Source organism: Brevundimonas kwangchunensis (assembly GCF_039523815.1).
Lineage (GTDB): Bacteria > Pseudomonadota > Alphaproteobacteria > Caulobacterales > Caulobacteraceae > Brevundimonas > Brevundimonas kwangchunensis.
The window spans coordinates 2,939-57,051 of sequence record NZ_BAAAGA010000008.1 but is presented as its reverse complement, the minus strand read 5'-3'; the positions used below and the strand labels follow the sequence as shown (position 1 = coordinate 57,051).

Annotated in this window: 56 protein-coding genes and 1 tRNA gene (1 of these 57 cut by a window edge); 34 read left to right on the top strand and 23 right to left on the bottom strand. The window is 68.9% G+C overall.

What is annotated here, in order from left to right; translation table 11 throughout:
• The 9 genes from ABDZ95_RS14660 to rbfA form a co-directional block, all read left to right on the top strand.
• Window positions 1-495: the 3' portion of a DUF1993 domain-containing protein gene (locus ABDZ95_RS14660; RefSeq protein WP_343794714.1), read on the top strand. 9 nt of this gene lie to the left of the window's left edge; 495 of the gene's 504 nt are visible here — the last part of the coding sequence; the start codon falls outside the window, past its left edge; the stop codon is at window positions 493-495.
• Window positions 496-642: 147 nt separating this feature from the next.
• Entirely contained in the window at window positions 643-1,188 is a 546-nt protein-coding gene (gene rimP, locus ABDZ95_RS14655; protein ID WP_343794713.1) for a ribosome maturation factor RimP, read from the top strand.
• 4 nt (window positions 1,189-1,192) lie between these two features.
• A complete protein-coding gene (gene nusA / locus ABDZ95_RS14650) occupies window positions 1,193-2,926 on the top strand; it encodes a transcription termination factor NusA (RefSeq protein WP_343794712.1) in 1,734 nt (577 codons plus the stop codon).
• 18 nt (window positions 2,927-2,944) lie between these two features.
• Window positions 2,945-3,613, top strand: coding sequence for an RNA-binding protein (locus ABDZ95_RS14645; RefSeq protein WP_343794711.1), 669 nt, complete (start codon window positions 2,945-2,947; stop codon window positions 3,611-3,613).
• 79 nt (window positions 3,614-3,692) lie between these two features.
• Window positions 3,693-6,755 (top strand): translation initiation factor IF-2, encoded by a 3,063-nt coding sequence (infB, locus tag ABDZ95_RS14640; protein WP_343794710.1) that lies wholly within the window; start codon window positions 3,693-3,695, stop codon window positions 6,753-6,755.
• Window positions 6,756-6,904: 149 nt separating this feature from the next.
• The gene (locus tag ABDZ95_RS14635; RefSeq protein WP_343794709.1) at window positions 6,905-7,420 is read left to right on the top strand and encodes a hypothetical protein; all 516 of its coding nucleotides are present in this window, start codon (window positions 6,905-6,907) and stop codon (window positions 7,418-7,420) included.
• A 39-nt stretch (window positions 7,421-7,459) separates the two neighbouring features.
• Window positions 7,460-8,143 (top strand): hypothetical protein, encoded by a 684-nt coding sequence (locus tag ABDZ95_RS14630; protein ID WP_343794708.1) that lies wholly within the window; start codon window positions 7,460-7,462, stop codon window positions 8,141-8,143.
• Window positions 8,140-8,835 (top strand): DUF2459 domain-containing protein, encoded by a 696-nt coding sequence (locus tag ABDZ95_RS14625; protein ID WP_343794707.1) that lies wholly within the window; start codon window positions 8,140-8,142, stop codon window positions 8,833-8,835. The genes ABDZ95_RS14630 and ABDZ95_RS14625 overlap by 4 nt, the downstream gene beginning before the upstream one ends.
• A 123-nt stretch (window positions 8,836-8,958) precedes the next feature.
• Window positions 8,959-9,408, top strand: coding sequence for a 30S ribosome-binding factor RbfA (rbfA, locus tag ABDZ95_RS14620; protein ID WP_343794706.1), 450 nt, complete (start codon window positions 8,959-8,961; stop codon window positions 9,406-9,408).
• Window positions 9,409-9,413: 5 nt separating this feature from the next.
• On the opposite strand, the gene ABDZ95_RS14615 is transcribed toward rbfA, so the two are convergent.
• Window positions 9,414-10,004 carry a hypothetical protein gene (locus tag ABDZ95_RS14615; protein WP_343794705.1) on the bottom strand — a complete coding sequence of 197 codons (591 nt, stop codon included), beginning with the start codon at window positions 10,002-10,004 and terminating at the stop codon, window positions 9,414-9,416.
• Window positions 10,005-10,054: 50 nt separating this feature from the next.
• On the opposite strand from ABDZ95_RS14615, the gene truB reads away from it, so the two are divergent.
• The 4 genes from truB (at window position 10,055) to ABDZ95_RS14595 (ending at window position 14,016) form a co-directional block, all read left to right on the top strand.
• The gene (gene truB, locus ABDZ95_RS14610) at window positions 10,055-10,984 is read left to right on the top strand and encodes a tRNA pseudouridine(55) synthase TruB (protein ID WP_343794704.1); all 930 of its coding nucleotides are present in this window, start codon (window positions 10,055-10,057) and stop codon (window positions 10,982-10,984) included.
• Between the two features lie 14 nt (window positions 10,985-10,998).
• Window positions 10,999-11,268, top strand: a complete 270-nt coding sequence (gene rpsO / locus ABDZ95_RS14605; RefSeq protein ID WP_343794703.1) for a 30S ribosomal protein S15 — start codon at window positions 10,999-11,001, stop codon at window positions 11,266-11,268.
• Window positions 11,269-11,512: 244 nt separating this feature from the next.
• Window positions 11,513-13,744, top strand: coding sequence for a polyribonucleotide nucleotidyltransferase (gene pnp, locus ABDZ95_RS14600; protein WP_343794702.1), 2,232 nt, complete (start codon window positions 11,513-11,515; stop codon window positions 13,742-13,744).
• Window positions 13,745-13,878: 134 nt separating this feature from the next.
• Complete coding sequence (locus tag ABDZ95_RS14595; protein WP_343794701.1) at window positions 13,879-14,016, top strand: hypothetical protein; 138 nt, start codon at window positions 13,879-13,881, stop codon at window positions 14,014-14,016.
• Here the strand turns inward: ABDZ95_RS14595 and dapE are convergent.
• On the bottom strand, window positions 14,013-15,194 hold the full coding sequence (dapE, locus tag ABDZ95_RS14590) for a succinyl-diaminopimelate desuccinylase (RefSeq protein WP_343794700.1): 1,182 nt from the start codon (window positions 15,192-15,194) through the stop codon (window positions 14,013-14,015). The genes ABDZ95_RS14595 and dapE overlap by 4 nt on opposite strands.
• A 46-nt stretch (window positions 15,195-15,240) precedes the next feature.
• Between dapE and ABDZ95_RS14585 the strand changes: the two genes are divergently transcribed.
• Complete coding sequence (locus tag ABDZ95_RS14585) at window positions 15,241-15,717, top strand: cupin domain-containing protein (protein WP_343794699.1); 477 nt, start codon at window positions 15,241-15,243, stop codon at window positions 15,715-15,717.
• Window positions 15,714-17,006 (top strand): MFS transporter, encoded by a 1,293-nt coding sequence (locus ABDZ95_RS14580; protein WP_343794698.1) that lies wholly within the window; start codon window positions 15,714-15,716, stop codon window positions 17,004-17,006. Before ABDZ95_RS14585 ends, ABDZ95_RS14580 begins: the two co-directional genes overlap by 4 nt.
• A gap of 10 nt (window positions 17,007-17,016) precedes the next feature.
• Here the strand turns inward: ABDZ95_RS14580 and ABDZ95_RS14575 are convergent, their stop codons facing one another.
• Both ABDZ95_RS14575 and ABDZ95_RS14570 read right to left on the bottom strand, forming a co-directional pair.
• Window positions 17,017-17,301 carry a hypothetical protein gene (locus tag ABDZ95_RS14575; RefSeq protein WP_343794697.1) on the bottom strand — a complete coding sequence of 95 codons (285 nt, stop codon included), beginning with the start codon at window positions 17,299-17,301 and terminating at the stop codon, window positions 17,017-17,019.
• Between the two features lie 276 nt (window positions 17,302-17,577).
• Window positions 17,578-18,609, bottom strand: coding sequence for a 2'-deoxycytidine 5'-triphosphate deaminase (locus ABDZ95_RS14570; RefSeq protein ID WP_343794696.1), 1,032 nt, complete (start codon window positions 18,607-18,609; stop codon window positions 17,578-17,580).
• 92 nt (window positions 18,610-18,701) lie between these two features.
• Here ABDZ95_RS14570 and apaG point away from each other — a divergent pair, with 92 nt between their 5' ends.
• Complete coding sequence (gene apaG / locus ABDZ95_RS14565) at window positions 18,702-19,109, top strand: Co2+/Mg2+ efflux protein ApaG (protein ID WP_343794695.1); 408 nt, start codon at window positions 18,702-18,704, stop codon at window positions 19,107-19,109.
• A 317-nt stretch (window positions 19,110-19,426) separates the two neighbouring features.
• Here the strand turns inward: apaG and gcrA are convergent, their stop codons facing one another.
• A complete protein-coding gene (gcrA, locus tag ABDZ95_RS14560; protein ID WP_343794694.1) occupies window positions 19,427-19,951 on the bottom strand; it encodes a cell cycle sigma 70 cofactor GcrA in 525 nt (174 codons plus the stop codon).
• A gap of 321 nt (window positions 19,952-20,272) precedes the next feature.
• Between gcrA and ABDZ95_RS14555 the strand changes: the two genes are divergently transcribed.
• From ABDZ95_RS14555 to argF, 6 genes are all read left to right on the top strand, one after another.
• Complete coding sequence (locus ABDZ95_RS14555) at window positions 20,273-21,094, top strand: ABC transporter permease (RefSeq protein WP_343794693.1); 822 nt, start codon at window positions 20,273-20,275, stop codon at window positions 21,092-21,094.
• A gap of 4 nt (window positions 21,095-21,098) precedes the next feature.
• Entirely contained in the window at window positions 21,099-21,500 is a 402-nt protein-coding gene (locus ABDZ95_RS14550; protein WP_343794692.1) for an SRPBCC family protein, read from the top strand.
• A 58-nt stretch (window positions 21,501-21,558) separates the two neighbouring features.
• Entirely contained in the window at window positions 21,559-22,476 is a 918-nt protein-coding gene (locus tag ABDZ95_RS14545; RefSeq protein ID WP_343794691.1) for a M28 family metallopeptidase, read from the top strand.
• Between the two features lie 4 nt (window positions 22,477-22,480).
• The gene (locus tag ABDZ95_RS14540; protein ID WP_343794689.1) at window positions 22,481-23,005 is read left to right on the top strand and encodes a YcxB family protein; all 525 of its coding nucleotides are present in this window, start codon (window positions 22,481-22,483) and stop codon (window positions 23,003-23,005) included.
• A gap of 105 nt (window positions 23,006-23,110) precedes the next feature.
• Window positions 23,111-24,283, top strand: a complete 1,173-nt coding sequence (locus ABDZ95_RS14535) for an aspartate aminotransferase family protein (RefSeq protein ID WP_343794749.1) — start codon at window positions 23,111-23,113, stop codon at window positions 24,281-24,283.
• Between the two features lie 22 nt (window positions 24,284-24,305).
• Window positions 24,306-25,223, top strand: a complete 918-nt coding sequence (argF, locus tag ABDZ95_RS14530) for an ornithine carbamoyltransferase (RefSeq protein WP_343794688.1) — start codon at window positions 24,306-24,308, stop codon at window positions 25,221-25,223.
• A 110-nt stretch (window positions 25,224-25,333) separates the two neighbouring features.
• Here argF and ABDZ95_RS14525 read toward each other — a convergent pair whose 3' ends face one another.
• Window positions 25,334-25,843: a pyridoxamine 5'-phosphate oxidase family protein gene (locus ABDZ95_RS14525; RefSeq protein ID WP_343794687.1), complete on the bottom strand. Its 510-nt coding sequence runs from the start codon at window positions 25,841-25,843 to the stop codon at window positions 25,334-25,336.
• Between the two features lie 64 nt (window positions 25,844-25,907).
• Entirely contained in the window at window positions 25,908-26,114 is a 207-nt protein-coding gene (locus tag ABDZ95_RS14520) for a hypothetical protein (protein ID WP_343794686.1), read from the bottom strand.
• A 220-nt stretch (window positions 26,115-26,334) separates the two neighbouring features.
• On the opposite strand from ABDZ95_RS14520, the gene ABDZ95_RS14515 reads away from it, so the two are divergent.
• From ABDZ95_RS14515 to ABDZ95_RS14505, 3 genes are all read left to right on the top strand, one after another.
• Window positions 26,335-29,190, top strand: a complete 2,856-nt coding sequence (locus ABDZ95_RS14515) for an SEL1-like repeat protein (RefSeq protein ID WP_343794685.1) — start codon at window positions 26,335-26,337, stop codon at window positions 29,188-29,190.
• Window positions 29,191-29,309: 119 nt separating this feature from the next.
• Window positions 29,310-30,233, top strand: coding sequence for a sulfite exporter TauE/SafE family protein (locus ABDZ95_RS14510; RefSeq protein WP_343794684.1), 924 nt, complete (start codon window positions 29,310-29,312; stop codon window positions 30,231-30,233).
• A complete protein-coding gene (locus ABDZ95_RS14505; protein WP_343794683.1) occupies window positions 30,230-31,039 on the top strand; it encodes a TIGR02186 family protein in 810 nt (269 codons plus the stop codon). The genes ABDZ95_RS14510 and ABDZ95_RS14505 overlap by 4 nt, the downstream gene beginning before the upstream one ends.
• 3 nt (window positions 31,040-31,042) lie before the next feature.
• Here ABDZ95_RS14505 and hisC read toward each other — a convergent pair whose 3' ends face one another.
• From hisC to ABDZ95_RS14490, 3 genes are read right to left on the bottom strand one after another with little or no spacing between them, the layout of a single operon-like run.
• Window positions 31,043-32,134, bottom strand: a complete 1,092-nt coding sequence (gene hisC, locus ABDZ95_RS14500) for a histidinol-phosphate transaminase (protein ID WP_343794682.1) — start codon at window positions 32,132-32,134, stop codon at window positions 31,043-31,045.
• 8 nt (window positions 32,135-32,142) lie between these two features.
• Entirely contained in the window at window positions 32,143-32,826 is a 684-nt protein-coding gene (locus ABDZ95_RS14495) for a hypothetical protein (RefSeq protein WP_343794681.1), read from the bottom strand.
• A complete protein-coding gene (locus tag ABDZ95_RS14490; RefSeq protein WP_343794680.1) occupies window positions 32,826-33,860 on the bottom strand; it encodes a DUF2125 domain-containing protein in 1,035 nt (344 codons plus the stop codon). Before ABDZ95_RS14490 ends, ABDZ95_RS14495 begins: the two co-directional genes overlap by 1 nt.
• Window positions 33,861-34,042: 182 nt before the next feature.
• On the opposite strand from ABDZ95_RS14490, the gene ABDZ95_RS14485 reads away from it, so the two are divergent.
• Window positions 34,043-34,477, top strand: a complete 435-nt coding sequence (locus tag ABDZ95_RS14485) for a VOC family protein (protein ID WP_343794679.1) — start codon at window positions 34,043-34,045, stop codon at window positions 34,475-34,477.
• On the opposite strand, the gene ABDZ95_RS14480 is transcribed toward ABDZ95_RS14485, so the two are convergent.
• Window positions 34,461-37,298, bottom strand: a complete 2,838-nt coding sequence (locus tag ABDZ95_RS14480; RefSeq protein WP_343794748.1) for an ATP-dependent DNA helicase — start codon at window positions 37,296-37,298, stop codon at window positions 34,461-34,463. The genes ABDZ95_RS14485 and ABDZ95_RS14480 overlap by 17 nt on opposite strands.
• A gap of 94 nt (window positions 37,299-37,392) precedes the next feature.
• On the opposite strand from ABDZ95_RS14480, the gene ABDZ95_RS14475 reads away from it, so the two are divergent.
• On the top strand, window positions 37,393-39,930 hold the full coding sequence (locus tag ABDZ95_RS14475) for a ligase-associated DNA damage response DEXH box helicase (RefSeq protein WP_343794678.1): 2,538 nt from the start codon (window positions 37,393-37,395) through the stop codon (window positions 39,928-39,930).
• Complete coding sequence (gene pdeM, locus ABDZ95_RS14470) at window positions 39,927-40,658, top strand: ligase-associated DNA damage response endonuclease PdeM (protein ID WP_343794677.1); 732 nt, start codon at window positions 39,927-39,929, stop codon at window positions 40,656-40,658. Before ABDZ95_RS14475 ends, pdeM begins: the two co-directional genes overlap by 4 nt.
• On the opposite strand, the gene ABDZ95_RS14465 is transcribed toward pdeM, so the two are convergent.
• The 5 genes from ABDZ95_RS14465 to ABDZ95_RS14445 form a co-directional block, all read right to left on the bottom strand.
• A complete protein-coding gene (locus tag ABDZ95_RS14465; protein WP_343794676.1) occupies window positions 40,655-41,443 on the bottom strand; it encodes a MipA/OmpV family protein in 789 nt (262 codons plus the stop codon). The genes pdeM and ABDZ95_RS14465 overlap by 4 nt on opposite strands.
• 96 nt (window positions 41,444-41,539) lie before the next feature.
• The gene (locus ABDZ95_RS14460; protein ID WP_343794675.1) at window positions 41,540-42,256 is read right to left on the bottom strand and encodes a lysophospholipid acyltransferase family protein; all 717 of its coding nucleotides are present in this window, start codon (window positions 42,254-42,256) and stop codon (window positions 41,540-41,542) included.
• A 1-nt stretch (window position 42,257) separates the two neighbouring features.
• Window positions 42,258-42,884: a YdcF family protein gene (locus ABDZ95_RS14455; protein WP_343794674.1), complete on the bottom strand. Its 627-nt coding sequence runs from the start codon at window positions 42,882-42,884 to the stop codon at window positions 42,258-42,260.
• 8 nt (window positions 42,885-42,892) lie between these two features.
• Window positions 42,893-43,774, bottom strand: a complete 882-nt coding sequence (locus tag ABDZ95_RS14450; protein WP_343794673.1) for a cell division protein FtsX — start codon at window positions 43,772-43,774, stop codon at window positions 42,893-42,895.
• Complete coding sequence (locus ABDZ95_RS14445) at window positions 43,771-44,481, bottom strand: cell division ATP-binding protein FtsE (RefSeq protein WP_343794672.1); 711 nt, start codon at window positions 44,479-44,481, stop codon at window positions 43,771-43,773. Before ABDZ95_RS14445 ends, ABDZ95_RS14450 begins: the two co-directional genes overlap by 4 nt.
• A gap of 68 nt (window positions 44,482-44,549) precedes the next feature.
• Between ABDZ95_RS14445 and ABDZ95_RS14440 the strand changes: the two genes are divergently transcribed.
• A complete protein-coding gene (locus tag ABDZ95_RS14440) occupies window positions 44,550-45,491 on the top strand; it encodes an MJ0042-type zinc finger domain-containing protein (protein ID WP_343794671.1) in 942 nt (313 codons plus the stop codon).
• The gene (locus ABDZ95_RS14435; protein WP_343794670.1) at window positions 45,484-46,017 is read left to right on the top strand and encodes a phosphoribosyltransferase; all 534 of its coding nucleotides are present in this window, start codon (window positions 45,484-45,486) and stop codon (window positions 46,015-46,017) included. Before ABDZ95_RS14440 ends, ABDZ95_RS14435 begins: the two co-directional genes overlap by 8 nt.
• A 93-nt stretch (window positions 46,018-46,110) precedes the next feature.
• Here the strand turns inward: ABDZ95_RS14435 and lysA are convergent, their stop codons facing one another.
• The 3 genes from lysA to argH are packed head-to-tail and all read right to left on the bottom strand — an operon-like array spanning window position 46,111 to window position 49,025.
• Window positions 46,111-47,391, bottom strand: a complete 1,281-nt coding sequence (lysA, locus tag ABDZ95_RS14430; protein ID WP_343794669.1) for a diaminopimelate decarboxylase — start codon at window positions 47,389-47,391, stop codon at window positions 46,111-46,113.
• Between the two features lie 18 nt (window positions 47,392-47,409).
• Window positions 47,410-47,646: a hypothetical protein gene (locus tag ABDZ95_RS14425; RefSeq protein WP_343794668.1), complete on the bottom strand. Its 237-nt coding sequence runs from the start codon at window positions 47,644-47,646 to the stop codon at window positions 47,410-47,412.
• Between the two features lie 11 nt (window positions 47,647-47,657).
• On the bottom strand, window positions 47,658-49,025 hold the full coding sequence (gene argH / locus ABDZ95_RS14420) for an argininosuccinate lyase (RefSeq protein WP_343794747.1): 1,368 nt from the start codon (window positions 49,023-49,025) through the stop codon (window positions 47,658-47,660).
• A gap of 61 nt (window positions 49,026-49,086) precedes the next feature.
• Between argH and ABDZ95_RS14415 the strand changes: the two genes are divergently transcribed.
• Window positions 49,087-49,716 (top strand): TlpA family protein disulfide reductase, encoded by a 630-nt coding sequence (locus ABDZ95_RS14415; protein WP_343794667.1) that lies wholly within the window; start codon window positions 49,087-49,089, stop codon window positions 49,714-49,716.
• Between the two features lie 4 nt (window positions 49,717-49,720).
• Here ABDZ95_RS14415 and ABDZ95_RS14410 read toward each other — a convergent pair whose 3' ends face one another.
• Window positions 49,721-50,023 carry a hypothetical protein gene (locus tag ABDZ95_RS14410; protein WP_343794666.1) on the bottom strand — a complete coding sequence of 101 codons (303 nt, stop codon included), beginning with the start codon at window positions 50,021-50,023 and terminating at the stop codon, window positions 49,721-49,723.
• Window positions 50,024-50,155: 132 nt separating this feature from the next.
• On the opposite strand from ABDZ95_RS14410, the gene ABDZ95_RS14405 reads away from it, so the two are divergent.
• Window positions 50,156-50,800, top strand: coding sequence for a hypothetical protein (locus tag ABDZ95_RS14405; protein ID WP_343794665.1), 645 nt, complete (start codon window positions 50,156-50,158; stop codon window positions 50,798-50,800).
• A gap of 8 nt (window positions 50,801-50,808) precedes the next feature.
• Here ABDZ95_RS14405 and ABDZ95_RS14400 read toward each other — a convergent pair whose 3' ends face one another.
• Window positions 50,809-50,952, bottom strand: a complete 144-nt coding sequence (locus ABDZ95_RS14400; protein ID WP_343794664.1) for a hypothetical protein — start codon at window positions 50,950-50,952, stop codon at window positions 50,809-50,811.
• A gap of 125 nt (window positions 50,953-51,077) precedes the next feature.
• The gene (locus tag ABDZ95_RS14395) at window positions 51,078-51,299 is read right to left on the bottom strand and encodes a hypothetical protein (RefSeq protein WP_343794663.1); all 222 of its coding nucleotides are present in this window, start codon (window positions 51,297-51,299) and stop codon (window positions 51,078-51,080) included.
• Between the two features lie 220 nt (window positions 51,300-51,519).
• Here ABDZ95_RS14395 and ABDZ95_RS14390 point away from each other — a divergent pair, with 220 nt between their 5' ends.
• Window positions 51,520-52,566, top strand: coding sequence for an NAD(P)H-dependent flavin oxidoreductase (locus ABDZ95_RS14390; protein WP_343794662.1), 1,047 nt, complete (start codon window positions 51,520-51,522; stop codon window positions 52,564-52,566).
• Between the two features lie 5 nt (window positions 52,567-52,571).
• On the opposite strand, the gene ABDZ95_RS14385 is transcribed toward ABDZ95_RS14390, so the two are convergent.
• Window positions 52,572-52,648: transfer RNA gene (locus ABDZ95_RS14385), tRNA-Met, on the bottom strand.
• Between the two features lie 201 nt (window positions 52,649-52,849).
• Here ABDZ95_RS14385 and ABDZ95_RS14380 point away from each other — a divergent pair.
• Window positions 52,850-54,070 (top strand): PQQ-dependent sugar dehydrogenase, encoded by a 1,221-nt coding sequence (locus tag ABDZ95_RS14380; RefSeq protein WP_343794661.1) that lies wholly within the window; start codon window positions 52,850-52,852, stop codon window positions 54,068-54,070.
• Window positions 54,071-54,113 lie beyond the last annotated feature (43 nt).

Here is a 54,113-nt window from a genome sequence, read left to right as displayed (position 1 = left end):
ACCGTCGCCGAAACCGCTCCCGCCATGTTCCTGCGCGGTCTTCGCGCACTGGATCACCTGCTCGATCTGGCCGCCGCCTCGGGACAGGACGAAGCGGTGATTCTCGCCACGCGTCTGGCCCCGGACATGATGCCGTTCGTCGCCCAGGTGCGGATGGCGTCGTTCTCGGGCCGCAGCTGCATCGCGCGCCTGACGGGCCAGCATTGGCCGAAGACCGACGACGCGGAGGCGACGATCGCCGAGCTGAAGGCCACGGTCGCCCTGTCGATCGCTTTCATCGAGAAGGCTGGCGCGGGGGCGTTCGAGGGCGCCGAGGCGCGCCGGGTCGAGCTGCGCTTCCCGGGCGTCGAGCTGGACTTCAACGGCGAGGGCTATCTGACCAGCTTCGCCCTGCCGAACTTCTATTTCCACGTCAGCATGGCCTACGCGATCCTGCGCCAGCGCGGCGTCCCACTGGGCAAGAAGGATTACCTCGGCCAGCTGGCGCTGATCTGAATCGACGCGAGACCTGCGGGAGGGGCTGACAAACCCCTCCGGCGGGTCTATATGCCGCCCCACATCGTTAGACCGGCTCCTAACGGCGCCGTTTGAAGCGGCGGCCGAACCGGCCAGCCGCTTTTGTTTTGCCCGGGACCCGACCGCTTGAAGGCCAAGACCGCAGAAGACCGCCAGCTGCTGGAGCTGATCGAACCCGTCGCCGAAAGCCTGGGTCTCGAGGTCGTGCGCGTGCGTCTGATGGGCGGGACCCAACGCCGCCGCCTGCAGATCATGGCCGAGCGCGCCAGCGACCACGACATCGCGGTCGAGGAATGCGCCCGCCTGAGCCGCGCGGTGTCGGAGGTGTTCGATGCCGCCGATCCGATCGCTGGGGAGTATCTGCTGGAAGTTTCGTCGCCGGGCATAGACCGGCCGCTGACCCGCTTCACCGACTTCGACCTGTTCGAGGGTTATGAAGCCCGGCTGGAAACGGACCGGATGGTCGAGGGCCGCAAGCGGTTCAAGGGCGTGATCGCCGGGACCGAGGACGACAATATCGCCATCGATCTGGAGGGGGAGGAAGACACCGCCCTGATCCCGTTCGCCTGGCTGGTCGACGCCAAGCTGGTGCTGACCGACGAACTTATGAAGGCGGGGGCCGAAAAGCGCGCCGCCCGCAATGACGACAACCTGACTGAGGCTGAGGACTAATCACATGGCCGTTGGCGTTTCCGCGAACCGTCTCGAGCTGCTGCAGATCGCCGATGCGGTCGCGCGCGAAAAGAACATCGACAAGGAGATCGTCATCGAGGCGATCGAGGAAGCGATCCAGAAGGGCGCCAAGGCCCGCTATGGCGCGCACCACGACATCCGCGCCAAGATCGATCACAAGACCGGCGAACTGGCCCTGACCCGTCACGTCACCATCGTCGCCGACGACTGGCAGCCGGAAGACGAACTGGAAGAGTTCAACGACAGCGCCATGGTGCGCCTGACGGACGCCTCGAAGCGCGATCCGGAAGCCGAGGTCGGCAAGGAATACGTCGAGCACCTGCCGCCGTTCGAGTTCGGCCGCGTGCAGACGCAGATGGCCCGTCAGGTCGTGACCGGGAAGGTTCGCGAGGCCGAGCGCGCCAACCAGTACGAAGAGTTCAAGGATCGCGTCGGCGAGATCGTCAACGGCACGGTCAAGCGCGTCGAGTACGGCAACACCATCGTCGATCTGGGCCGTGGCGAAGGCATCATGCGCCGCAACGACTCGATCCCGCGCGAGGTGTTCAACATCGGCGACCGGATCCGCACCTACATCTACGACGTCCGCCCCGAGGCGAAGGGCCCGCAGGTCATGCTGTCGCGCTCGCACCCGGGCTTCATGGCCAAGCTGTTCGCGCAGGAAGTGCCGGAAGTCTACGACGGCGTCATCGAGATCCGCGCCGCTGCCCGCGACGCCGGTTCGCGCGCCAAGATGGCCGTGCTGTCGAACGACAGCTCGATCGATCCGGTCGGCGCCTGCGTCGGCATGCGCGGCTCGCGCGTGCAGGCGGTCGTGGCCGAACTGCAGGGCGAGAAGATCGACATCATCCAGTGGAACAACGACGAGCCGACGTTCATCGTGAACGCCCTGGCCCCGGCGGAAGTGTCCAAGGTCGTGCTCGATGAAGAAGCCGACCGCGTCGAGGTGGTGGTGCCGGACGAGCAGCTGTCGCTGGCCATCGGCCGCCGCGGCCAGAACGTTCGCCTCGCCTCGCAGCTGACCGGCTGGCAGATCGACATCATCACCGAGTCGCAGGACTCGGAGCGTCGCCAGCGCGAGTTCACCGAGCGCACCGCCCTGTTCCAGGAAGCCCTGGACGTGGATGAGGTCATCGCCCAGCTGCTGGTCACCGAAGGCTTCGCCACGGTGGAAGACCTGGCCTTCGTGGAAGCCTACGAGATCTCGGAGATCGAGGGCTTCGACGAGGACACCGCCGAGGAGCTGCAGGCCCGCGCCCGCGACTTCCTGGACCGCAAGGCCGCCGAGCTGGACGCCAAACGCACCGAGCTGGGCGTCGAGGACGGCGTGCTGGAAGTGCCGGGCGTGACCCTGGCCATGGCTGTCGCTCTGGGCGAGGGTGGTGTGAAGACCGTCGAGGATCTGGCTGATCTGGCCACCGACGAGATCCGCGGCGGCTTCGAGGTTCGCGGTGGCGAGCGCGTGAAGGTTCCGGGCGTTCTGGAAAGCTTCAACCTGGCGCAGGAAGACGCCGAGCTGCTGATCCTGCAGGCCCGTGTGGCCGCCGGCTGGATCGACGCTTCGGAACTGCCGCAGCCGGAGCCCGAGCCGGAATACGAGGAAGAGTTCGCCGAGGGCGAATACGACGCCGACGCCGTGTTCGGCGATGCCGGTGACGCGACCGACGGCGATGCGGAGGCTTCGGAAGAAGCCGCCGACGAACCCGAAAACGCGTGATGGGAGCCCCGACCGTCCATGAGTTTGCGCGAAGCAACGATCGATAGGGAACGCCGGGACCTGGTCACTCACCAGGTCATGGACGAGTCTCGTCTGATCCGCTTCGTCGCCGCTCCGGACGGCTCGGTCGCCCCCGACCTGGCGCGCAAGCTGCCGGGCCGTGGCCTGTGGGTCGCGGCCGACCGTGCCTCGATCGAGGCGGCGGTGAAGAAGAACCTGTTCAGCCGGGCAGCCAAGGCGCCGCTGAAACCGGCCGGCGACCTGCCGGATCTGGTCGAGACCCTGCTTGTCCGACGCTGTCTGGACCAGCTGGGTCTTGCCCGGCGCGAGGGCGTTCTTATCTCTGGCTTCGAAAAGTCGGCCGCCGCGATCCGATCGGGCAAGGCCGCCTGGCTGGTCGAGGCCGCCGACGGCTCGGCCGATGGCCGGGGCAAGCTGCTGGCGCTGGCGAAGCACCAGCAACCGGCTCCGAAAACCTGCGGGGCTTTCACCGCCGACGATTTGAGTTTGGCCCTCGGGCTGGAAAATGCGATACACGCCGTCCTGCTTGAGGGCGGGCGGGCTGATCGCTGGACCCTCGAGGTCGAACGACTGGCGGGATTTCGACCGTTGACGCCGTCCGGATGGACCGGCGACGCGGCTGGGGACCCGGATGGATTTGCAGACGGGCGGGGTTCTGCCTCCTGAGAAGGAGCAGGGCGCCGCACGGCTTTTTGTGTTTGGACGACGGTTCGGGGTTGGCCCGGGCCGAAAGTAAAGCGACCGGATGACCGACGAGAACGACAAGACCAACGACGGCAAGACCCCTTCGACGCCAGCGTCACAGAATGGGCCGCGCGCGCCGCTGAGCCTGAAGCCGCGCGCGGCGGGATCGGTTTCGACCGGCACCGTCAAGCAGAGCTTCAGCCACGGCCGCTCCAAGACCGTGGTGGTCGAGACCAAGCGCCGGGTCGGCGCCGTGCCGGGCGCTGGCCATCAGCGTCCGCAGGGCTTCGACGTCGCGCGTCCGCGCACCGACGCCGCTCCGGCCGCGCCGCAGGCTCCGCGCCCCGCGCCGTCATCGGGCGGCGCCGGCGGTCTGTCGCAGTCCGAGCAGGAGGCGCGGCGCCGCGCCATCGAGCTGGCCACGGCCCAGAACGCCGAGCGTGAAGCCGCCGCCGTCGCCGAGCGCGCCCGCAAGGACGCCGCCGCGAAGGAGCAGGCCGCCGCCGCCGAGCGCGCCGCTTCCGCCGCCCGCGCGGAGGCCGAGGCCGCCAAGGCTGCTGCCGAAGCTGCGCGCACCGAAGCCGCCAAGCTGGCTGCCGCCGCACCCGCTCCGGCTCCGGCCAAGCCCGCGCCGGCCAAGCCGGCCGCTCCGGCTCCGGCCACGCCTCCGGTCGAGGCCGCCGCGCCAGCTCCGACGCCCGCTACGCCGACCCCGGCTCCCGCGCCGCGTCCGGCCGCTCCGGCCCGTCCGCAAGTGAACTTCGGCCAGCGCGCGCCGCGCATGCCGTCCGGCAATCCCGGCCGCGCTCCGGCTCCGGGCTTCGGCGGCCGTTCGGCCCGCGAGCAGGCCATGGGCGGCGGCGAGCGTTCGTTCACCGAACGCACCGATCGCGCTCCGCGTCCGCAGGGCGACCGTCCGCAAGGCGGCCGTCCCCCGCAGGGTGGTGATCGTCCGCAGGGCGCCCGTCCGGCCCAGCCCGTCCGCTATTCGGCCCTGGACCCGCGTCCGGCGCCGGGCGCCCGCTCGGGCGCACCGCGCACCGGCCCCGGCGGCCGCGCCGCTCCGAATGCGCCTCCGGCCACGCCGGAAGTGGCCCGTCCGGCCCGCGCCGGCTTCGGCCGTCCGGCCGGCAGCCGCGCCGAGGAGGATCGCGACAAGCGCTTTTCGGATGCCGGTCCGGGCAAGGCCGTCAGCCGCACGCGCGGCGAGCCCAAGCGCCGCGAAGGCCGTCTGACGATCCAGGCCGTGGCCGGTGGCGACGAGGACGCCGCCGAGCGCATGCGCTCGCTGGCCTCGGTTCGCCGGGCGCGCGAACGCGAGAAGGAAAAGCGCAAGGGTGGATCCACCGATGCGCCGAACCGTCCGCGTGAAGTCGTCATTCCGGACACCATCACGGTCGGCGAACTGGCCAACCGTATGGCCGTGCGCGGCGTCGACATCATCAAGTTCCTGATGCGTCAGGGCCTGATGATGAAGATCAATGACGTGATCGATTCCGACACCGCCGAGCTGGTGGCCGAGGAATACGGCATGGCCGTCAAGCGCGTGTCCGAAAGCGACATCGAGGAAGGCTTCCTGGCCGAGGCCGACGACGAGGGCGCCACCGAACTGCGCGCACCGGTCGTGGCCATCATGGGTCACGTCGACCACGGCAAGACCTCGCTGCTGGACGCGCTGCGCACCACGGACGTGGCGGGCGGCGAGGCCGGCGGCATCACCCAGCACATCGGCGCCTACCAGGTTCGCTTGGCGGACGACCAGCGCATCACCTTCCTGGACACCCCGGGCCACGCCGCCTTCTCGGCCATGCGTGCGCGCGGCGCGAACGTCACGGACATCGTGGTGCTGGTCGTGGCGGCCGACGACGGCGTCATGCCGCAGACGATCGAGGCTATCCAGCACGCCAAGGCGGCCAATGCGCCCCTGATCGTGGCGGTCAACAAGATCGACAAGCCGGACGCCAACTCGCAGAAGGTCGTCAACGAGCTGCTGCAGTACGAAGTCATCGCGGAATCGCTGGGCGGCGACACCCAGATCATCGAGGTCTCGGCCAAGGAGCGGCTGAACCTGAACGGTCTGACGGACGCCATCCTGCTGCAGGCGGAAGTCATGGACCTGCGCGCCAACGCCGATCGCTCGGCCGAGGGCGTGGTCATCGAGGCCAAGCTGGACAAGGGCCGCGGTCCGGTCGCGACCGTGCTGGTCAAGCGCGGCACGCTGAAGCGCGGCGACATCGTCGTGGCTGGCTCGTCGTGGGGCAAGGTTCGCGCCCTTCTGGACGAGCGCAACGCCCAACTGACCGAAGCCGGTCCGTCGGTGCCGGTCGAGATTCTCGGTCTCGACGAGGCGCCGTCGCCGGGCGACGTCTTCGCCGTGGTGGAGAGCGAGGCCCGCGCCCGCGAGCTGACCGACTACCGCGAGCGTGTCCGTCGCGAGAAGGCCACGGGCGGCACCAACCAGGTCTCGCTGGTCGACATGATGGCCAAGCTGGGCTCGAAGAAGATCAGCGAGATGCCGGTCATCATCAAGTCGGACGTGCAGGGCTCGGGCGAGGCCATCTCCGGTTCGCTGGAGAAGATGGGCAACGACGAGGTGCGTGCGCGCGTCGTCATGCAGGGCGCCGGCGGTATCACCGAGAGCGACGTGCAGCTGGCCAAGTCGGCCGGCGCACCGATCCTCGGGTTCAACGTCCGTGCGTCCAAGCAGGCCCGCGACATGGCCGACCGCGAGGGCGTGGAAATCCGCTACTACTCGATCATCTACGACCTTCTGGACGACATGAAGGGCGTGCTGTCGGGCATGCTGGCTCCGCTGCAGCGCGAAACCTTCCTGGGCAATGCGCAGGTCCTGCAGGTCTTCGATATCTCGAAGACGGGCAAGATCGCCGGTTGCCGGGTGTCCGAGGGCGTGGTCCGCAAGGGCGCCAAGGTCCGCATCATCCGCGACGACGTGGTCGTGCTGGAGCTGGGCACGCTGCAGACGCTCAAGCGCTTCAAGGACGAGGTCAACGAGGTCCCGTCGGGTCAGGAGTGCGGCATGCACTTCCAGGGCTTCCAGGACATCAAGGCCGGCGACTACATCGAGTGCTTCACGGTCGAAGAGATCAAGCGGACGCTGGACTAGGTATTCCTCCCCTTCGGGGGAGGGGAACCGCGAAGCGGTGGAGGGGTCTCAACCGCCCCTCCGTCTCGCCGGCTGCGCCGCCGATCCACCTCCCTCCGCAGGGGGAGGAACGGCCGCCGTTTTGCCATATGCATTGAGGATCAACGGGCATGCATCGCTTCCTGATCGCCCTTGCCGCCTTCACCGCCATCGCCGGGCCGGCGGCGGCCGAAATCCGTTACCTCGCCTATGACGCCTCTGACCGGGTGACCCAGGCCCTGACGCGCGGCATCACCCTGGAAGCCAATCGCGGTTTGTTCGGTGCGGTGAGCGTGCGCCGAATCATCTCGACCACGGCGCGGGGCTCTGCGGACATTCGCCGGGGCGGTCCGGATCAGGTGCGCCGCGTCTTGCCCGAGGGCTCCCGCGAAGTCTCCGTTTACACGATCAAGCCGGAAGGCGACGGGCGGGGCCTGAGCCGCGCCCTGTGTCCCGGCGCCGAGGAGACCTGGCTGGTTCTGGGCCGGGTGCGGTTGGCCCGCCCGCTGACCGTCCACGCGGTCGGCCGCTGGTCGGACGGCACCTTCCGGCACTGCGTCGCCCTGTCCTATAACTGGCGCGGCGAGTGGGCGATGCCGCCCTCGGGCGGGGCGTCCGAGGATCCGGCTGCCCCTGTCGGGCGATAAGTCTTCGCGCTGTCGTCGGGCCCGGTTAAGGTCCCGGGGATGACGGCCGTCGATACCTCACGCAGAACTCGTGCAACCCGGCGCGGCCTCAAGGGCGTCGCCGGCGTGCTGACGTTCGTCTGCACGGTGCTGTTCCTGCTGGCGATCGAACAGAAGCAGGCCGTCGAGGCATGGGCCGCGATCCGCGACGGCGCAGTCCCGGCCGTCCAGCGCATGACGTCGTGGGTCGCGGACGGCGCCTCGGACGGCGTCTCGGGACTGAAACAGGCCGCGCAGGGCGCCGACCGGCCGTTGGCCGCCGCGGCCGACGCCGACGTCGTGCTGGCCGGAGAGTTCGCGCCGGCGGACGAAGCCACCCGCGAAACTGTCGGCGGCGCGGCATTCGTGCGATCGCTGATCCAGCTGGAATCCGGAGACGTCTTCCGCACCCGTCCGCTGCGCATCGCCGCCGGCCGCGAGCGCTTCGTCCACGACGGGCAGACCTTCGCTGCTCGGTTCGGCGCGCCCGCTGACGCCCAGATCGAGCTGCGCCAGATCGTGCCGCACGCCCGTCAGCAGGCCGTGGCGCCGACCGCCCTGTGTGGCGGCGAAGTCCCCGGCGCCGTTGCGCTCCTGCACCGTCGTGGTCGGGTCGATATGATGCTGTTCCGTGCACGGACGGTCGTCGGGGCAGATGCTCCCGCCGGCTCCCTGTGCGGCGTCTGGAGTTTCCGCGAGCGATGAAACGTCGGGGGGCGTTCGGGGCGGTCTGGTTGATCATCGCGGCGGCCGTCGTGGGCATCGCGCTGGCGCTGTGGACCTGGACCCGACCCGCCGATCCGGCGCTGACGCCTACGCCAGGCGAAGTCGGTGTCGAGGCGACCCTGCTGGACAACGGCTTCCATACCGATCTGGCCCTGCCGCGGGCGGCGCTGGAGACGCGGGGCGGGCCGCTGGCCGAGGCCGTGCGCGGCCTGGCGCCCGGAGAGTGGATACTGGTCGGCTGGGGCGACGCCAAATTCTATGTCGACCAGAGCCCCATCCACCATCGCCTGCCCGACGGCGCGCGCGCCTTCTTCCGGCCCGGCAACGCCTCGGTGATCATGCTGGACCCGGCGCAGGAGGATCCGCGCAAGGCTTATGCCGAGGACGGACGTCGGACCTTCCGTCTGTCGGACGAAGGCTTCGAGCGGATGGCTGCGAAGATCGAGGCCTCGCTGGACCTGAGTTCCGGCGCGCCCCGCATCGCCGCGGCCCGGCCGAACGATGACGCGCGCTTCTTCGCCAGCCGGGAGCATTTCTCAGTCGTGCATCTGTGCAACCACTGGACCGCGGGGCTTCTGAACGCGGCAGGGATGGCGATCCGGCCGTTCCGGTCGATCGTCTCGTCCGAGATTCTGGCCACCATCGACCGGGCCGCGCATTCATCTTCCTGAAAGACCGGCGCTGGACACCCTGTGCCCGGGAGACTAGACCGCGCGCTCGCTTTTTTCGCCCGGGTCCGATCCCCGGTCGAGCCGGGGATGACGCCCGGCAAGGCGACAGGAAAGGAGCCCCCGATGGGCCGCAAGCAACACACCCGGAACGCCTCGGGTCCTCAGGGACCGTCGCAGCGCCAGCTTCGCGCCGGCGAACTGATCCGCCACGCCCTGGTCGAGGTCCTGCGCGAGGAGGAAATCCATGATCCGGCGATGGAGGGCGTGTCGGTGACCGTGACCGAGGTTCGCCTGTCGCCGGACCTGAAGCACGCCACCTGTTTCGTCGAACCCCTCGGCGCCGGAGTTTCGGCCGCGCCAACCGCCGGTCACGTGGACGAGATCGTCAAGGCGCTCAACAACCACGCCAAATTCCTGCGCGGCGTGCTGGGCAAGCACATCGACATGAAGTTCACGCCGGACCTGCGCTTCCGTCACGACGAAAGCTTCGACGCCGCCAGCGCCATGGATCGCTTGTTCGACGACCCCCGTGTCCGCGCCGACATCGAGCATCGGGACGACGAGGACGCATGACGCGCTCAGGCCCTCAGGCCGAAATGCGTCGTCAGCCAATCGTAGTATTCGGGCATCGCCTCCCGCAGCCGTTCGCGCGTGGACGGCGGCCGCGCCGCCTGACCCCACAGGGCGACCGAGCCCGTCATGGCGAAGAACTCGGCCACATTGCTGAGCATGTACGACTGCGCCGGCCAGTCGCCGCTGTCGCGCGCCTGTTCGTAGAAGCGTCTGACCTCGTCGGTGCGCGGCAGGCGCAGGTCCATGTATGCGTGCAGCAGTTCGTGCAGCAGCACCGGATTGTCCGGCGGCGAGACGCGGTCGTCCAGTGTCAGGCGTCCGCCGCTGAAGCGGCCGGGCATGTTCAGCGTCGGATCGATGGTGATGGTCACCGTAGCGAACCAGGCCTTGATGTCGTCGCTGATGGGCAGGTCGTGCACCTGATCAATCTGCTGGCGAACCCAGGCGGCGATCTCCGGCCGACGGGCGGCCTCCAGGGCGGAAAGATCAACCACATGCCTCCGATGTTCGATGCGGGCGGCGTCGTCCTGCGCGAGGGCCGGACCGGCGAGGGCCAGCAGGCCGGCGGCGATAAAGAGGCGGCGGTCGCGGATCATGAAAAGGCCTTCCCAGGCTTGGGTGTTCACACTGTAACGGAGTTCGGTTGATGGGCCGTCGCAAGAAGGGGCAACCCGTCCACGGCTGGGTGTGTCTGGACAAGCCTTATGAGATGGGGTCGACCGAGGCGGTGACCCGCATCCGTCGTCTGTTCGACGCGCAGAAGGCCGGACATGCCGGGACGCTGGACCCGCTGGCGTCCGGGATCCTGCCCATCGCGCTGGGCGAAGCGACCAAGACCGTGCCTTTCATGATGGAGGCGCGGAAGGTCTATCGCTTCACCATCAACTGGGGCGTCTCGACCGACAGCATCGACCGCGAGGGCGAGATCATCGGCCGCTCGGACGTGCGTCCGACCGTGGAGCAGGTGAGGGCGGCACTGCCGGCCTTCGTCGGCGAAATCGATCAGGTCCCGCCAGTCTTCTCGGCGATCAAGGTGGACGGCCAGCGCGCCTACGACCTCGCCCGCGAGGGCGTGGAGGTCGAGTTGAAGGCCCGGCGGGTGACCATTCATTCGGCCGAGGTGACGGACGCGCCGGACGCCGATCACGTCGAGATCCGCATCCTGACGGGCAAGGGCGTTTATGTCCGCTCGCTGGCCCGCGACCTGGCCGTCGCCCTCGGGGCCGAGGGCCATGTGTCGGCCCTGAGGCGCGAGCAGGTGGGACCGTTCGGCATCGAAAACGCCGTGACGCTGGATTCTCTGGAGGAAATGGTGCATAGGGGCGCCGCCTCGGAAGGCTTGCTTCCCGTCGCGACCGCCCTGGACGACATCCCGGAGCTGGCCGTGACGGATCAGGACGCCTTCTCGCTTCGGCAGGGACGGTCGATCGTTCTGCTCCCCGGACAGGTCGAGACATTGAAGGGTCAGCTTCGCGGCGACACCCGGACGGTTTCGGTTTTCTCGGGTCAGACCCTCGTCGCTCTCGGTCAGTTGCGGGCCGGTCGGATCGAACCCGATCGCGTTTTCAATCTCTGATTTGGAGAACCACGATGTCGATCACTGCTGAACGCAAAGCAGAAGTCATCAACGACAACGCCCGCGGCGCGGGCGACACCGGCTCGGCCGAGGTCCAGGTCGCGATCCTCTCGGAACGCATCGCCAACCTGACCGAGCACTTCAAGACCCACAAGAAAGACAACCACTCGCGTCGCGGCCTGCTCAAGATGGTCTCGCAGCGTCGTCGTCTTCTTGACCACCTGAACAAGGTCGATCGCGAGCGCTACGTCGCTCTGATCACCAAGCTGAACCTGCGTCGCTAAGCGCGGGATCGCAGACCGGATTCGAGGCGCGGGCCATGTCCGCGCCTCTTTCCGTACATAACGACCACCGGCGCGCCGCCGGAAGTACGGCGCAGCACGACGCGAGGGCTCGATAGCGGTCCTCAACACTCCCGGGTCTTCCGCGATGGCGCGGCGGCCCATGGACCGAAGGACTGAACGCCCGACGCTCCACCCCAAGACGGGACCCCGCGCGGAATTCGCCGCCGGGATACGAAAGACGAAAATGTTCGACATCAAACGCAAGACGATCGAGTGGGCCGGACGCCCGCTGACCCTCGAAACGGGCCGCATCGCCCGTCAGGCCGACGGCGCCGTGCTGGCGACCTACGGCGAGACCGTGGTCCTGGCCACCGTCGTCTACGGCCGCGCCCCCAAGCCGGGCCTGGACTTCTTCCCCCTGACGGTGAACTACCAGGAGAAGACCTTCGCCGCCGGCCGCATCCCGGGTGGCTACTTCAAGCGTGAAGGCCGTCCGACCGAGAAGGAGACGCTGGTCTCCCGCCTGATCGACCGTCCGATCCGCCCGCTGTTCGTCAAGGGCTTCAAGAACGAGACCCAAGTCGTCATCACCGTGCTGCAGCACGACCTCGAGAACGATCCGGACGTGGTCGGCATGGTCGCCGCCTCGGCCGCCCTGACCATCTCGGGCGTTCCGTTCATGGGCCCGATCGGCGCTGCGCGCGTCGGCTACATCGACGGTGAGCTGGTCCTGAACCCGACCCTCGACCAACTGCCGAACTCGGATCTGGATCTGGTCGTCGCCGGCACCCAGGACGCCCTGATGATGGTGGAATCGGAAGCCAAGGAACTGTCGGAAGACACCTTCCTGGACGCCCTGATGTTCGCCCACCGCGGCATGCAGCCGGTCATCGACGCGATCATCGATCTGGCCGAGCACGCCGCCAAGGAGCCGTTCGACTTCCAGGCCGAGGACCACTCGGACGTGGTCACCTCGATCCAGGGTCTGGTCGGCGAAGACATCAAGGCCGCCTACACCCACGTCGCCAAGCATGACCGCCATGCCGCGGTCGGCGCCGCCAAGAAGAAGGCCGCCGAGGCCCTCGTGAAGACCGAAGAGAACCCGGACGGCGTTGAGCCGGCCAAGTTCGGCGCGGCCTTCAAGGAATGCGAAGCCCACGTCCTGCGTCGCGACATCATCGACAACGGCCACCGCGTCGACGGCCGCGCCCTCGACAAGGTCCGTTCGATCGTGTCGGAAGTCGGCGTCTTCCCGCGCACCCACGGCTCGGCCCTGTTCACCCGCGGTGAGACCCAGGCCATCGTCGTCGCCACGCTCGGCACCGGCGAGGACGAGCAGTACATCGACGCCCTGACCGGGACGTACAAGGAGAAGTTCCTGCTCCACTACAACTTCCCTCCCTACTCGGTCGGCGAGACCGGTCGTATGGGCGGCGCGGGCCGTCGGGAAATCGGTCACGGCAAGCTGGCCTGGCGGGCGATCCGTCCGATGCTGCCGTCGGCGGAAGACTTCCCCTACACGATCCGCCTGGTGTCGGAGATCACCGAATCGAACGGCTCGTCGTCGATGGCCACGGTCTGTGGTTCGTCGCTGGCGCTGATGGACGCGGGCGTGCCCCTGAAGAAGCCCGTCTCGGGCATCGCCATGGGCCTGATCCTGGAGCCGTCGGGCGAGTTCGCCATCCTGTCGGACATCCTGGGTGACGAAGATCACCTGGGCGACATGGACTTCAAGGTCGCCGGCACGCGTGACGGCATTACCTCGCTGCAGATGGACATCAAGGTCGCGGGCATCACCGAAGAGATCATGAAGAAGGCGATCGCCCAGGCTTCGGCCGGCCGTCTTCACATCCTCGACGAGATGGACAAGGCCATCACCGGCGCTCGCGAAGAGCTCGGCGAGTTCGCCCCGAAGATCGAGTCGATCAAGGTCCCGGTCGACAAGATCCGCGACATCATCGGCACCGGCGGCAAGATCATCCGCGAGATCGTCGAAAAGACCGGCGCCAAGATCAACATCGAGGACGACGGCACCGTGAAGATCGCTGCTTCCGAGCAGGAGAAGATCGACGCCGCCAAGGCCTGGATCTCGTCGATCGTGTCGGAGCCGGAAGTCGGCACCATCTACACCGGCAAGGTCGTGAAGGTCGTCGACTTCGGCGCCTTCGTGAACTTCTTCGGCGCCAAGGACGGTCTGGTCCACGTGTCGCAGATGGCTCTGGAGCGCGTCGCCAACCCGGCCGACGTCGTTTCGGAAGGCCAGGAGGTCAAGGTCAAGTTCCTGGGCCTGGACGATCGCGGCAAGACCAAGCTGTCGATGAAGGTCGTCGATCAGGCCACGGGTGAAGATCTGACGGACAAGATCAATGCCGAGCGCGCCGAGCGCGGCGAAGCCCCGCTCTCGGAAGACACGGGTGGCCGTCCGAAGCGTGATGGCGATCGCGGTGGCGACCGCGGCCGTCGTCGTCGCGACTAAGGCGTCGATAGATCGATACTGAAGAGGGCCCCGGTGGAAACGCCGGGGCCTTTTTCGCTGACCGGCGTAACGGGGTTCGTTGACGGTTCGGCAAGGAAGCGGGCGCACCCTCCCTCGGTCGGGGGAGAACGACCATGCGGGAATTGCCCATCAAACTGCCGCCCGTGCGGCTTGAGCGGCGCGGTAGCGTCGTGCGCGAGATCTTCTATTTCGCCGTCGCCTTCGTGGCCCTGTTCGGCGGGGCGGTGCTGGCGTTCGAGGTGCTGTTCTAGGCCGTACGGTCCAGAACCGTGCGGATGACGGCGGCGTAGACGTCGGTCAGGGCCTCGATCTCGGCCACGGGCGCGCGCTCGTCGATCTGGTGCATGGTCTGGCCGACCAGACCCAGCTCCAGCACCGGGCACATGGCGCGGATGAAGCGGGCGTCCGAGGTGCCTCCGGTGGTTGAAGCCTCCGGGCGGCGACCGGCCGTGGCCTCGACCGCGTCCTGCACGGCGGTGACGAAGTCGCCCGGCTGGGTCAGGAAGGCGTCGCCGGAGTGCAGGTGCTCCAGTTCGATCTGCAGGCCGCTGTCGGCCTGGGCCTGCCCGGCTTCCGCGTTCAGCCAGGCCATCAGGCTCTCACCCGTGTGGTTGGGGTTGAAGCGGATGTTCAGCCGCCCCCTTGCCTCGGCCGGGATCAGGTTGGTGGCGGTGTTGCCCACGTCCAGCGTGGTCAGCTCAAGGTTCGACGGCTGGAAGGCCTCGTAACCGTCGTCCAGCACATGGTTCGCCAGCCGGGCCGCGAGGCGGGCCAGCACCGGCACCGGATTGGCCGCGCGGTCGGGATAGGCGACGTGGCCCTGCTTCCCGTGGACGGTGATCCAGGTGTTCAGCGAGCCGCGACGGCCGATCTTGATCATATCGCCCAGCGCCTGCTGCGACGACGGCTCGCCGACCACGCAGGCGTCGATGACCTCGCCCTCGGCCATCAGGGCCTCAACGACCTTCTTCGTGCCGTCCAGCGCCGGGCCTTCTTCGTCGCCGGTGATCAGCAGGCTGAAGGAGCCCTTCGGCTCGCCCTCGGACAGGATGCGCGACAGGGCGGCGACCCAGGCGGCGATGCCGCCCTTCATGTCCACCGCGCCCCGGCCGTAGAGCACGCCGTCCTTCACCTCGGCCTCGAACGGGCCGGCGGACCAGGCCTCGGTCGAGCCGGTGGGCACGACGTCGGTGTGGCCGGCGAAACAGAGGTTGGGCGAGGCGGTTCCGCGCCGGGCGTACAGGTTCTCGATCCGCGGCCGGCCGTCCTCGCCGCCGAACGGCATCCGGCGGCAATGGAAGCCCAGATCGGTCAGCACCCGCTCCAGCACCCCCATCGCGCCCTCGTCGGCGGGGGTGACCGACGGGCGGCGGATCAGGTCGCGGGTCAGTTCGACAGGATCGATAACCGGAGTTGATGCGTGGCTCATGGTTCCTTGCTTACGAGCCTCGCGCGTTCGGGACTAGGGTGTGCGCATGCCGAAGATCGACATCGACAGCGCGCCCACCGGTCACGGAACCGGCTATCCCGAAGAGTTCGCCGGGCCGTGCAAGCCGCGACGGCGCTGGCGGCTGGGCGATGCGGCGGGTCTGAGCCAGTTCGGCGTCAACCTGCTGCGCCTGCCGGCCGGCGCCTGGTCCAGTCAGAGGCACTGGCACGCGACCGAGGATGAGTTCGTGACGGTCCTCTCGGGCGAGGTGGTGCTGATCGAGGACGACGGCGAGACCCTCCTGCGCGCCGGCGATTGCGCGGGCTTCCCGGCGGGCGTACCGAACGGCCACAAGATCGAGAACCGCTCCGGCGCAGAGGCCGTGCTGCTGGAGGTCGGGACCCGGTCGCCCGAGACCGACGCCTGCGACTACCCCGACATCGACATGGTCCTGCCCGAGGGCGCGGACCGCTATTTCCACCGGGACGGCACGCCCTACCCGAAATACGAACGACGCTCGTGACTGTTGAAAGCCTGGACGCCGGCTCGCCGACGCCCCCGACCCCGCCGCCTCCGCCCGAAGGGCCGTCCAGCCCCTGGGGCATCCGCGACTTCCGCTTCCTGTGGTTCGGGCGGGTCGTGGCCGTTCTGGGGATCCAGGTGCAGTCCTCGGCCCTGCTGTGGCAGGTGTACGAGATCGCGCGGCGGGATCATCCGATCGAACAGGCGAGCTTGTATCTGGGCCTGGTCGGCCTGTGCCAGTTCCTGCCGCTGCTGGCCTTCACCCTGCCGGCCGGAGCGCTGGCGGATCGGCGGGACCGCAAGCACACCGTCACCCTGTCCATTCTGGTCGAGGGCAGCTGCGCGGCGGCCTTCCTGATGATGGCGCTGCACGGCTCCCCGCCGCTGTGGGGACTGCTGGCCGTCGCGGCCGTCTTCGGCGCGGCGCGCGCCTTCCTTGCTCCGGCCAGTCAGGCCTTCCTGCCGATGGTGGTGGGACGCAAGGCGCTGCCGCCCGCCATCGCGGCCCAGTCCATCGCCTTCCAGACCGGAGCCATCGCCGGCCCGGCGCTGGGCGGAGTGATCGTGGCGGTGAACGTACCGCTGGCCTATGCGGTTTCGCTGGGCATGTTTCTGCTGGCCGCCGGCGCCTTCGTGCTGATCCGGACCAGCGGCAAGCCCGCGCCGGTCGAGAACAAGCTGTCGCCCATCGAGTCCGTGAAGGAGGGCCTCGCCTACGTCTGGAAGACCAAGATCGTGCTGGGCGCGATCTCGCTGGATCTGGTCGTGGTGCTGCTGGCCGGCGTGGCCCTGCTGACGCCGATCTTCGCGCGGGACATCCTCCACGTCGGCGCCATCGGCTTCGGCCTGCTGCGCGCCTCGTTCGGTGTCGGGGCGATGGCGGTGGCCATCTATCTGAGCCGCTTCCCCATCGTGAAGCATGGCGGGCGCTGGATGTTCGCGGCGGTGGCCGTCTTCGGTCTGTGCACCCTGACCTTCGGCCTGTCGAAGATCGTCTGGCTCAGCGCGCTGGCACTGTTCATCGGCGGCGGCGCGGACATGATCAGCGTCAACATCCGCCAGACCCTGATCCAGCTGGCCACGCCCGATCACATGCGCGGCCGGGTGAGCTCGGTGTCCATGCTGTTCATCGGCGCCTCGAACGAGCTGGGCGAGGCCTATTCCGGCGTCATGGTGCGGATGCTCGGCGCCATCGGAGCCGCCTGCTTCGGCGGGGTGGGTGCGCTTGCGGCCACGGGCCTGTGGGCCGCGATGTTCCCGGGGCTGAGGAAGGCGGATCGGTTGAGTTGAGGGCGATGCGTCATTTGCGCTCGCTGGCTGCGCCCTGATCGAAATCGAGCGGGTAACCCAGAGCGGCAATCTCCTCCCGAAACCGCGCGGCCTTGATCGGGTCCTCCGGAGCGGTGCTCTGGATCAGGCGTCCACGCGGAAGGTCTCGCGGGGCAAACGGCGGTGGGTTGTGCCCATAGAAGATTACTTCGCAAGGTCGGCAGCTTCTCTTGTCGATCCGAACCGCCGATGCGTGAACCATCAGCTCTATCGGATAGCTTTGCTGGACCAGAACAGAGGATCCCTGGTCGAACACGTTGAAGCCCAGCGCCTTGTCGAACGCGCGGTCGTCCGGTCCCGAGTTCGCGGCCTTGGCGGTCGCGATGTAGTCGCACTGCTCGACGGCCGGCCCCGTGCAGCCGGGAGAGACATGGTCTTGCGCCGACCAGCAGGGTCAGGCCCGCCAGCACCGCGAAAACCGGGTAGCTTGTCATGTCCAGCGTGATGAAGCCGGCCGGGCGAAGCATTCCGAAGCCCTCATTCATCCAATGAGGCGATCAGGAAGCACCCGATCTTCGCGGTTGTCGAGCCGTCAGCCCCAAGGCCGGAAATGCTTGCTGAGCTTCAGCCCCTGCCGCTGGTAGTGGCTGCCGCCCTCGCCGTAGAGGCGGGTCGGGCGTTCGGTCAGGGGTTCGTAGACCAGACGGGCGACGATCTGGCCGTGCTCCAGCAGGAAGGGCGTATCGTGGGTGCGGACCTCGAGCACGCCCTTTGAGCCGGCGCCGTGGGCCTCGTCCGTGCCGAAGCCCGGATCGAAGAAGCCGGCGTAGTGGACGCGGAACTCGCCCACCGACGGATCGATCGGCGTCATCTCGGCGGCCTGATCCACGGGGATCTCGACGTCGTCCGACGAGGCCAGGATGTAGAACTCGCCCGGATCCAGCAGCAGCTCGCCGCGACGCAGGATCTGGGGCTCCCAGAAGTCTTTCGGGTCGTGGCCGTCGATGTTGTCCAGATCGACCACGCCGGCGTGGCGACGGCCGCGGAAACCGACGATGCCGCCGTCCGAGCCGGTCAGGTCGACGCCGACCGAGCGGGTCTCCAACTTCGGCGGCTCGCCCGCCTTCAGGCGCAGCTGGTTCAGACGGGTGCCGGGGCGCACGAGGATGGAGAAGGTCTGGGGCGCGATCTCGAGATAGAGCGGGCCGTCATAGCCCTCGTCCACGTCGTCGAAGCTGCCGCCGCGATCGGTCAGCAGGCGCACGAAGACATCGACGCGGCCGGTCGAGCTCTTGGGGTTGGCGCGGGCGATCAGGCCCTTGGGCAGGCTCAGCCGCTCCTGCAGACGGGCGATGTAGACGCAGCCCTTCTCCAGCACATAGCCGCCCGACAGATCGATGGCGTGCATGGAGACATCGGCGATGCGGTCCTCGACCTTGCGCTGGCCGGGCAGGAAGGAGGCGCGCACACGCCAAGCCTGATCGGACAGGCGCAGGTCCAGACTGGCCGGCTGCACCTGATCGGCGTCGAAGGGGGTGTCGGTGGTGATCGCGCCGTTGGCGATCAGCAGTTCGATGGACTGGCAGGGCAGGATGCCCGCGAGAGTGTGTTCGGTAGACGTCATGTCACCGGCTTACACGATTTTTCGGCCCGTCTCGCCTGTCTGCACGTCACACTCATGCTTGACGTGGGTCCAGCTTGCGGAACCATTACAGGATGCATGACGGACGCGCGTACGAGGCCGAGACCGACGGAATCCTGGTGAAGGTGCGTCCGAGCTTTCTGGCCGGCCAGTCGGACCCCGCCGCGGGGCGCTGGGTCTGGGCCTATCAGGTAGAGATCGTGAACCTGTCGGCTGGCCCGGTTCAGCTGGTCGCGCGCCGCTGGGAGATCACCGACGCGCGCGGGCACAGGGAAGAGGTGCGCGGGCCGGGCGTGGTCGGCGAACAGCCGACGATCCAGCCAGGCTCCAGCTATTCCTATGCCTCGGGCTGTCCTCTGGGTACGGCGTCCGGCTCGATGGTCGGCGGCTATTCCATGGTCGACGACAACGGCCGGATATTCGAGGTCGCCATCCCGGCGTTCAGTCTGGATGTCCCGGGCGAGAGACGGGTGCTGAACTGAGTGATTAGTGGTTGGTGATGAGTGGTTATCGCGAGCGCGGCGACGGCCGCGTGTGAAAGTCAGGCGAGCCAGCAACCACTGACCACCAACCACCAATCACTTCACGCGCTTGATATCGGAAAGAGCCGCCGAAGCGGCGAGGCGAGGGGCTGCGTCAACCCGGATAACCGCAGCCCCTTACCCCCGTATCCCGAGGCCATTGCGGGCGGCTCCGGGACGGATGGCGGCCCTGTAGGGGCCATCTGTGACAGCCATATGGCTGAATGACAGAACGGCGGCCCGTCAGTGACAGGCCGCCGTGTCGAGTGGTTTCCCGATCAGATGTAGCGGCGCAGCGAGCGGGCCAGATCCGAGGCGCCGTCCTTGCCGGCCTTGCGGACCTGCGGCTGGTAGGCGACGCGGGCGTGCTCGACGCAGTAGACGCCTTCCGAGGCGCGACGGCCGCAGAAGCTGAACTCGGCCGACGACGGGTCGCCGATCGGCCATTTGCACATGTGGGCGCCCAGGGTCATGACCGTGGCGGTGCCCGGCAGTTCCGGAACCGGAGCGGGCGGCGGGGCTGCCGGAACGACCGGGCGCGGCTGGGCGGCCTCGATGCGGCGCGGAGCCGACGGCGCCTGGGTGGGCTGGGCGGCAGGACGCGGACGCGACGGGCGGAAGGTGGCGCGCGCCGGCTGCGACGGAGCCGCACGGCCCGACAGGCCCAGACGGTGCACCTTGCCGATGACGGCGTTGCGGGTCACGCCGCCGCCCAGTTGCTTGGCGATCTGGCTGGCCGACTGGCCCTCAAGCCAGAGCTTCTTCAGCGCGCCGACGCGATCTTCGGTCCAGCCTGCGGTCATCTCGCCCTCCAGGATTCAACATATTGGGTCGAGATGTCCCGTTGATGGGCTCGACCTACTCCTAATCGTAAACCACCCCTTAAAACGCGCAATATGTGGGAATTGGTCCGTCCACAGGAACTACATCTGGTATGGTTAAAATGATCTCGTTTGTGGGACGCGGCTGGGCGTTCGTCGTGAGCAAGGGGTGAAGAGTGAGCGCAGAAGTGAGCGCGCCTCAGTGTGCGCTCACCGCCGGCTCACCTCTTCGCTCACTCTTCACCCGCCTCGCGCGCCGTTCACGCCTTGCGAAGCGCCGCAGCGAGGCGCATCTCCGCCCGCATGACCGATCTCGCCTCGACCCGGCCCTCGGGCCTGCCGCAGCCGCGCCGCTACAACGGCGTCAATTGGGAGGGGGTGAAGACCCTGTATCTCAAGGAGGTGCGGCGGTTCTGGAAGGTGGGCGCCCAGACGGTGGCGGCTCCGGTGGTGACGACCCTGCTCTACATGCTGGTGTTCGTGGTGGCCCTGAAGGACGCCCGGCCGCCGCTGCACGGCACGCCCTTCGCCGAGTTCGTGGCGCCGGGCCTGATCATGATGGCGGTGCTGAACAACAGCTTCGCCAACGCCTCGTCCAGTCTGATCCAGGCCAAGATCATGGGTACGGCGACCGACTTCCTGACCCCGCCGCTGAGCCCGCTGGAGCTGACTATCGGCTTCTCCCTGGGCGCCGCGACGCGCGGGATCGTGGTCGGGCTGGTGACGGCGGTCTGCGTGCTGCCGTTCGCCAGGCTGGGCATCGCCAACATCGCCGCGATCCTGTGGTTCTCCCTGTCGGCCTCGCTGATGATGGGCATGGTCGGCGTCTTCGCCGGTCTGTGGGCCGAGAAGTTCGATCAGCTGGCGGCGGTGCAAAACTTCCTGATCATGCCGATGACCTTCCTGTCGGGCACCTTCTATCTGGTCGAGAACCTGCCCGGGCCGTTCGCCGCGATCAGCCACTGGAACCCGATCTTCTACATGATCGACGGCTTCCGCTTCGGCTTCATCGGCCATGCGGAGAGCAACATCTGGATCGGCGTGGCGATGAGCGCGTTGCTGACCCTGATCCTGTCCGTCGCCTGCTGGGCCGTGTTCAAATCGGGCTGGCGTCTGAAGAGCTGAGCTCATGCCCGTCATGCCCGCCCGCATCGTCCATATCGGCATCGAGCGGGGCTGGGCCGAGGTGAACGCCCTCGTATCCGATCCGCGGCGCATGCCGGAGTGGGCCTCGGGTCTCGCCTCCGGCCTGACGCAGGACGGCGAGGACTGGGTCGCCGACGGCGGGGCGATCGGCGAGGTGCGGGTGCGGTTCGCGGCACCCAACGACCTTGGCGTCATGGATCATGTGGTGACCATGCCTGACGGGACCGAGGTGCATAACGCCCTGCGCGTGACGCCCAACGGCGACGGGGCCGAGGTCAGCTTCGTTTTGCTGAAACGCCTGGACATGGACGACGCGGCCTTCGCGGCGGACGCCGCCCATGTGACGAAGGACCTGCAGGCGCTGAAGGCGCTTCTGGAGGGCTGAGTCTGGCGGCGCGGCGGGTCAGCCGCTAGCAAGGGGCGAACCTTCGGGAGGGGACCCCATGTTGATCCAGTCGATTTTCGCGCTTTCCTTGCTGGCCGCGCCGCAGGATGCGCCCGCCGCAGCTCCGACGCTGACCCCCGAGGGGCAGGCGATCGAGACGGCGATCCAGGCCTATGCAGGCAAGAACAATGACGAGCGCCGCGAGGTGGTCGTCAGCCAGCTGCGCGCGCAGGGCTTCGCGCCCGAGCTGGCGCCGTTCGAGGGCGGCAACCCACGCACCGGCCCGCGCGCCGGCGCCAATGTAGTGATCACCATCGGCGAGGGCGCGAAGGACATCGTCCTGACCGGTCACTTCGACGCGGTGCCTCTGGCGGACGGGACGATGTCGCAGGGCGTGATCGACAACGCCGGCTCGGTCGTGGCCCTGATCGAGATCGCCGGACTCGTGAAGGAGCAGGTCGAGCAGACGCCGGGGCCGTTCCGCTATGTCTTCGTCTTCACCGATCAGGAGGAGCTGGGCCTGATCGGCGCGCGCAAATGGCTGGAGGCGCAGGACAAGACCCGCATCGCCGCCGTCGTGAACATGGACGTCAACGGCTATGGCGAGACGCTGATGTACGGCGAGAATGTCGGAGAGCACTCGGCCTTCGTGCTGCGCGCCATGCGGACACAGTGCGCCGAGATGGCCTTCGACTGTGTGGCCTTCCCGATGTACCCGCCCAGCGACGACCGGGTCTTCTCGGCCGCCGGCGTGCCGGTGATCTCGATCGGGTCGCAGGACGCGGTCGGCGCGCACCAGATGTGGCTGGCCTTCAACGGCGGGCAGTCGAACGGTCTGGCCGAGGGCTTCGTCCCGCCCGTCTTCCAGCGTATCCACTCGGCGCAGGACACCACGGAGTGGGTCGAGGGCGACGACGTCCTGCGCACCGCCCGCTTCATCGCCGACCTGGCCCTGCGTCTGGCGCGGGACGAGTAGTCCGATGATCGAGGTTCGGGGTGTTCAACCGACCGCGCGCGAACTGCGACACGTGACCAGCGGCTGGGGCGGGCTGCACTGGTGGCAGCTGGCGCATCAGCTTCTGCCATTCGCAGGTCTGTGGGTGCTGGCCGTATTCGTCTGGTCCAGGGCCTCATGGCATCCTGAGCTGACCTCGGCGGTGAGCCTGACGGTGATCGTGACCACCTTCCTGTGGCTCAGCGTCCGTTCGGTGCTGAACCGGGTCACGCTGCAGGCCGCGCGTCAGGCGCCGGGCGGGGGCATGCTGAGCGACTGGACGATCGACGGGACCGGCCTTGCGTTCGGCACGCCTGTCGCGTCCTCGCGGATCGGGTGGGAAGGGATCAAGGCGGTTCGCGAGGAGAAGGACCGGTTCATCTTCCTGATGAGCCCGGCCGCAAATCCGGTGCTCCCGAAGCGCCATCTGTCCGAAGACCAGCAAGCCGCCCTTCGGCAACTGGTCGCGGATGTCACAGCTGCGAACCGTATCGGCCGCGGTGTTGACTAACGGGCCTATGGGTCCGACAAGACCTGACCCTTTCCCCGGCTCCGTCGTACCCGCGACGGGGCCGTCTCTCTTCTGGAGGTCCGTTCCGTGTCCCAAGACCATCTGATGGGTGTCTACAATCGCGCGCCGCTGGAAGTGGAGCGTGGTCTGGGCGCGCGTCTGTGGTCGACCGACGGCACGGAATATCTGGACTGCGTCGCCGGCATCTCGACCAACGGTCTGGGCCACGCCCATCCGAAGCTGGTCGCCGCGGTGACCGAGCAGGCCCAGAAGCTGTGGCACGTCTCGAACATCTTCCGCATCCCGGGGCAGGAAGCCCTGGCCGACGAGCTGTGCGAGAAGTCGTTCGCCGACATGGTCTTCTTCACCAACTCGGGCACCGAGGCGGTCGAGTGCGCGATCAAGACCGCGCGCAAGCATCACGTCGCCAATGGAAGCCCTGAGCGCATCGACATCTACGGCTTCGACGGCTCGTTCCACGGCCGGACCTATGGCGCGATCAACGCCGCCGCCAATCCGTCCTACACCGAAGGCTTCGGTCCGAAGATGGAGGGCTTCCACCAGCTGCTGTGGGGCGACAAGGAGGCTCTCGAGGCCGCCTTCCGCAATCCGACGACGGCGGCGATCATCCTGGAGCCCGTGCAGGGCGAGGGCGGCTGCCGCGCGACGCCGGAAGAGGATCTGCGCTGGATGCGCCAGATGGCCGACGAGACCGGCGTTCTGATCATCTTCGACGAAGTCCAGTGCGGCATGGGCCGGACCGGCAAGCTGTGGGCCCACGAATGGGCCGGCATGACGCCGGATATCATGGCCATCGCCAAGGCTCTGGGCGGCGGCTTCCCGATCGGCGCCTGCCTGGCGACCACCAATGCGGCCAAGGGCATGACCACGGGCGTGCACGGCTCGACCTTCGGGGGCAATCCGCTGGCGATGGCGGTCGGCCGCGCGGCCTTCGGCGAGCTGTCGAAGGCGGAGACCCTCGCCCACGTCAACGAGATCGCCGGCTATCTGAAGCAGCAACTGCACGGCCTGAAGGAGCGGTTCCCGGACGTGATCGTGGACGTGCGCGGCAAGGGGCTCCTGATCGGCGTGAAGCTGGTCCCGAACAACCGCGAATTCATGGGCTGGGCCCGCGACGAGAACCAGCTGCTGGTCGCCGGCGGCGGCGACAACTGCGTGCGCATCCTGCCGCCGCTGGTCCTGACGCTGGACGAGGCCCGCGAGGCCGTCGAGCGGTTCGAGAAGACCTGCGAGTTCGCGCGGACCAAGCTGGCCTGAGGGCCGAGATCTGGAGGGGCCGATGGTCCGTCACTTCCTCGATATCCATCGGCTGAGCGCCGAGGACCTGCGCGGCATTCTGGATGACGCGCACGCCCGCAAGCAGGCCCGCAAGGGCTGGCCTAAAGGGCGCGCCGACGCCGATGCGCCGGCGAAGGATCGGGTGCTGGCCATGGTGTTCGAGAAGAACTCGACCCGCACCCGCTTCAGCTTCGACGCCGCGATCCGCCAACTGGGTGGCTCGTCGATCATTGCCACGGCTTCGGACATGCAGCTAGGCCGCGGCGAGCCGGTCGAGGACACCGCCAAGGTCCTGTCGCGCATGGTCGATGCGGTCATGATCCGCGCCAACCGCCACGAGGACGTCGAGAATTTCGCGCGCGTCTCGACCGTGCCGGTCATCAACGGCCTGACCGACCGCTCGCATCCCTGCCAGATTCTCGCGGACCTGCTGACGATCGAGGAGCATCTCGGGCCCGTGGCCGGCAAGACGATCGCTTGGGTCGGCGACGGCAACAACGTCTGCCACAGCTTCATGCATGCCGCGCCGAAGTTCGGCTTCCGCCTGCAGGTCGCCTGTCCGGCGGAGTACCATCCTGACCTGCACGATCTCGCCAAGGGCGGCGACCATGTCGTCCTCACCAGCGACCCGCAGGACGCCGTGCGCGGTGCGGACGTGGTGGTCACCGACACCTGGGTGTCGATGGGCGATAAGGACTACGAAGCCCGGCTGGAAGCTTTCGATGGCTATGGCGTCGACGACGCCCTGATGGACGTCGCCAATCCCGGCGCGGTCTTCCTGCATTGCCTGCCCGCTCACCGCGGCGAGGAAGTCACCGACGCGGTCATCGACGGTCCCCGCTCGCTGGTGTGGGATGAGGCGGAAAACCGCATCCACGCCCAGAAGGCGGTGCTGGCGTGGTGTTTCGCGGGCGGCTGATGCCGCCAGTGATTGGTGATTAGTGGTTAGTGATCAGTGTGGCGTGGGCGTTGCCGACGCTGCCCTGTCCGTTACGCAGCAACCACTAACCACTAACCACAAATCACACCCTAGTTCAGGTTCACATCCGCCACGCCGCCCGCGTCGGGCAGGGTCTTCGTGACGTTCGCCTTGGCGACCTCGTAGGCGAACTTGAAGAAGCCGCCCTCGTTGACCCAGACGCGACCGTCGTCGGCGTCGAACTTCAGGATGGTCAGGTGCGGGTCGTCCTTGCCCTCGGGGTACCAAGCGGCCAGCACCGGGTTCCAGTGGCGGTCGATGATGGCGCGGTCGGCGCCGTGGACGGACAGGTCGCCGTGGATGCAGGCCCAGACATTCTGATCCTTCGATCCGTAATGGAACATGGCGCTCTGCCCGCCGGGCAGGGCGGCGTCCTTCGCCAGATCGGTGTCGTCGCGGGTGAAGAACCAGATCGTGCCGGTCTCTTCCTCGCGGAAGGCGGTCATCGGTTGGGCGTGATAGCCCGGCTGGTCGAGGCCCAGCAGGCCGGTGTTGGACTTCTTCAGGCTGTCCCAGAAATGCTGTTCGGCCTCGGCGGCGGTAAGAGTCTTGTCGCCCATGTCGGTGTCTCCTGATCTGGCTTGTCGATCAGGGAAGTGATCGCGACGCCGCGAGGTTCCGCCTTCAGTAAGGGCGTTGCGGCATGCCTAGAAGCGTGGCGGCGTGGATCAGCAGCAGCATCAACGCGGCGCCGGACATCAGCATGATCAGCCGCCACGGGACCATGCGAACACCCTTGGCCGGATTGCTCGGCAACGCACCTCGCCAGCCGGCGAAAACGGCGAGGGCCAGCACGGCTCCTGCGATGATCAGGGTGACGGTCAGGGTCATCGCCGCGAGGTGGCCCGAAGTTGTCCACGGCGCAAGGGGGTGAGTCCTTTCGCAGAGGTTAATCTTCACCAGTCGTTAACTACGTCCGGGCGACATATCCGGAGGGTGGCGGGAGTTTCCACAGGAAGCTGGCGGCGCCCCTACATCTTGGGGTTAACGACGCGTTTACACCCTTGATCTGGGCGATTAGCGTTCGAATCAAAGGTCGGGAGGCGAATCAGTGAGCGCAGCCGCGCCGTGGAGCGTGAAAGGGATTGATCCCAAGGCTCGCGAGATCGCCAAGGACCTTGCGCGTCGTTCGGGGATGACCCTGGGCGAGTGGCTCAACTCCATGATCATCGAGGACGGGGATGCGGACGACGGCTACACGCCGCTGCCGCGCCGCGCCCATGCCTCCGATACCTTCGAACGCCGTGGCCGCAGCCGTCGTCTCGACGACGCCTATGCGTCAGGTGGCGAGGCCTGGCAGCGCCTTGAGGCCTCTATCGACGCCATCGCCGCGCGCCTCGAGGCCGCCGAGCGTCGCTCGACCGTCGCCATTCAGGGTGTGGATCAGGCCGTGTCAGGCGTGGTCCGTCGGCTGGAAAATTCGGATCAGGAAGGCCGTGCCTACGGCCGCCGCATCGACGACCTCTCCGAGGAGCTGCGCGAGGGTCATCGTCGCCTGCGCAAGTTCGAGCAGGAGACCGGTCCTCGCACGACCGAGACCTTCGGCAAGGTCGAGGCTGGCCTCGGTGCTCTCGCCGGCCGTCTCTACGACATCGAGGAGCGCCAGCGCTCGGGCGTGAACGAACTGCGCCAACGCATGGATGCGGTCGAAAAGGCTGCCGGGCCGGGCGCGGGTTCCGACCTGCTGGGTCAGGTGGGCGCCCGTCTGGATCAGGCGCAGGCGCGCACGACCGAGGCCCTGCGCGGGCTGGAGCGATCGTTCGCCGTACTGGACCAGCGCATGCGCGCGGCCGAGACCCGGATCGAGCCGGAAGGCGCCCGCGAGGCCGCGCGCTTCGAAAAGCTGGCCGAAACCCTGGCCCGTCAGGTGGACGCCAACCGCGCCGAGATGATGCGCCGGCTGGATACGGCCGAGTCCGAAAACCGCATGGAGCGGATCGAGCGCGCCGTCGCCGCCCTCGGCGACCAGCTGAAGGCGTCGGAAAGCCGCTCGGCCCAAGCCGTCGAGGCCATGGGCCGCGAGGTCCTGCGTATCGCCGAGAACCTGAACGGCCGGGTGGCCAGGGTCGAGATCGATGGCGAGGTTCGCGTCGAACGTCTGGGCGAAGCCCTGTCGCGCCGGATCGACGGCGACATGGGCCGCCTGGCTCAGGGGCTGGATCAGCGCCTGACCGCCGCCGACGATCGCCATGCCCTGGCGCTGGAGAAGCTGGGCGGCGAGATCACCCGCATCTCGGATCGCCTGAGCGAGCGTATCGCCCAGTCAGAGCGCCGTTCGCAGCAGGCGCTGGAAGACATCGGCCGTCGCCTGTCGGACAGCTCGTCGCGGATCGAGCAACGCTACGACCGCGCCTCGGGCGAACTGGCCGAGCGCATGCGTTTGTCGGAAGAGCGCACCGCCGCCCTCATCGCCGAAGCACGCGAGAACATCGACCGCCGCGCCGACAGCAAGCCCGCGCCGGAGCCCGAGCCGGTCCCTGCGCCCGTGGTCGCTGCGTCTCCGATCGCTGACATCCAGCCCGACTGGCGCGCCGCCGCCTTCCCGGATGCGGCCTTCCCGGACTCGCCGTTCGCGCCGACGACCTTCGATGATCCGGACCCGGTCTATACCGAGCAGCAGGCCTGGTCGGCGGATCTCGCCCCGCCCGAGCCGGAGCCCGCGCCCGAGCCGCGCGACGAGGTCCTGACCGCCGACACCGTGTTCGACGCCGTGATGCGCGGTCCACTGGCCTCGGTCGAGGCTGCCCCGACCCCGGCCCCGACCCCGGCCCCGGCGCCGTTCGGCAGTCGCGCGGCCATCGAGACTCCGGCTGAACCGGAAGAGGCGCCGCATGTGCCGGTGTTCGCCACCGCCCCGCAGCCGGCGCCCGAGGTTTCAGCGCCGGCCGGCCCCTTCGGTTCGACCGGAGGCTTCGGAGGCGCCGACGTTTCGGACGCCTTGGCCGCCACCGCGCCAGGCGGTTTCGACGGCGACGACTTCGCCGGCGAGACGGACTTCGTCGACCCCCGCGCCCTGCGCGCCGCGGCGGCGCAAGGCCGTGCGTCCACGACCCGCAACACCATCGAGGCGGCGCGCGCCGCCATGGCGGCTCCCGAACCGGAAGCGCCGGCTCGCTCGGGCTTCGGCCTGAAGAAGGGCGGCAAGTCACGCCTGCAGGAGCGTCTGGACAAGCAGGCCTCGCGCGATGGCGGCACGGTGCGCAAGGCGCTGGGCGCCTCGGCCGTGGCGGTGGTGCTGACCGCATCAGGCGCGCTGGCGTTCAGTGAGCTGACGGATGGCGGCATCGTCCTGCAGGGTCTCGGTGGCGGCGGGGAAGCGCAACCGATCGCGGCCCTCGCCGTCGTCGCCACGCCGAGCGAAGCCGATCTGGCGCGCGGCGCCGAGCTGTACGAACAGGCCGTGGCCCAGCTGGATGCCGACGAGGCGACTGGCGCGGACACGCTGAAACAGGCGGCGACCCTGGGCTATGCCCCGGCCCAGCTGCATCTCGCGGGCCTGTATCAGGAAGGCCTGAAAGGCGTTCAGCAGAATGCCCCGGAAGCCCGCGTCTGGGCGCGTCGCGCCGCCGACAGCGGCGACCCTCGCGGCATGCATAACTACGGCATGTATCTGTTCGATGGCGTCGGCGGAGCCCGCAACCGCGCCGAGGCCCTGACCTGGCTGACCCGCGCCGCCGAGCGCGGCATGGTCGACAGCCAGTACAACGTCGCCAAGCTCTACGAGACGGGTGACGAGGGCATCACCGCCGACCCGGTTCAGGCCTATGCCTGGTACCTGATCGCCGGACGCGCCGGAGATGGCGACGCGCAGGCCGCGGCGGAGCGTATGCAGGGCACGCTCTCGGCCGCAGACCGCACTCAAGGCCGCGCCGACGCCGAGCGTTTCACCGTCGAGCCGCTCGCCTGACGGGCGCATCGTCGTCTTCCCACGCGCAACGGGTTGCTTCGGCGGCCCGGGGCGTTCAGGACAGTTTCCACCCGTCGCCTTCCGGCGCCTGACCTCAGTTCCAGCCGAAGGCGCGTCCTTTGGATATCTATCTGCCGATCGCCGAGGTTTCGGTGAACTGGCCGTTCCTGGTTCTGCTGGGAGCGACGGTCGGCTTTGTCTCGGGACTGTTCGGCATCGGCGGCGGCTTCCTGATGGCTCCGATCCTGATCTTCCTGGGCATTCCGCCATCGGTGGCGGTCGCCAGTCAGGCCAGCCACGTCGTGGCGTCCTCGACCTCGGGCGTGATCGCCTACACCAGCCAGAAGATGGTCGATTACCGCATCGGCGGGATCATGGCCGCGGGCGGCGTGGTCGGCGCCCTGCTGGGGGTCGAGCTGTTCCGCTATCTGCGCCTGCTGGGTCAGGCGGATCTGGCGGTCGCTCTGGCCTATCTGTTGTTCCTCGGCGCGATCGGCACCCTGATGCTCTACGAAAGCCTCGGGCAGATCCTGAGGCGAGTGCGTGGCGAGATTGTTCCGCACAAGGAGCGTCGCCGACCGCTGTGGCTGTACGGCCTGCCGTTGCGGATGCGGTTCCCGCGCTCGGGCCTCTACATCAGCGTGATCCCGCCGATCGCCCTCGGGGTTTTCGTCGGCATCCTGTCCGCCATCATGGGGGTGGGCGGCGGCTTCATCCTGGTGCCGGCCATGCTCTACATCCTGCGAATGAAGGCCAGCGTGGTCGTGGGCACCAGCCTGTTCCAGATCATCATCGTGACGGCGATGACCACGATCCTGCAGGCCGGACGCAACCAGACCGTCGACATCGTGCTGTCGATCATCCTGCTGCTGGGCGGGGTCGTGGGCGCCCAATATGGCGCGCGCCTGTCCGGCCGGTTCCGGGCCGAGGAGCTGCGGGCGGCGCTGGGCGTGATCGTCCTGCTGGTGGGGATCTACATGGGGCTGGAGCTGTTCGTGCGGCCCAGCGATCTGTTCTCCTTCGCGCCGGGGGTGGCGGAATGATGCAGGACCTGCCGCCCGATCCGCCCGCCGTCGTCGCGCCGGCGCCTGCCCAGTCGGTCAGCACCGCCGATCGCGTGCGGGTGGCCGCCGCCCTGACCGATGCGCGGGTGCAGGTCGACTCCAGCTTCCGTGGCGCCTCGATCGTGCTGTTCGGCGCGGTCTTCAATCCTACGGACGCCCCGGCCGATGTCGTGGTGGTCGTGCGCGGACCGGATGCGCCGGTGCGTCTGGTGAAGAAGACCCGCAACGCCGGCGTCTGGCTGAACGGCCGGCCGGTGCTGTTCGAGGGCGCTCCCGGCTTCTACATGACCGCCTCGACGCGGCCCCTGTCGGATATCGCCGAGTTCGGCCAGCTGCGCCGGCTGGGCGTCGGCGTCGACCACCTGCGTATCAACGCGCCTGAGGAAAGCCGGACGGTGACCCGCTACGGCGTCCGAGACGTGGTCGTCAGCCGTCTGGGCGAGGACTATCTGGACTGGCGTCGCGCGGTGATCCGCCTGCGCGAGGCGGCGGCTTTGTACGATACAGACCCGGACGGCGTGCGGTTCGTGGATCGCGGCCTGTTCCGGGCCGAGGTCGAGCTGCCGGCGGTGGCGCCGACGGGCCAGTATTTCGCCGAGGTCTGGCTGTTCCAGGAGGGCGAGCCGGTGTCGGTCAGCAACCTGACCCTGACCGTCGAGAAGGTGGGCATCGAGCGCGACATCTTCGAGTTCGCCCACCGACGGCCGTGGACATATGGCGTGCTGTGCGTCCTGCTGGCAGCCCTGACGGGGTGGGGCGCCAGCCGGATCTTCAGGCGGAACTAGGTCTCAGGTCGCCGCGAACTCGCTGAGCGCATCCAGAACCGCGCGGTTCTGATCCTCGGTGCCGACGGTGATGCGAAGGCAGTCGTGCAGGCCATAGCCGCCAACCGGGCGCACGATGATGCCCTTGCCATGCAGATACTCGTTGGCCGCGGCGGCGCTGCGCTTTTCGTCCGGGAAGCGGACGAGGACGAAGTTGCCGGCGGACGGGAAGCTCTCGAAGCCGAAGCCGCGGATGGCCTGCGTCAGGCGCGGACGCCAGGTCTCGACCAGATCGCGCGAGGCCTTCTGGTGCGCCTCGTCATGGAGGGCGGCGACGGCGGCCTCGAGGCCCGGAACCGAGACGTTGAACGGCAGACGGATGCGATCGACCGCCTCGGCCACCTTCAACGGAGCGTAGCCGAAGCCGATACGCAGACCGCCGAGGCCGTGAATCTTGGAGAAGGTGCGAGTGACGACGATGTTGTCCGCGTCCTTCGCCAGCGGGAAGCTGGTCTCCCAGTCCGCCGCAGTGACGAACTCGGCATAGGCCTCGTCGATGACAAGCAGGACGTTCGAGGGCAGGGCCGTGTGCAGGCGACGGGTTTCCTCGGCGGTGTTGTAGCTGCCGGTCGGGTTGGACGGGCTGGAGATGTAGACGATCCGTGTGCGGTCATCGACCTGCTCAAGGATCGCATCGACCTCGGCCTTGTAGCCCGGCTCGGGGGCCAGCTTGACCGAGGCCTGGTTGGCCAGGGCCGAAATGCGGTAGGCGAGGAAGCCGTACTGGCCGGTGACGATGTTGTCGCCCGGCTGCAGATAGGTCTGGTTCAGCAGGGCGAAGACCTCGTCCGAGCCGTTGCCGAAGATCAGGCGCTCGGGCTCCAGTCCGTGGTGGTCGGCGACGGCGTCGCGCAGCTTGCCGGCCCGGCCGTCCGGATAGATGTGGATGTTGCCGACCGCCGCCTGATAGGCCTCCCGGGCCTTCTCGCCGGCGCCCAGGGCGTTCTCGTTCGACGAGAGCTTCATCGGCTCGGCCACGCCCTCGATCTTCGACTTGCCGCCGACGTAGGGGGCGATGTCGAGGATGCCGGGCTTGGGCTGGATCGTGTCGGTCATGCAGGCTCTCAGAACAGGGGGGCGGCGCCGATCACGCCGGACAGGGCGCCGGGCGCATCCGCGAGCCGGCTGTCTTCCGCCTGCACATAGCCCGCCATAACGAACAGCTTCAAGCCGCCGCCGGCCATCAGCAGGGTCGCCGCAAGTCCGGAGGCCGACAGGGCTTCGACGATCCGGGCGTCCGGCAGGGCGCTGTCGGTGGCCCAGAAGGTGCGATCGGCGCCCGTCGGTCCCGGCTGCGCGCGCTGGATCATCAGGGCGCGAGGCTGACCGACGCCGTGGTCGGGCAGGGCGGCGATGACGCGAAGATCGGGCTCGGCCAGCAACCGGCCCCACCACGCCGAGGTCGGCGTCAGGTCCATCAGGGCGCGTGCGCCGTCCCTGACTGCGATAAAGGCGGCGTCCGGCTTGGCGGCGAGGCGAGCGACGAGACCGTAGCGGTCGGCGGCCAGCACCTGACTGGCGGGCCCCCAGACCACCAGCGGCGCACCCGAAGCGGCGTCGACGCGGCCCAGCACCGAGCGGGCGGCGGCGATTTGCGGCGCGGTCAGGCCGGCGAGGGCCTCTCGCAGGGCGATGGCGTCGGCGTCCGGCGTCGCGCGCGCGCCCGCGGCGAGACGCGCTTTCACCGCCTCGGCCACGGCGCGGTCCAGCGCCAAGCGTTCGTCGTCGCGCGGCGGCTCGGTCAGCATCAGAACAGACGTGGGGCGGGCGCCAGGGCGAACGGGCCCAGCCAGGTGCGTCCGTCACGGAAACGGATGGTCAGATCGACGTCACGCTCGCCCTGGATGGCGGTCGCTGCGGCGGCTCCGGCCGCGCCGACCCGGTTGACGGCGCCCTCGCGCGAGCGGGCCAGACCGGTGATCGCCGCCCCGGCGGACTCGGCGTTCAGGGACAGGTCGCCCTGCAGTCTCCCATCCGCGCCGGCCGACAGGCCTGTGCTGGTCAGACGGGCGCGGCTCTCGCCGGCGATCAGTTCGCCGCGCACGTCCGACAGACGGCCCCCGGCTTCCGTCCAGGCGGCGAAGACGCCGGCGGCCGTCGGTCCGGCCAGATGGCTGGCCTCCCGGACCACGCCTTCCAGCCTGACGGTCAGACGGCCTTCCTGCGTCGCCCCCTCGACCGGGCCGCCCGGGCGCCCGCGGGCTTCCTGCAGATTGAACAGGACGTCGATGGCGTCGGCGGTCTCATCCTCGCGATGCGGGCGGGCCTCGAACTGAATGCGGTCGGCCGAGGCGATCGGGAAGGGCTCGGCGTCCTCGTGGGCGGTGAAGACGGGGCGGATCAACTCGACGCGCAGATCGGGGAAGCGTTCGCGCAGACGGCTGATGCTGAAGCGAAGACCGTCGCCGCGCACCCCGACCTTGCCTTTGTCGGCCCGCGCCAGTGTCAGGCCCTCGGGGGCCACGACTACCCAGTGATCGGGGTTCCAGGCATTGGCCTCGGCCACAAGTTCGGGGGCGGAGATGCCGTGGCCCGAGGGGGCGACGATGTCGGCATGCGGAATGGCGACGCGGGCGCGGAACGGCCAGCCTGTCGTGGTCACCTCGGCGTGGCTGATGGTCCAGCCGTTCTGCTTGAGGGCCTCGACCTGCGCGTCCAGCCGGGTCTCGATCTGCTGCACGAGGAAGAACCACCACGCGGTCCACGCAACGAGGACCACGCCGGCGATGGTGAAGGGAACGATGATGCCGCGACGGGAGTGGCGAGGGCTGTCGGTGGTCATTCAGGGTCCGGCGAAAACTGGGTCCGAGTGTTCGAAACGTCCGAAGCGCGGAACGGGGGCCGAGAAAACCGCGCCCCGACGGCTTTCTATGGTGAAGCTGCCAGTTCGTGACAAGCGGGCACCGTAAGGAACGCGCCACGCCGGATGTCCGTTCGGCTGTCGTCATTTTCAGGGAGAACGCCATGGAAGCCCAGTCGCTGCATCGGGGCCGGCTGATCGATCATATTCAGCTGGTGGTCGCCGACCTGCCGGCCTCGCGCCGGTTCTACGACGCCGTCTTCGAGGCGCTGGGCGTGCCGCTGGGCGGCGAGGCGGAGAGCTTCTTCTGGGTGGACGAGCTGTTCGTCTCCAGCGCCGACAGCGAGGCGGCGACCGGCAAGCTGACCGGCCGACACCACCTGGCCTTCCAGGCCGCCGACCGGGCCATGGTCGAGGCCTTCCACAAGGCGGGTCTGGCGGCCGGCGGCAAGGACAACGGCGCGCCGGGCGAGCGGCCCTATCACCCCGGCTACTATGCCGCCTTCCTGATCGATCCAGACGGCAACAACATCGAGGCGGTCTTCCACGGCGAGGCGAAACGGTCGGCGCCGAGCGTGGAAATCAATTTCGAGGCGTAGCGAGGAAGCCGCTGACGAGCTCCACCGCCTCGGCCAGCCCCATGCGAAGGACCTCGGTGCCGGGCGGGAGGCTGGCGAACAGGCGGGTGGGGCAGGCGGCGTCCAGCATGACGAAGACGCCCTTGTCGTCCGCGCGACGGATCAGCCGGCCGAAAGCCTGGGCCATGCGGGCGCGGGCCAGGGCGTCGTCATAGGCGCGGCCTTGCGCCGACGAACCGCCGAACCGCTCGCGCCTCGCCTTGTGCAGCAGGTCCGGGCGGGGCCAGGGCACCCGGTCGAAGGCGAGGATGCGAAGGCTGCGGCCGGGTACATCCACCCCGTCGCGCACGGCGTCGGTGCCCAGCAGGCAGCTGTCCTGTTCGGCGCGGAAGACGTCGACGAGAGCGCCGACCTCGAGCGGATCGACGTGCTGGGCGTAGAGGGGGATGCCCTGTTTCGCGAGATCGGGACCCAGCCGCTCATAAACCGCCTTGAGCCGGCGAATAGCGGTGAACAGGCCGACACCGCCCCCGCCCGCGGCGAGGAACAGTTCGCGCATGGCGGCCGCGGTCTGGCGGGCGTCATCCTTGATCAGGTCGTTGACGACGATGACCCGGCTGTTCTCGGCATAGTCGAACGGGCTCTCCACCTTGAGCGTCCGCGCCGGCTCGATCAGGCGGGCCGCGCCCGTGCGCATCCGGGCGAGATCGAACGGATCGTCCGCCATCGGATCGGACAGGGTCGCCGAGGTCACAAGCACCCCGTGCGAGGGCATGACCACGGCGGCCTCCAGCGGCACGGTCGGGTCGATCCAGTGGCGGCGCAGGGCGACGTCGTGGATGCGGCCGAAGGCGGCCTCGGCCGACAGCCAGTCGACGAAATCGGGGTCCGGCTCCCCGGTGTCGGCATCCAGCGCCCCCAGCATGGAGCGCCAGCCCGGCAAGGTCATCCGCGCGCGCCGGTCCAGCCCGCGCAGGGCGCCCTCGATCCGGGCGCGCGAGGCGCCGTCCAGCTCGACCGACTCGTCGTCGAGGATGTCTTCCAGATGTCGGGACAGGGCCAGCAGCGGCGCCTCGACCGCGGCCAGCGCCTTCGCGGCCTCGCGCGCCGTCTCAAGCACCGGATCGGTGACAGGGCGCAGGCTGCATTCCATGCCGAACTCGATCCCGCCGGGGCCGCCGCCCTCGCTGGTCCGGGCGCGCAACTGTTCCAGCGCGGCGACGAGGAAGCGTTCGACCGGCCCGATCGGATTGACCTCGCCCGAGGCGGAGGCGATGCGGCCCGAGACGCCTTCGCCGGGCAGCTGGGCCGCGGCGTGCATGGCGTCCTGCAAGGCCTTCGTCGCCGCCTCGTTGTCGGCGCAGAGGTCGCCCAGCCGCTGTTCCAGCCCCCGACCGCGACGGCCCCGGCCTTCCGGCCCACGGATCCAGCGGCGCAGCTCGGCGGATTCCTGGCCGGACAGGCAGGCGGAGAAGGCGCTGTCGGCGGCGTCGAACAGATGGTGGCCCTCATCGAAGACGATCCGCTTCAGCGCCGCCGTCTCGCCGTCCTGTTTCAGGCCCCGCGCCGAGCGGGCCCCGTCGAAGGCGGCCTGGGTCATGACCAGCGCATGGTTGGCGACCACGAGGTCGGCCTTGCGGCTGGCGCGGATGGTCTTCTCGACGAAACAGGTGCGGTAGTGGGGGCAGGCGGCGTGCACACACTCGCCCCGCCGGTCCACGAGGTTGCCGGCGCCGGCCTGCTGGGACGGAGCCACGGCGAACAGGCTGGGCAGCCACCCGGGGAAGTCGCCGCCGGTCATGTCGCCGTCGCGGCTGTGCAGAGCCCAACGGGCGGCCAGAGCCACGCCGATCAGGTCGCCGTTCCCCAGCTGAGCCGCCTGCACCATCTCCTGCAGGTTCAGCAGACAGAGATAGTTCTCGCGGCCCTTGCGGACGACCGCCTTGCGCTTGCGCTCGGCCGGGTCGGGCCAGAGGGCGGCGCTCTCGCGGTCGATCTGGCGTTGCAGGGCGCGGGTGTAGGTCGAGACCCAGGCCGCGCCGGCGTTGCGCTCGGCCCACAGGCTGGCGGGGGCCAGATAGCCGAGCGTCTTGCCCGTGCCGGTTCCCGCCTCGGCCAGCAGCATGCGCGGGCGGCCCTCCTCGTTGCGGGGGGAGAAGGCGTAGGCGACCTCGGCGGCATAGTCGGATTGGGCCGGACGGGTCTCGTCGAGACCCGAGGCCTGGAGCAGTTTCTCCAGCCGGATGCGGGCGCTCTCGCTGTCGACGGGAGCCGAGCCGGCCTCGCCGCGCGGCGCCTCGTCCTCCCACTCGGCCAGCCGCGACCAGGCGTCGAGGCCCGAGCCGCGATGCTGGCGGGCGCGCAGGGGCTGGTGCTGCAGGGCGCCCGCGACCCGCCATGACCAACTCCAGCCGGCGCGGCCCAGCGTCTCGTTCAGGGTGAAGGCGTCCTCGCGCAGAGGGTAGGCGGGTTCGGCCAGCTCGCGCAGCAGGGCGTCGGCGGCGGCGCGCAGGGCGCTGGCCTGGGCCTCCGGTCCCTTCGGCTCCGGCTGACCCAGGGCGAGAGCGAGGCCGGTCGGCGAGGGCGCACAGAAGCGGGCCGGGCGGACGAAGGCGAACAGCTCCAGCACGTCCAGCAGGTCGGTCGAGCGCGCGGGCGGGGCGATGCCGAGACGGCGGGCGGTCAGACTGGCGTGAGCGACCATGACGGGACCGGCGGTGAAAGCCCCCTCCGCCGCGCCGCGCCCGATCCTGCGCGCGCCCTCGTCGTCGCAGATCGCCCCCGCGCCCGGCGGCACGGCCAGAGCCGGCGGCAGCGCCAGCCAAGGCTCGGCGCCGGTCAGGGCGCTGGAGATTGCGGTGGTCGAGTCGGTCGGCACGCTCGATAGATAGCGACTTAAGGCGTGAAACGGAACGGGAACATGCTATAGCCGCGAGGTGACGCCGACCGCCGTTCCAGCAACGCTTCCGCCGCTCCTCACGGACTGGTTCGCCTCGCGCGGCTGGGCGCCGCGGCGGCATCAGCTGGAGATGGTCGCGGCGGCGCAGGCCGGGTCGCACGCCCTGCTGGTCGCGCCGACCGGCGGTGGCAAGACGCTGGCGGGGTTCCTCCCGTCGCTGATCGAGCTGGCCGAGCGTGGGCCCAAGCCGGAAAGCGGGCCGGGGTCGGGCGTGCACACCCTGTATCTGTCGCCGCTGAAAGCGCTGACGACCGACGTCGAGCGCAACCTGATGACCCCGATCCGCGAGATCGGGCTGAACATCCATGTCGAGAGCCGCACGGGCGACACCAAACAGTCCAAACGCCAGCGGCAGCGCGACTTTCCGCCGGACATCCTCCTGACCACGCCGGAACAGCTGGCCCTGCTGTGCGCCTGGGACGGCGCGCGGGCGTGGTTCGCCGACCTGAAATGCGTCGTGCTGGACGAGGTGCATGCGATCTGGAGCGGCAAGCGCGGCGACCTGCTGAACCTCGGTCTGGGCCGGTTGCAGCAGTTCGCTCCGGACCTGCGCCGCGTGGCGCTGTCGGCGACGGTGGATGACCCCGAGATGATCGCGGCGTGGCTGAAACCCGGACGTCCTTCTCCCGCAAGGGGAGAAGGGGTCTTTATTGTGAGGGGCGATCCCGGTGCGCCGCCGGTGGTGGATGTGCTGGTCAGCGAGGGCCGCGTGCCGTGGGCCGGGCATACCGGCGTTCATGCGATCCCCGAGGTCTATGACGCCATCAAGCGGGCGGGGATGGCGCTGATCTTCGTCAATACGCGCTGGCAGGCGGAGTTCGTCTTTCAGGAGCTCTGGCGGATCAACGAGGACGATCTGGCCATCGCCCTGCACCACGGCTCGCTGGCGCCGGAGCAGAGGCGCAAGGTCGAGGCGGCGATGGCGCGCGGCGACCTGAACGCCGTGGTCTGCACCTCGACGCTGGACCTCGGCATCGACTGGGGCGACGTGGATCTGGTCATCCAGCTGGCGGCGCCCAAGGGGGCGAGCCGGCTGGTGCAACGGATAGGCCGGGCGAACCACCGGCTGGACGAGCCCTCGCGCGCCCTGATGGTGCCCGCCAGCCGGTTCGAGATGCTGGAGTGCCAGGCCGCGCGCGAGGCGGTGGCCGAGAACGCCTTCGACTGGGAGCCTGTGCATACGGGCACGCTCGACACCCTCGCCCAGCACGTCATGGGGTGCGCCTGTTCCGAGCCGTTCGCGCTGGATGATCTGTATACGGAGATTGTCGGTTGTTACCCCTACCGCGACCTCAGCTACGAGCGGTTCGAGGAGGTCGTCGATCTGGTCGCCACCGGCGGCTATGCGCTGCGGACCTATGAGCGGTTCGCGCGGATCGTGCGGACGCAGGACGGCCGCTGGAAGGTCCGCAACGCCCAGACCGCCCAGCGGCACCGGATGAATGTCGGGGCCATCGTCTCGGCGGCCAATCTGAACGTCCGCGTCGGCTCGCGCAGGGCGGGCGGCAAGGCGATGGTCGGCGGCCGCAAGATCGGCGAGGCCGAGGAGTGGTATTTCGAACAGATGTCGCCCGGCGACACCTTCGTCTTCGCCGGTCAGGTCTGGGCGTTCCAAGGCATTTCGGGGACCGACGCCCTGGTCACCACGGCGGTCGACAAGGACCCTCGCATCCCCTCGTACGGCGGGTCCAAGTTCCCGCTAGGCACCTCTCTGGCCGAGCGGGTGCGCGACATGATCCACGACCGCGACCACTGGCGCGTCCTGCCCAATGACGTGCAGGAGTGGCTGGAGCTGCAGGAGATGCGCTCGGTCATCCCGAAAGCCGGGGCCATGCTGGTCGAGACCTTCCCGCGGGGAACGCGCAACTTCCTGGTGGCCTATCCCTTCGAGGGCCGGCTGGCGCACACGACCCTGGCCATGTTGCTGACCCGGCGACTGGACCGGCTGGATGTGGGGCCGCTGGGCTTCGTGGTGACCGACTATTCGCTGGCGATCTGGTCGATCAAGCCGATGGACCGGCTGGACCTCGACGCCCTGTTCGAGCCGGACATGCTGGGCGACGATCTCGAAGCGTGGCTGGAGGAGAGCTTCATGATGAAGCGCACCTTCCGCAATTGCGCCCTCATCTCGGGTTTGATCGAGCAGCGCCAGCCGGGAGCCGAGAAGACCGGCCGACAGGTGACCTTCTCGACAGACCTGATCTACGACGTGCTCCGCCGCCACCAGCCCGATCACCTGCTTCTCCGCACCGCCCGCGCCGACGCGGCGTCGGGCCTGCTGGATGTCGGGCGGCTGGGCCAGATGCTGGGGCGCATTCAGGGCAACATCACCCATCAGCCGCTGGAGCGGCCCTCGCCCTTCAGTGTGCCGGTGCTGGTGCAGATCGGGCGCGAACGGGTCGGCGGCGGGGCGGCGGAGATGATCCTGACCGAAACTGCCATGGACTTCGCCGAGGAGACCCTGATCGCCGAGGTCATGGCCGATGCGCCGCCCGAACTGGAGGGCGCGGCGTGAACGCCGCCCTGCGAGATGCCCTGACGCCCTTCCGCCATCCCTGCGGCGGGCTGAAGGTGCGGGTGAATGGCGAGGCCTGCGTGCTGCGCTGCTCCGGCGCGCTGTGGGTTCCCGCGCACCGGACCCTGATCGCCTCGGACCTGCACCTCGAGAAGGGGTCGGCCTTCGCCGTACGCGGACAGATGCTGCCGCCGTACGACAGCCCGGCGACGCTGGCCAAGCTGGAGGCGGAGATAGAGGCGCTGGACCCGGCGGCGGTGGTCCTGCTGGGCGACAGTTTCCATGACGCCAAGGCGGTCGATCGTCTGGCGACGGACGATCTGGCGCGCCTGACCCGGCTGGCGGCCGGGCGGGACTGGATCTGGCTGGAAGGCAACCACGATCTGGTCGCCCTGGCCGGGGCGCTGGACGCCCTGCCGGGCCGGGTAGTGACGACGATGCCGCTGGGCGCCCTGACCCTGATCCACGAGCCGCAGCCGGGCGAGGCGACTGGCGAGGTCGCAGGCCACCTGCATCCCGCCGCCCGCGTCGCCGCCTATGGCCGTGGCGTGCGCCGGCCCTGTTTCGTCACGGACGGCCGCCGCCTGATCATGCCGGCCTTCGGCGCATTCACCGGCGGGCTGGATGTGAGGGACGCCGCCGTCGCCGGCCTGTTCGGGTCAGCCCCGATGATCGCCGCCTTAGGCCGCGACAAGGTTCACGCCTTCAGCTGGGACGCGCTGCGTTAGCCGCCGAACCGGCGAACCACGAACGCGCCCACGCGCCATGAGTCGTCGTTTTGCGACACGGGGCTATCGGCGATATCGCCAAGCCGGCGCTCATAGCCGAGCAGTCCTCCCGCGGCCCAGCGGGGGCTCAGGGGTGTGATGAGCATGGCGGTCGCGCCCGCGCCTTGAAGACCGCCATCGGGCGCATAGGCCGGAATGCCGTTGGCAAGCGCCTCCGCCGGGGACACGCCGTAATAGGCGTCGGCCAGCTTGCGGTCGCCGCCACGGACATAGGCGCTGACGTTGAGTGCGCCGATCGGCGTCACACGCTGGTGGCCGATGGATGCGTGATACTCGGTGCCTTCGCTGACGTCGGTGACATCGCGGCTGACGCGCCCGCCGACGACGATGTTCCCCGGCAGGCGCTGGTAGGCGTAGACGGCGGCGCCGGCTCCGAAGTCCGGCCTGTCCAGAGTCAGGCCCTCGATATCGTCCGGGCTGAAGCGCGGACGGAGCTGCAGGCCGGCGCGGAAGGTGTCGGTGCTGACGACATTCCAGCCCAGGCCCTCGAATGGACTGAAGTAGATCCGGTCGCGCCAGTTCGCGGCGATATAGGGCACGACGTTGGCCTTCCCGCCGGTGTCGCCGTTCGAATCCTGGCTGTACAGCGCGCCAACGCCGACATCGACGGTCCAGTCCTGCTGGGGACCCATGCGCTCATAAGGCTGGCTCTGGGCGACGGCGGCCGGAGCGATCAGCGTCAGAGCCGCGAAGGCGGCGCCGGAGAGGAGAGAGCGAACGATCATGGAGAGCCTCGGATGAACTGCGCATCGGGAATGCCCGGATACGCGACCGGCTCCCTCTCGGATTACATTCGGCGCAAGCGACGCGCGAAGATCACGTCAGGCTTGGCGAGGCGACAGCAACGCCGTCGACGCCGTCTCGATCCGCTCTTCCAGCACCGTCATGAACTCGGCGCGCTTCAGGCCGGCGGGGATGGCCGGCAGGAATTCAAACACCACCGTGCCCGGATAGCGCCGGAAGCCGTGGGCAGGCCAGTGGACGCCCGAGTTGGTGGCGATCGGGGTGCAGGGGACGTCGAGGTCCCGATACAGGGCGGCGATGCCGGGCTTGTAGTCCGGCGCGGCGCCGACCTCGGCGCGGGTGCCTTCCGGGAAGATCAGGATCTGACGGCCCTCGGCGTGGCGGGCTCGGGCCTGTTTCACCATGTCCTTCAGCGCCTTGGCATGGGCGGAACGGTCGACGGCGATCATCTTCGTCTTCCAGGCGAACCAGCCGAAGAAGGGCAGGGGCATCAGCTCCTTCTTCATGATGAAGCAGTTGTCCGGCAGGACCGCGAAGGGGGCGATGACGTCCAGCATGCCCTGATGCTTGCCGGCCATCAGGGTCGCGCCCTCGGGACGATGTTCGAGCCCCCGGAACTCGACCTTCACCCCGGCGATCCATCGCAGACCGAACAGAACGAATTTCGACCAGCCCCGGATCACCCACATGGCCGGGCGGTAGGGCAGCAACAACGCGGGCGACAGGCCGACGGCGAACAGAGCCATCGACAGGTAGAGCCAGACGACGAACAGCAGGGAGCGGACGGTGGTCACGTCAGGCGGCCTTTTCCTGCGCCGCATCGGCGGCGGCCGGAGCGTCGTCCGAGAAGCGGTTAAGCGCCGCGCGGCCGAGGGCGGCCAGGTATTTCACATACTCCAGCGTCATCCGCCGCGCGGTCACGGCGGCGCGCCACCAGCGCGAGTCGTCCAGCGACGGCGTCTCGACCGCATAGGGGGTCAGCGCGACGCCCGGCGCAGCGGCCCGGATCTCGGTCAGGGCGCGGGGCATGTGATAGTCCGAAGTGACCACGATCAGGCTGTCGTAGTTCTTCGCCTTCGCCCAGGCCGCAATCTCCTGCGCATTGCCGATGGTGTCCATCGCCTCGAAGCCCAGGTCGACGCAGCAGTTGAACAGGCGGCTGGAGCCGGGGGTCAGGGCGCGTAGCTCCTGACGGCGGACCTCGCGGTTCACGCCCGAGATCAGCAGGCGTTCGCCCTTGTCCTGCTCCAGCAGGCGGATGGCGGCGTTGACCCGCTCGGGCGAGGGGCCGGTCAGGGCGACGATGGCGTCGGCGCGCGCGGGCTCCTGCGACGGCGCGTAGCCGCGCACCCGGTCCGCGAACACGAACAGACCGATCACCCAGATCAGCGCCAGAATGGCGATGAAGGTCAAAAACTTCATGGTCTTATCTAATCACGCCCCTTGAGCCGCGCCAGCGCCGTGAAGCGCGCCGCAACAAGCGCCACCGTAGCGACGATCAGGGGGCAAGGCGAGAGGATCAGAACGTCCGTCCACGCCACAGGCAGGGCGGGCGTCACCCCGTCCGATCCGCCAAGGAAGCGCAGCAGGGCGACCAGCCCCATCGCCGCCACCGCGCCCGCCGCTCCGCCTCCGGCAGCCAGCAGGGCATGGCGGCGCTGGTACAGGCCTGCGATCCGACTGTCGGAGGCGCCGTTGAGGCTCAGGGTCTCGATCACGGTGCCCTGCGCCGCCATCCCGGCCCGCGTTGCATAGACGACGGCCGCGCCCGCCGCTCCGCCGGTCAGCAGGAAGGCGGCGATGGCCAGGGCGGTGATCAGCCCGGCGGAGCGCTCCACCTCGCCGCGCCACAGGCTGTGGTCATCGACGGTGGCGTCCACCCCGGCGGTGGCAAGCGCGCGGCTGAGGCTGACCGCGCTGGCCGGCTGGTCTCGGTCCAGCCGCACGGTCACCAGCCAGGGCAGGGGCAGGTCGGGCAGGACGGCGTCGCCGATCCACGGCCGCAGCAGGGCCTCGGCCTTCTTGCGGTCCAGCACCTCGGCCTCGGCCACGCCGGTGACCCCGCTTAGGGTCTCGGCGGCGCGAGCGGCGGCAGCGGCCCCGGTCTCGCCCACGCGGGGACGGACCTGCACGGTCGCCTCGGCCCGTAGCGAGCGCGCCCAGCCGTGGGCCGCGCGGTCCGCCGACAGGGCACCGACGGCCGACAGGCAGGCGAGGAAGCACAGGACGGCGATCACCGCCGCCAGCCAGGGTTCGCCCCCGGCCTCGCGCGGCAGGATTGGATCGCGACGGTTCAGCAGACGGCCGATCATGCCTCGCCTCCGGTCAAGCGTCCGCCCTCGAGCCGCAGGACGCGTGCGCCGGACCGCTCGGCCAGCGCCTCGTCGTGGCTGGCGATCAGCACGGTGGAGCCCAGCTTGTTCAGCGCCTGAAACAGCTTCAACAGCCGCTCCCCCATGCGGGCGTCGACGCTGCCGGTCGGTTCGTCGGCCAGAATCAGGTCGGGGCGGGTCACCACGGCGCGGGCGATGGCGAGGCGCTGTTTCTCCCCGCCGGACAGGGCGGGCGGGTGAACGTCCATCTTCTGGCCCAGCCCGACCCAGGTCAGCATTTCCTCGGCGTCCGGCCCCCAGACCTCGTCCTTCACCCCGGCCAGACGCAACGGGAGGCCAACGTTGTCGTAGGCGGTCAGGTGGTCCAGCAGGCGGAAATCCTGAAAGATCAGCCCCATCCGGCGGCGGAAATGCGGGATGGCCGAGCGCGGCGCCGATCCGGCGTCCTCGCCGAACACCTCGACAGTGCCCGACTGTGGCCGTTCGGCCAGCGTCAGCAGCTTCAGCAGCGTCGACTTCCCGGCTCCGGACGGCCCGGTAAGAAAGTGGAAAGAGCCCGCGGGCAATGTGAGGTTAACGTCCCGCAGTACGCGAGTCGTTTCCGCATAGCCGAAACCCACGCCCTGAAGGCGGACGGTGTCGGGCACGGAGGCGGCATCGGCGGCGCGGCGGGTCGAGGTCGGCATTGTTTTTGGGTCAGGACGCGGCGCGAACGCCGCGACGGGAGGGGGCGAAGAGCCTCGCAGTCAGCGACATGATACTGACCTGCCCGTCCTGCGCCACCAGCTATTTCACCCCCGATGAGGCGATCGGTCCCGGCGGCCGCACCGTGCGGTGCAAGTCGTGCCAGCACACCTGGCGTGCGACGCTGGATGAGCCGCTGGAACTGTCGGCCACCGCCGCGCCGGCCGAGCCGACCAGCTTCGCCGCCGTGAAGGACGAACCGGTCGTCGCCGAATCACTCGCCGAGACCCCGGCCCCGGAACTGCCCAAGGCCTTCCGCGCTCGCGCCGAGCAACAGCGCCGCATCCGTCGCGCGGCGACGCACGGCGTGGTCTGGGCGGGCATCGCCTCGGGCTTCGCCGCCCTGATCGGCGCCGCGTGGCTGTTCCGGGTCGAGGTGGTCGAGATGGCGCCGCGTACAGCCGCCGCCTATGCTGCTGTCGGCCTGACGGTGAACCCGACCGGACTGGATTTCGAGGCCATCACCGCCCGCCCGCTGCCCAACGATCCGGGCAAGGTGCTGGTTTCCGGCGCCCTGCGGAACGTGCGCGACAATGAGCGGATCGCCCCGCCGGTGCGCGTCGCCCTGCTGGACTCACATGGCGCCGAGATCGGCCATGCAGTGGTGCGTATCGACGCCGCTCCTGTGCTGCCGGGCAAGGTGCAGGGCTTCGCCACCGTAATCCCGGACCCGGGCGCGCGCGGGCAGGGCATCGGCGTCGACTTCGTGCTGGACGCCGCAGCCGCTCATGCTCCCTTGCATCACGACCCCGCCCCAGCCCGTCGCGTACCGCCGGCCGCGGACCACGCCCCCGCCGCCGCCGTGCATGCGCCGGCCGCCACGGTTCAGGCGTCTGACGGGCTGCGCCCGGCCATCGCGCCCGGTCCGGTCACGCCGGTCAGCCTGACGCCGATCGACGCCGTGCCCGTAGACTCGCACGCCCCCGCCGCTGTATCGGCGGGACATGGCTGACGCGACTCCCACGCCCACCGTCCTGCTTCCCGAATCCGAGGTCCAGCGCATCGTCGCCGACCTCGCCGCGCAGATCGCGCCCGTCATCGACGACGAGACCGTCGCCGCGGTCCTGCTGACCGGCGGCCTGTGGTTCGCCGCCGACCTGACGCGGGCCCTGTCGCGCATCGGCCGCAACGTCCGCTTCGACGCCCTGTGGCTCGCCTCCTACGGCGACGAACAGTCCAGCCGCGGCAAGATCGACATTTATGCCGACTTCCAGCGCCCGATCGAGGGCCGCCGCGTCCTGATCATCGACGACGTCTTCGACACCGGCCTGTCGCTGGCCGAGGCGGTTCGGATCGCCAAGGAAAAGGGCGCGTCGGAGGTCCTGACCGTCGTCTTCGCCAAGAAGCCTTGGCCGCTGCCCCGAGCGCCTGAGCCGGACTTCGTCGGCTGGGACGCCCCGAACCGCTTCCTCGTCGGCTACGGGCTGGACCACGCGGGCGCGCTGCGCGGGCTGCCGGACGTTTGCGCGCTGGACTGAGCTGTCCGGTGAAGAGTGCTGGTGAGCAAGAAGTGAGCTGTAGCGATTAAGCGGTGAGGCCAAGACCGCTCACCACTCGCTCACCAGCACTCGTCACTCCAACCATTCTGCCTTGGGCTCCCGCGCCCACATCTCGTCGTAGGACGGACGCGGCCGGACCACCGCCCAGCGGTCGCCGTCGACCAGAACCTCGGCCACCAGCGGGCGGGAGTTGTACTCGCTCGACAGGACCGCGCCGTAGGCTCCCGCGCTGAGGAAGGCGACCAGATCGCCGGCCCGCAAGGGCGGCAACTGACGATCTCGGGCAAAGATGTCGGTGGACTCGCAGATAGGGCCGACGAGATCGTAGGGACCCATCTCGCCCTCACGGGGCGTCACGGGCACAAGGTCGTGGAAGGCCTCGTACAGCGCCGGGCGCATCAGGTCGTTCATGCCGGCGTCCAGCACGAGGAAGCGGCGGCCGTCGGCGCGCTGGTTCACCTGGATGACGCGGCTCAACAGCACGCCGGCGTTGGCGGCCAGCAGGCGGCCGGGCTCGAAGGCCGCCTCGACGTCCAGACCGTCCAGCACGCGGGCGCACATGGCGACATAGTCGTCGATCGACGGCAGGTCCGTCTGGCCGTGATAGGGCACGCCCAGGCCGCCGCCGAGGTCCAGACGCTCGACCGGGTGCCCTTGCCCGCGCAGGGTTTCGGCGACCTGACGCACGGTGCGGAAGGCGGCCTCCATCGGCTCCAGAGCGGTGATCTGGCTGCCGATGTGGCAGGCCAGCCCGACCGGGGTCAGATGGGGCGAGGCGATGGCGCGGGCGTAGAGGGGGATGGCCTCCTCGATCGGCACGCCGAATTTGTCGGTCTCGCCGCCGGTCGTGATGCGGGCGTGGCCCCCGGCGCCGATCTTCGGATTGACCCGGATGGCGATGGCCGGCGCGACGCCCTTGGCGGCGGCCACGGCGATCAGCCGGTCCAGCTCCGCGCCGCTCTCGATGTTGATCTGGCGCACGCCGACGTCGATGGCGAAGGCCAGTTCGGCGTCGGTCTTGCCCACGCCCGAGAAGATGATCCGGTCACCGGGAATGTCGGAGGCCAGCGCGCGACGGATCTCGCCCTCGGACACCGTATCGGCGCCGCAGCCCAGCTTCGCCAGCGTCGCCAGCACCGACAGGTTGGAGTTGGCCTTGACCGCAAAGGCGATCAGCGCGCCGGCGCCCAACTGCTTTGGATGCCGGTCCACCGCCTGCCGCAGCAGGCTGTAGTGCCGGGTCAGGGTCGCGCTGGAATAGACATAGGTCGGCGTGCCGACGGTCGTCGCGATGCGCTCGAGCGACACGCGCTCTGCGTGGAGCGCGCCGTCGATCAGGTCGAAATGGTTCACTGAAGGATCCGGGGAGGATCAGCCCGGGCGGTTGCCGGGGCCGTCATAGGGGTTGGACGACGGACCGCCGTCGATGGGCTGGGTGCGGTTCGGGCGGTTGACCGTGCTCGGCTCGGGCAGACCCGGCGCATTGCCCGGGCGCATGCCGCGCTCGGTCTGGCGCGCTGGCGGGGCGTCGAGGTCGGCCATGCGACCGCAGGCGGCCGTGGAGGCGGCGATCAGGGCGAGCGCGCCCAGCACAATCAGCTTTTTCATCCCAAATCCCCTTACGCGAGACGCGTCTTCCAGTCGGCGATACGCGCGCGGACCTGATCCGGCGCTGTGCCGCCGAAGCTCTGGCGACTGGCGCAGGAGGCCTCAGGCGTGAGCACCTTGTAAACAGCCTCGGTGACGCGGGCGTCGAGGGCCTGCAGTTCCGCCAGCGGCAGTTGCGACAAATCCACGCCCAGCGCCTCGGCCTTCTTCACCGCCGCGCCCGTCACATGGTGCGCCTTGCGGAAGGGCAGATTGAGTTCGCGCACCAGCCAGTCGGCCAGATCGGTAGCGGTCGAGAAGCCCGCGCCGGCGGCGGCGGCCATCCGCTGCGTGTTCGGCTGCAGGGCGGCGACCATGGCGGTCATGGCCCCCAGCGCCAGATCCAGGGCGTCGAAGGCCTCGAACACCGGCGGTTTGTCCTCCTGCATGTCCTTCGAATAGGCCAGCGGCAGGCCCTTCATCACCGTCGACAGGGCGACGAACGAGCCCATGATCCGGCCGGTCTTGGCGCGGACCAGTTCGGCGGCGTCCGGATTGCGCTTCTGCGGCATGATCGACGAGCCGGTGGTCAGGTCGTCGGGCAGGGTCACGAAGCCGAACATCGGCGTCATCCAGACCACGATCTCCTCGGCCAGACGCGACAGGTGACCGGCGCAGATCGAGGAGGCGGCGAGGCTTTCCAGCGCGAAGTCGCGATCCGAGACGGCGTCCAGCGAGTTGCCCATCGGCCGGTCGAAGCCCAGCTCTTTCGCCGTCATGTGCCGGTCGATCGGGAAGGGTGACCCGGCCAGGGCCGCGGCGCCCAGCGGGTTCTCGTTCATCCGCGCGCGGGCGTCGGCGAAGCGGCCGGCGTCGCGGCCGAACATCTCGACATAGGCCATCAGGTGGTGGCCCAGCGTCACCGGCTGTGCGGTCTGCAGGTGAGTGAAGCCCGGCATCAGGTCGCCGGCGTGCTGTTCGGCGCGGGCCAGCAGGGCGCGTTGCAGGCCCTGAAGCTGGACGATCTGCCGGTCGCAGGCGTCGCGGACCCACAGACGGAAATCGGTGGTGACCTGGTCGTTGCGGCTGCGCGCGGTGTGCAGTCGGCCCGAGGGCTCGCCGATCAGCTCGTTGAGGCGCGCCTCCACATTCATGTGGATGTCCTCGAACTGGTCGCGGAACGGGAATGCGCCCGATCGGATCTCGCCCTCGATCGTATCCAGTCCGCCCAGAATGGCGTCGGCGTCGGCCTGTTCGATGATGCCTTTCGCCGCAAGCATGCGGCAATGCGCGCGCGAGCCCGCCAGGTCCTGGGCCCACAGGCGCTGGTCCACGCCGATGGAGACGTTGATCGCCTGCATGATTTCGGCGGGCTTCGCGGAGAAGCGGCCGCCCCACATGTCTTGACCTTTCACCGTCTGCTCGGCTTTGGTCGCGGGATCGGAAGGCGTCTGGTCGGGCATGAAAATCTCGAAGGCAGTATTCGGCATCGCTGCGGGCGTGCTGCTGATCGGCGTGATCGGCGGAGCGGCGCTGCTATACGCCAATCCCGGCCTGATAAACAAAGGCGACGTGGCCGCGCCGGAGGCGAAAAGCGAACTGGCCCGTTTCGCCACCGGTTCGATCGCCCGACTGGAGACCCCGGCCGAGCTGGTCGCCGCGACCGACTATGTCTTCAAGACCCGCGATGGCGCCGATGCGCGCCTTCAGGATTTCCGCGGCAAGGTGGTCGTGGTGAACCTGTGGGCCATGTGGTGCGCCCCGTGCCGCACCGAGATGCCGACGCTGGCGGCCCTGTCGCAGGCCTATCAGGGGACCGACGCCGTGGTCCTGCCGATCAACGTCGATGCGACCGAGGATGCGATCGCCGACGCGACCAGCTTCATCGACGTGCACGAGCCGCTGCCGATGTACAGCGACCCGAAATTCCAGTTGCCGTTCGAACTGCCGGGCAAGGGCAAGATGCCCCAGACGATCCTGCTGGACCGTCAGGGGCGGATCCGCGCCCACTTCTCTGGCGAGGCGGACTGGGCCAGCCCCGAAGCACGCGCCCTGGTGGATGCGCTGCTGGCGGAGCCGGCTGCAGCCTGACCCCTTAGTTGGCCGGGACGCGCTGGTCCGTCGCCGGGTCGACCGCGCCCGGACGGCCTTCGGCGGCGGCCTCCGCTTGATTTTGCTCGAGCGTGTTTGCAGCCGCGCCTGCGCCGCTCTCGACAGCTTGGGCGGCCTTCATGGCGCCGGACTCGATGACTTCACCGGCCTGTGCAGCGACGTCGCCGGCCTGATCGGCGGCCACGGCGGCGTCGGCCTCGGCCTGCTCGGTCTCGGCCTGGGTGCAGGCGACGGCGCCGATCGACAGGGCGGCGACGGCGGCGATGGTGATGATACGGGTGCGCATGGGAATGCCTCCTTCCAGCGTTGAACCTTCGCGGTTAACGCAGCCGTTCCGATGCGGTTGCGGGGTGCGACGGCTGGACATCCCTCACCGGCGCAGGGAAACCTTGATGTCGGGGGAAACGAGAGACGGGCCGTGATAGAAGCGTTGAGGGCATGGATCGACCGCCGGCTCAGCCGCGGCGCGACACCGCCGCGCGGCCTGCCGCCCGGCGTCGACGAGGTGCGGCTTCTGAAGAGCGCGAACGCCCTGAAGCTGGCGGAACTGGCCGGGATCATCGGCGCGCTGGACCAGTCGATCGTCGCCATGCGTTCGCTCGAGGCAGACCGGGCTCAATCGAGAGCATCGACCGACCCTGTCACGGATCTCGCGCTCCTGCGTTTCGCCATCGTCCAGTTCGTCGACTGCTTCACCGCCCGCAGGGGGTCCGCGCGCCTGACGCCCAAAAAGGCCTTCGACGAAGCGGGGGTGAAGTTCTTCGGGTATGTGGTGGAGTTCGCCAACCAGCTCAGCGGCGCGCACGCCCGCGTCGTCGGCGAAACCGAGACGGTCGTGCTGCTGAAGCGATCGGGCGAGCGCGCCGGAGTGATCGGCCTGACCACGCGAGCCCGTCGCCCCGAACGTCTGACCCGCCCGGAATTGGCCAGTCTGGCGGCTTTTATGGAGACGGGGCGCGCCGCCTACGCCGGACTTTTCGACGACACGCGACAGAAGGTCATGGACGAGGTCGAACGGATGACCTCCGACGGGCTGTTGTCACTCGAACGGCGGGAGTCGTAGCGGGACGTTCAGGCCTGTGCCGGCGTCGCGCATGCGCCTTGCCGCGCAGCCCACCAGCCGAACGGCCGGGTCGTCGTGCCGGGCCGGAACGTGGCGCGCGCGTCGATGGCGCGCTTCTGGATCGGTCGGGTTTCGGAGTTCGAACCGTTCATGACCTGCACCTTGATCCCGCTATCTGGCCGGATTTCGTCTGCATTCTGACATGACGGTGGTTCTCGAAGCGTGAACCGCAGCGCGGTGAAAGGAGGTGCGGCCCGGCGGACCGCACCCTCGTCTCTCAACCTTGCGGGACGAGACACACCACGAAAATCTGGGGATCGGGGCAGGTCCAGTAGCCTCCCGCGTCGGTGTTGGTGAAGAAGCATCCGTTGCGCGACAGGCATCCGTCCGCCGCCACGATCTGGGTGCGCTGGATGATCTGGGTCGTCGGCTTTGCGGGCGCGGGCATGGCGATAAGGACGAACGCAGCAGCGACGGTGAGTATTCTCGGTCCGAACATGTTGGTCTCCTCCAGGCCGACGGTTTGTCGGTCGCGCAAGGAGGAAGCGGCTGTGCGATCCGCACAATCAAATATTCCGTGTAATTACAGTGATATGTGATTATTCTGTCGCGATTTGTGGCTCTCTGTAATGTCTCAACGTCGAGCGGATGGCGAGTGTCTGCTGCCGTATCGTTTGCTGGTGGTTGTCGCGCGTCGTCCGGACGCATAGGTGCAACCCATGACCTTGATCGATCGCCTTTCGCTGGATGTCCCGATCGTTCAGGCGCCGATGGCCGGCGTGTCGACGCCGGCCATGGCCGCTGCGGTCTCGAACGCCGGCGCGCTGGGCTCGATCGCCGTGGGGGCGGCAGATCCGGCGGGAGCCGACGCTACGATCAGCGAGCTTGAGGGGCTCACTGACCGGCCCTTCAACGTGAACCTGTTCGTCCACGCGGCGCCCGTGCCCGATGCTGAAGTCGAGGCAGGCTGGCTGAACGCCCTCGCGCCGACCTTCCGAGCCTTCGGCGCCGAGCCGCCGCCGGCGCTCCGGACCATCTATCAGAGCTTCAATGACGACGACGCCATGCTGCGGGTGCTGGTCGAGCATGCGCCACAGGTCGTCAGCTTCCACTTCGGCCTGCCTGACGAGGCGCGCGTCCGGGCGCTGAAGGCGGCCGGCTGCCTGCTGATCGCCTCCGCCACGTCGCCGGAGGAAGCCCGGCTTTGCGTCGAGTCTGGCATGGATGCGGTGGTGGCCCAGGGCTACGAGGCCGGCGGCCACCGCGGCGTCTTCGACCCTGACGCCGACGACGCACAGCTTGGAACGCTGGCGCTGACCCGCCTGTTGGTTCGTCAGCTCGATGTCCCTGTGATCGCGGCTGGGGGCATCATGGACGGGCAGGGCGTTCGCGCTGCCCTCGACCTGGGCGCCGCTGCGGCCCAGCTCGGCACGGCCTTCATCGCCTGTCCGGAGAGCGCCGCCGACGCGGCGTATCGCACCGTCCTGACTAGCGACGCCGCCCGTCACACGACGATTACCCGCGCCATCTCCGGCCGCCCCGCTCGCTGCCTGCGCAATCGTTTCACCGAACTGGGTGAAACCCTCGATGCCAGCGTCCCCGCCTATCCGATCGCCTACGACGGCGGAAAGGCGCTGAACGCCGCCGCGAAGGCCGCCGGCGAGACCGGCTTCGGCGCCCAATGGGCCGGCCAGGGCGCGCCTCTGGCCCGGGGGATCCCGGCCGCCGAGCTTGTGGCGGTGCTGGCGCGCGAAATGGCGATCTGAGGAAGTGGTGGCTGGAGGCGGGCTCGAACCGCCGACCTGTGGGTTATGAATCCACCGCTCTAACCAGCTGAGCTACCCAGCCCCGTTTGACGAACGTGTCAGTCGAGTTCCGGCGGGAACTGGTTTGTCCGCCGGAGAAGAGGCGTGCCTATAGAGGCGTCGGGGGCGAGGATCAAGCGGCTATTCGACGGGTCGATCCGCCGCATGCCGGTGACGCGCGAAGCGGGGAACGGTAACGATAGCTGCGCCGTTTCGCGGCCGACCGTTTCGAAGGAGTCCGACCATGCGCCTGCTCGCCCTCGCCGCCACCGTATCCGCCCTGACGCTGGCCGCCGCCTGCGGGGCCAATGGACAGGACGCGCCCGCCGCCGGCGAGCCGCTGGAGACCCGTCCCGCCAATGCGCCGACCCAGGCGCCGGCCTTCGAGGGCCAGACCCGCGCGCCGGGCGTGCGTACTGAACAGGCGCTGGCCCATTCGGTCGTGGCTTCGGGGCTGGAGCATCCGTGGGGCCTCGCCCTGCTGCCGGACAATCGCTGGCTGGTGACCGAGCGCCCGGGCCGCCTGCGCATTGTCACCGCCCAGGGCCAGGTCGGCGAGCCGATCGCCGGTTTGCCGGCCGTCGCCGCGCGCGGGCAGGGCGGTCTGCTGGACGTCGCCGTCGGCCCGACCTTCGCGCAGGATCGACTGATCTACTGGAGCTATGCCCAGCCGCGCGAAGGCGGCAACGGCACGGCCGTGGCGCGCGGCCGCCTGTCGGACGACGGGACGCGGGTCGAGAACGTCGAGGTGATCTTCGTCGCCCAGCCGACCTACGACGGCGACAAGCATTTCGGCTCGGCCCTCGCCTTTGACCGTCGGGGGCATCTGTTCATCACCCTGGGCGACCGCTCGGACGCGCCGATGCGGCCGCAGGCCCAGGATCTGGCCTCGCACATGGGCAAGACCATCCGCATCAACGCCGACGGCTCGGTCCCACAGGACAACCCCTTCGTCGGTCGCGAGGGCGCGTTGCCGGAGATCTGGTCGATCGGCCACCGCAACATGCAGGGCATCGCCGTCGCCCCGAACGGCGACATCTGGACCAATGAGCACGGCACCCGCGGCGGGGACGAGATCAATCTCGACCGCGCCGGCCTGAACTACGGCTGGCCGAACGCCGCCTACGGCATCGAGTATCGCGGAGGCCCGATCAACTCCGGCGCCACCACGGCCGAGGGCACTGAACAGCCCAATTACTACTGGGATCCGGTCATCGCGCCGGGCGGCATGACCTTCTACGACGGCGCCATGTTCCCGAGCTGGCGCGGCAACCTGCTGGTCGCGGGCCTGAAGGAGAAGCGCATCTCGCGTCTGGTGATCGAGAACAACCGCGTGGTCGGCGAGGAGTATCTGCTGACCGATCTGGGCGAGCGGGTCCGCGACGTGGCCGTCGCCGCCGACGGCTCGGTCTGGGCCATCACCGACGAGGAAAACGGCAAGCTGGTCCGGCTGGCGGCGCGGTAGAGGAACTGATCGACCCCTCCGTCCCGGCGCGCGAGCGCGCCGG

What these genes read in the sequence shown, in the direction of transcription:
- nusA (WP_343794712.1), top strand. Translation starts at nt 1,193, where the DNA reads ATGGCCGTTGGCGTTTCCGCGAACCGTCTCGAGCTGCTGCAGATCGCC.
- ABDZ95_RS14645 (WP_343794711.1), top strand. Translation starts at nt 2,945, where the DNA reads ATGAGTTTGCGCGAAGCAACGATCGATAGGGAACGCCGGGACCTGGTC.
- infB (WP_343794710.1), top strand. Translation starts at nt 3,693, where the DNA reads ATGACCGACGAGAACGACAAGACCAACGACGGCAAGACCCCTTCGACG.
- ABDZ95_RS14635 (WP_343794709.1), top strand. Translation starts at nt 6,905, where the DNA reads ATGCATCGCTTCCTGATCGCCCTTGCCGCCTTCACCGCCATCGCCGGG.
- ABDZ95_RS14630 (WP_343794708.1), top strand. Translation starts at nt 7,460, where the DNA reads ATGACGGCCGTCGATACCTCACGCAGAACTCGTGCAACCCGGCGCGGC.
- ABDZ95_RS14625 (WP_343794707.1), top strand. Translation starts at nt 8,140, where the DNA reads ATGAAACGTCGGGGGGCGTTCGGGGCGGTCTGGTTGATCATCGCGGCG.
- rbfA (WP_343794706.1), top strand. Translation starts at nt 8,959, where the DNA reads ATGGGCCGCAAGCAACACACCCGGAACGCCTCGGGTCCTCAGGGACCG.
- ABDZ95_RS14615 (WP_343794705.1), bottom strand. Translation starts at nt 10,004, where the DNA reads ATGATCCGCGACCGCCGCCTCTTTATCGCCGCCGGCCTGCTGGCCCTC.
- truB (WP_343794704.1), top strand. Translation starts at nt 10,055, where the DNA reads ATGGGCCGTCGCAAGAAGGGGCAACCCGTCCACGGCTGGGTGTGTCTG.
- rpsO (WP_343794703.1), top strand. Translation starts at nt 10,999, where the DNA reads ATGTCGATCACTGCTGAACGCAAAGCAGAAGTCATCAACGACAACGCC.
- pnp (WP_343794702.1), top strand. Translation starts at nt 11,513, where the DNA reads ATGTTCGACATCAAACGCAAGACGATCGAGTGGGCCGGACGCCCGCTG.
- ABDZ95_RS14595 (WP_343794701.1), top strand. Translation starts at nt 13,879, where the DNA reads ATGCGGGAATTGCCCATCAAACTGCCGCCCGTGCGGCTTGAGCGGCGC.
- dapE (WP_343794700.1), bottom strand. Translation starts at nt 15,194, where the DNA reads ATGAGCCACGCATCAACTCCGGTTATCGATCCTGTCGAACTGACCCGC.
- ABDZ95_RS14585 (WP_343794699.1), top strand. Translation starts at nt 15,241, where the DNA reads ATGCCGAAGATCGACATCGACAGCGCGCCCACCGGTCACGGAACCGGC.
- ABDZ95_RS14570 (WP_343794696.1), bottom strand. Translation starts at nt 18,609, where the DNA reads ATGACGTCTACCGAACACACTCTCGCGGGCATCCTGCCCTGCCAGTCC.
- apaG (WP_343794695.1), top strand. Translation starts at nt 18,702, where the DNA reads ATGCATGACGGACGCGCGTACGAGGCCGAGACCGACGGAATCCTGGTG.
- gcrA (WP_343794694.1), bottom strand. Translation starts at nt 19,951, where the DNA reads ATGACCGCAGGCTGGACCGAAGATCGCGTCGGCGCGCTGAAGAAGCTC.
- ABDZ95_RS14555 (WP_343794693.1), top strand. Translation starts at nt 20,273, where the DNA reads ATGACCGATCTCGCCTCGACCCGGCCCTCGGGCCTGCCGCAGCCGCGC.
- ABDZ95_RS14550 (WP_343794692.1), top strand. Translation starts at nt 21,099, where the DNA reads ATGCCCGTCATGCCCGCCCGCATCGTCCATATCGGCATCGAGCGGGGC.
- ABDZ95_RS14545 (WP_343794691.1), top strand. Translation starts at nt 21,559, where the DNA reads ATGTTGATCCAGTCGATTTTCGCGCTTTCCTTGCTGGCCGCGCCGCAG.
- ABDZ95_RS14540 (WP_343794689.1), top strand. Translation starts at nt 22,481, where the DNA reads ATGATCGAGGTTCGGGGTGTTCAACCGACCGCGCGCGAACTGCGACAC.
- ABDZ95_RS14535 (WP_343794749.1), top strand. Translation starts at nt 23,111, where the DNA reads ATGGGTGTCTACAATCGCGCGCCGCTGGAAGTGGAGCGTGGTCTGGGC.
- argF (WP_343794688.1), top strand. Translation starts at nt 24,306, where the DNA reads ATGGTCCGTCACTTCCTCGATATCCATCGGCTGAGCGCCGAGGACCTG.
- ABDZ95_RS14525 (WP_343794687.1), bottom strand. Translation starts at nt 25,843, where the DNA reads ATGGGCGACAAGACTCTTACCGCCGCCGAGGCCGAACAGCATTTCTGG.
- ABDZ95_RS14520 (WP_343794686.1), bottom strand. Translation starts at nt 26,114, where the DNA reads ATGACCCTGACCGTCACCCTGATCATCGCAGGAGCCGTGCTGGCCCTC.
- ABDZ95_RS14505 (WP_343794683.1), top strand. Translation starts at nt 30,230, where the DNA reads ATGATGCAGGACCTGCCGCCCGATCCGCCCGCCGTCGTCGCGCCGGCG.
- hisC (WP_343794682.1), bottom strand. Translation starts at nt 32,134, where the DNA reads ATGACCGACACGATCCAGCCCAAGCCCGGCATCCTCGACATCGCCCCC.
- ABDZ95_RS14495 (WP_343794681.1), bottom strand. Translation starts at nt 32,826, where the DNA reads ATGCTGACCGAGCCGCCGCGCGACGACGAACGCTTGGCGCTGGACCGC.
- ABDZ95_RS14490 (WP_343794680.1), bottom strand. Translation starts at nt 33,860, where the DNA reads ATGACCACCGACAGCCCTCGCCACTCCCGTCGCGGCATCATCGTTCCC.
- ABDZ95_RS14485 (WP_343794679.1), top strand. Translation starts at nt 34,043, where the DNA reads ATGGAAGCCCAGTCGCTGCATCGGGGCCGGCTGATCGATCATATTCAG.
- ABDZ95_RS14465 (WP_343794676.1), bottom strand. Translation starts at nt 41,443, where the DNA reads ATGATCGTTCGCTCTCTCCTCTCCGGCGCCGCCTTCGCGGCTCTGACG.
- ABDZ95_RS14455 (WP_343794674.1), bottom strand. Translation starts at nt 42,884, where the DNA reads ATGAAGTTTTTGACCTTCATCGCCATTCTGGCGCTGATCTGGGTGATC.
- ABDZ95_RS14450 (WP_343794673.1), bottom strand. Translation starts at nt 43,774, where the DNA reads ATGATCGGCCGTCTGCTGAACCGTCGCGATCCAATCCTGCCGCGCGAG.
- ABDZ95_RS14445 (WP_343794672.1), bottom strand. Translation starts at nt 44,481, where the DNA reads ATGCCGACCTCGACCCGCCGCGCCGCCGATGCCGCCTCCGTGCCCGAC.
- ABDZ95_RS14440 (WP_343794671.1), top strand. Translation starts at nt 44,550, where the DNA reads ATGATACTGACCTGCCCGTCCTGCGCCACCAGCTATTTCACCCCCGAT.
- ABDZ95_RS14435 (WP_343794670.1), top strand. Translation starts at nt 45,484, where the DNA reads ATGGCTGACGCGACTCCCACGCCCACCGTCCTGCTTCCCGAATCCGAG.
- ABDZ95_RS14425 (WP_343794668.1), bottom strand. Translation starts at nt 47,646, where the DNA reads ATGAAAAAGCTGATTGTGCTGGGCGCGCTCGCCCTGATCGCCGCCTCC.
- argH (WP_343794747.1), bottom strand. Translation starts at nt 49,025, where the DNA reads ATGTGGGGCGGCCGCTTCTCCGCGAAGCCCGCCGAAATCATGCAGGCG.
- ABDZ95_RS14415 (WP_343794667.1), top strand. Translation starts at nt 49,087, where the DNA reads ATGAAAATCTCGAAGGCAGTATTCGGCATCGCTGCGGGCGTGCTGCTG.
- ABDZ95_RS14410 (WP_343794666.1), bottom strand. Translation starts at nt 50,023, where the DNA reads ATGCGCACCCGTATCATCACCATCGCCGCCGTCGCCGCCCTGTCGATC.
- ABDZ95_RS14400 (WP_343794664.1), bottom strand. Translation starts at nt 50,952, where the DNA reads ATGAACGGTTCGAACTCCGAAACCCGACCGATCCAGAAGCGCGCCATC.
- ABDZ95_RS14395 (WP_343794663.1), bottom strand. Translation starts at nt 51,299, where the DNA reads ATGTTCGGACCGAGAATACTCACCGTCGCTGCTGCGTTCGTCCTTATC.
- ABDZ95_RS14390 (WP_343794662.1), top strand. Translation starts at nt 51,520, where the DNA reads ATGACCTTGATCGATCGCCTTTCGCTGGATGTCCCGATCGTTCAGGCG.
- ABDZ95_RS14380 (WP_343794661.1), top strand. Translation starts at nt 52,850, where the DNA reads ATGCGCCTGCTCGCCCTCGCCGCCACCGTATCCGCCCTGACGCTGGCC.